Raw genomic sequence first — 57,671 nt, 5'->3', positions numbered from 1 at the left:
TAGTTAGCCTCGTTTTTGCTGCCTACATAGTTCCATTCCTTATCAAAACCTTCCAACATGTAAGCATATTGTTTTTTATCGGCCGAGGAGTAATCTAACGATGCAAACTCAAATGAAATTACAGATTGTTTGTAGGATAGCCGGAGGTGCCGGGTATCGCTGATGGTTTGCTTTAAGGGCGATAAATCCGTATCGCCCCTGGCTATTTGTAAAGGTTTATTGAATATAGAAAAGCTGGTGATTTTAATAGGGGCAACAATTTTTGATTTGATTGCCTTTGCGGGATAAAAAACATTAAAACCGTTAATGCCGCCAAAGTATAACCTGCCATCAGAGCTTTTTAAGGCCGAGTGCGGTTTAAAATCGTCGCCTTGCACGCCATCTTCGGTAGAATAATTTGTAAAAGACCTTTTTTCGGGATCGAACCGGGTAATGCCGCCGTTGGTGCTTATCCATAAAATACCAGCATTATCCTCTCTTATGGCGTAAATGATATCGCTTGGCAACCCATCTTTTTTAAAAAAAGAAGTGAACCTGTTTTTATCCGCATCGTACAAATTCAGCCCCGATAACGTACCCAACCACAGGCGCCCTTTACTGTCTTCAAATACCTCGGTTACGCCATTATTGCTAATGCTGTTCTTCTTTTCATCGTGTCGAAAATGCGTAAACGTATCGTTATTGCGGTTTAAGAGTTCCAGCCCTGCATCAGATGTACCTATCCATAAGTTACCCCGCCTGTCTTCGCATAGGGAGTATATCCTGTCGCTGCTTATGCCGTTGGGTTTATTAATATTGTATTTGTAATGCTTAAAAATACCGGTGGTGTGGTTGTACATGTCCAGCCCGTCGTTAAACATGCTTAGCCAGGTGTTTTTATCGCGGGTGTGTAAAAGGTAGTAAACATTGTTGCCGCCAATGCCATTTGGCTTTAAAGAGTCTCTTTTAAAAGTTTTAAACAGCCCGGTGGCAGGGTTTAAAATACTGAGCCCGTCGCCCCAATGCCCCACCCAAATATTGCCGTCGCTGTGTTGTTTTATAACCAGAACGTAGTTTCCCGAAATGCCATTTTTACCGGGCAGCTGTTTTTTGTAGCTGGTGAATATGCCGGTAGCCGGGTTAAAACGGTTTATGCCCCCACCGTCGGTGCCTATCCATATATTTTTGTTCCGGTCTTCGGTAATATCCAGCACAAAGTTGTTCGATAGGCTTTGCGGCGATGAGTTGTGGCGGTATAGCCCAAAAAGCGATGTTGATTTTTTGTACAGATTTATGCCTCCGCCAAAAGCGCCAACCCACATATTGCCGCTACGGTCTTTGCAGATACCGTATATTGAATTGCCGTTGATGCTGTTGTTGTCAACCTCATCATGCGTATAGGTGTTAAACTGATTGGTTTTATTGTTTAAAATGCATAGTCCGCCATTTTCGGTACCTACCCATAAATTACCATCATCATCGTTATTTAAACTGTATATGGCATTGCTGGAAATAGAGTTTTGCACTTTATCGTTATGCAGATAATGCGCCAACAAATTTCTGTTGCTATCTAATACAAACAAGCCTTCCTCCTGCGTACCTATCCACAAACGTTTGTGTTTATCTTCAAAAATACAGGTTACGTTTTTTGCCGAAACGTTGCTTTGCCTTGTAAAGGAGTTGGTTTTTGCATTGTACAGGCTTATGCCGCCTTTTGCTGTGCCCACCCATATAGCATGCTGCGAATCCTGGTAAACGGTACGGGGATTGTTATCATTTAAACTGGCCGGATTGTACCGGGAGTATAAATGATGCGTAAACTTCCTTTTTTTTATATCGTAGTGGTCAAGGCCGCCGTTTTGGGTAGCTATCCATAAGTTACCTTCGTTGTCAACTATGAGGCGGCTAGTAACGTTGCTGGATAGGGAATTAATATCCTTGTCGTTATGCATAAACCTAACAAAGGTGCTGGTGCGGCGGCTATACATATTTAGCCCGTTTTGCGTGGCCAGCCATATGTTGCCGTTCTGGTCTTCGGCCAGGTCGTTGATCATATTGTTGCTAATGGAATTTTCGTCCTTAGCATCATTACGGAAAGTGAGGAATTTGTAACCGTCGTACCGGTTTAAGCCGTTGCGCGTACCTACCCATATAAAACTCCGGCTTCCCTGTATTATACAGTTAACGTTAATTTGGCTAAGCCCCTGTTCGGTGGTGATATGCTCAAATTTCAAGCTCTCGTTCTGCGAAAACGAGTAAAAGGGATTTATTAATAATAAAAACAGCAAAATTATTTTTGCAGTAATAATGCGTGCGCACATATAGCGATGATTACAAGAGTCTCAAAAAAAAGGGGTTCGTAAGCTATGGTTATAATAAAGTTGGTATACGTATAGGTTTTTTTTAGGTTGCTAAATTATTTCTAACCACCAAATTACGCTTTCAAAGTTATTACAGGAAGGAAGTTAATGAATTTATTTGTTGCTATTGAAAGCATTAGGGCTGTTGGCGACCCCGCCCAACCATGCGTGGACACCTGCCTGGGCGGTAGAATACAACAAGGTACGCACCAACCCTTACGCCTCCTTCGACAGCAGTGCAGGCAAAGATTACGAAGACGGCTTGCCAGGTTTAGGAGACCTTTAAATTAAATAACAAAATTAATAGTTGTTGTAGCGCCGAGGCCCTCGCCGTCGCTGGTTATTGTAAACGAGCCGCCATGGCTATCTATGATAGATTTGCAATTGTATAAACCGAGGCCTGTACCACTCGCTTTGGTGGTAAAGCCTCTTTTAAAGAACTTTTTGGCGGTTTCGGCATCGAAGCCTTTGCCATTATCGGCTACTTTTAATTCAAACCCTTTGTCTGTGGTAGATAAGTAAACCTCAATTGTTTTTTGCACTTTCTCAAAGTCGATAGCCTCGATGCTGTTTTTAAGGATATTTAAAATTACCTGCATTAGTTTGGTGTGGTCGCCTTTGATAATGTATTCTCCTGGTGCAATGCTCAGCTTTAACCTGATGCCTTTTTTTTCTATAGAGGCTAAGAGCATGGCCTTGCAATCTTCTAATATACTCACCATGTTAACCGCCTTTCTTTCCTGCGAGCCTTCGTGCCCGCGTACAAACTGCCGTTGTATGCTTAAGATATCCTGTATATGCGCCAGAATGTTTACCAGCTCGGTAACTGAGCCGGTTATTTCGCCCTTGCTTTCTGTTTGAGATTTGTAAATGCTCTCTGTTAATGATACCAGGGCCTTTGCTTTGTCGGGGCCTATAGCCGCCTCGAACATGGGCCGCTGGTTGCTGATAAATAATGCCAGGTTTTTGGTGTTATCTACATTATAACGGTCCATAACCCGATTAATGCGGTTGAGGTACGAGCCAAAACCAACCAAAGCGTTACCAATATCGTGCAGTACTTCCGATGCAATTTCAAACTTGCCCTGGGCTATTGCTTTTTCCAGTTCGTGTTCCTTTTGGGCCAGCAGCTGTGTGTTGGCCTCTTTAAGGTCGGCCGCCTGCTTACGCAGCTCTTCCGATTGCAGGTTTAGTTCATCATTAAGCTTGTTTAAGGCTTCTTCATCCTGCTTGCGTTGGGTTATATTATGCCCTATACCCAATAGTCGTTCCACTTGCCCAAGTTCGTTGCGTACGGGTACTTTCGACGTAAGCAGCCAACGTTTGATGCCGCCTTTATCAAAAAAGAACTCCTCCTTATCCATTATGGCCACGCCGTTCTGCAGCACCTGCATATCATCCTGGTAACCCCGCAGCCCTATATCGTTATTAAAAAGCTCGAGGTCGGTTTTTCCTATTACATCGGCTTCACATGTTGCCCCTATGGCAATTACATCTGCTACATTGGCAATAATTTTACGGCCATCGGCATCTTTTATATAAATGGTATCGGGCAACTTATCAATCAGTGTACGCAGTAATATTTTTTCCAGCCGCATGCCTTCCTCTGCTTTTTTAGCTGCAGTTACATCAGTATGCGTGCCTATTACCCTGTTGCTTTTATGGTTATGTTTATCTGCCACAAACCGCCCTCTCGACCATATCCACACCCAACTTCCGTCGGCATGCGCCATTCTAAAAAAGCTTTCGTAAGGTGTATGGTCTTCACCCCGGAGGTAGCTTTGGAAGTTTGCGGTAGCTTTATCACGGTCTTCGGGATGGATAAGGTCTATCCATAATTCTTTTAAGTTTCCGCTCCCGCTATTATCGAAATCATTTAAACTTCTCCCCAATAGAGAAAAATAAACTTCATTACAGTTTAAGAACCCCGTTTCGGTGTAATACTCCCATGCCCCGGTATTTGATGCCGCAATAAGTTCGCGGTAGGTTTCAATCGTTTTGGTAAGCTCGTCTATAGTTTCAGATGAAGGGGGTGCAGTTGTTTGCAGCCTGTCGCCAATTAGTTCAAAATTATCCATGCTGTAATAACCTTATAAATACTACTAAAGTGGCAGGCTGATTACAAACACAGCGCCTCCGTTATTTTGTACTTTTATACTCCCGCCATGGGCGGTTATGTATTGCTTCACAATGGCAAGCCCCAGGCCCGTACCGCCGGCTTTTTGCCTGGTTACAAATGGGTCGAACAGGGTGGCCGCTATCTCATCAGGTATGCCGGGCCCGTTATCTGCTACGCGTAATTCTACATTACCATACTGTATGCCTGCGCTTATGTTAATGGTAGGGTTCGGTGTCTTATAGTCGTGCAGCGCATCTATCGCGTTATTTACCAAATTGCTTAGCGTACGGCGCAGTTTGCTTTCATCGCCATTTACAAATAAGTCATCCGGCACATCCACATTAATTACTTTGCCGGCAATGCCGTTATGGGCTTCGGCCAGCTTAACAGCCTCCCACGATATTTTATTTAAATTAACGGGGATTTTCTTTACCGGGGTGTTGTTGATAAAATCAAGGAAATCATCAAATATCAGCGAGGCCTGCTCCGCCGATTTATCTATTAAAGCTATCAACTCGCTTTCCACGCCGTCCTCGCGCATCATATCTGTCATCAGCCTGATGTTTTTTATAGGCGTACGCAAATCGTGCATAACCATAGCGATAACCTGGCCCACCGCAGAGAGCTTCTCTTTTTGTATTAGCTTTTCGTTAAGCTCGGCATTCCGGATAGCCTGCGCAGCATTCTGTACAAAAAGCTTTAACATGTACATTTTTTCGGTTTTTAGCCGCTCGTTTTTTTTCAGCAAAGCAAATACCGAATAGGTATCCAACCGGGCCAAAACCAGTTCATCTACTTGTATTACTTCATCCTTTTCTATTTGTATGCTTTTTACGCGGTCAATCAGTTCCTTTAGGTTTATCTTCTCTTCAAGCGCGCCTATCGAAATGATTTTTTCGTAGGCAAAATCATCGTCGAGTTTACCAATAAGCGCAAGGTCTGTATCCAGCGAACCAGCCAATTGATCAAGAATATTTTTTAACAGCGAAGTAAGTTGCAGTTTATTTAAGCCTATCGATGATATCGATTCGATAAGCTGTTCAAGGTTTCGTAACTTATTATAATCGGTAACCGCTTTTGTTGCCAGTTGTATAATTTCTTCGGGGGCATAAGGCTTACAATGGTACCCCACGTTTTGGCCAGCCTGTTCAACAATTTCTTCTATCGATCGGTCGCTGTACGCAGTAATAAAAATAATCTCAGCCTTCATGTCGTACTTGCGTATTTCCAACGCCGTTTCTAAGCCGCTCCAGCCGGGCATACGCATATCTAAAAATATCACCGCGTATGGCGTGCCGTTTTCAACTGCTTTTTTTACAAGCGCTGCACCGTCCATTCCATTCGATGCCTTATCTACCGTAAACTGGGGCATGCTTGCTGTGCGGCTTGCCAATAAAGGCTTGGGCGTGTCAAAAAGGATGTTTACCGCAAGATTTATGCTCTCCTGGTCTTCATCGTTATAGTGGGGCACCAAAATATCTTCAATATTATCGCGCACCAACTCTTCGTCATCTATCACCAACACAGTGGTATTCGGTTTATTCATAATTTATAATTTAGAGGCTAAGCACTTTTGATGGCTTGTAAAAACTTTTACGTAATTGCTTTGATATAGTTTAGGTATATTGCAAATATCGGAACACCGCTATTCACGGCAATATGGATCAAGACTGGCCGTCGATTAGTTGTTGAATTTTTATAATGCTCAACCTTAATTAATTATTTACGTAAAAGTAAACTCCCTGCAACCCCCGGACACTTAATGAACGACTGGCTACGCAAATACAAAAAGACAATTAAAGGCCGGCAGGCCCTATCATACGCAACCGCCAAAAGCCCGCTTATTTATTGGAAAAATCAGCTTTTTTTTGGTTTTTTATTGTATTGCCTTCCTTTTTGTTTTATAGCTGCTATTCCGGGCATCTACATGTCGCTAATTAATGGCTATATCAACATTGCCATTGTTGATATTACATGTGTACTGATTATTGCTATTGTAACATTTGCAAACCGCTTACCACTGCGGTTACGCAAATTGAGCATAATAAGCGTGTTTTATTTCCTTGCGGTGTTTCTTATCGATACACTGGGCTATTTCGGGCCCGGCGTATTTTATTTATTCGCTATCACCATCCTGTCGGCTTTAATATTTCAAGTTAAATATGCCTATTGGAGTGTGGCAGCCAATACGGCATTACTCCTGTTTTACGCCTTAAATATCCAGATTCATTTTTTCGAAAGCGCACTTAACCAGGAGTACACCGCCGGGAAATGGATCGCCTTCAGCTCTAACCTTACCTTCCTAAGCATTGTGCTGGTTATGATGATACACCATATTTTCAGGAGCTTAGAAACAACCCTTGCTAATAAGGATGTACTGCAGGAACGGTACAAAAGCATGTTTAACCTTAGCCCCTTGCCCATGTGGCTGTTTGATACCCAAACATTCGCATTTTTGGATGTAAACGAAGCTACCGTAAGACATTATGGCTATTCGAAAGATGAATTTTTGAAAATGACCATTAAGGACATACGCCCTGCCGCAAACTCGCTAGAGTTAGAGGAACTGGTAAAAAACAACCAATTATCGGGCGAATTTTATGCCGGCAACGCACAGCACGTTAAAAAAAGCGGGGAAGCAATATTTGTTAATATACAAAGCAATTTTTTCTTGCTCGAGGGTAAAAAAGTTAGATTGGTACTGGCTGCCGACATAACCGAGCAATTGAATAGCGAAGTTGAAGCGTTAAACGCCACTTTAAAAATAAAGGAATCAGAATCGAATTTGAGGGCTATTTTTAACAGTACCAACGATGGCTTTGTATTGCTAAACTCTTTCTATTGCATAAAGCAATTCAACTCGAAGGCAAAAAACTACATCAAGCTGGGCACAGCGCCAGAGGAATTTGAAATTGGGAAAAGTATTTTTGATTATGTTGAGGCACCGAGGCTTAAAGGGTTTCAGGAATTAATTAAAAAAGTGTACGCAGGCGAAATAGTTGAATACGACAGAAAGTACGAAGCCGCAGACGAAGAACTGACCTGGATACGCTACACAATAACGCCGGTTTACGAGGGCGATACCATAAAAGGCGCCTGTATATGCGGGCGCGATATAACCACGCGGAAATCTTACGTGGAAGCAATTGAGCATCAAAATAAAATATTCAGGGAGATATCGTGGATGCAATCGCATTTGGTGCGGGCCCCGCTGGCCCGAATCATGGGGCTGACGACGATGCTGACCCATCCTGCGGATGATATGGAGCAGGCAGAGATACTCAAGTACTTAGAAATATCCTCGCAGGAGCTTGATGATATTATCAGGCGGATTACCAGTCAATCAGATATCATTACCCATAAATACCTGGCACCGGGTACGGGCACCCCTCCCCAAAACAATTCTTATTCGGAAAGATCGCCCGCTTCTTAAGCCGGTACGGGCCTGCCAACTGCGCATTTTCACAATACGGTTTGCGTGGTTGATAGGGGTAGTGTTTTGTCCGGTTTTAATTTATAGAAATGTCTGAAAAAAACCGGGAAATTGAGCCCGCCCGGGAGAAACACACATGCCGTTATGTTGCCTCTGCCACTTGCTTTAATTAGCTAAAATACCGTTAAAAATCTTCGTTTTTCGGAGATTTTTCGGTGTTTTTACGCTTTCTTATGGATTTTTCTGTGCAGGGATAAAAAGAATGAAATTTGCATGGAATGGCCGTTTTTGGTTAAACGCCCCGTGGCTGGGCTGCAAAATCTTGTCCAGTTTTTTCCAATAATTGCGCCTGTTTTAGCTGTGATTTTCCAGGAAATTCCAGGTGGGGTTGTGGGGAGAAGGGTTCATGGCAAAGGGCGGGAGGGGAGAGGCTTTGTTGGTTATGGTGAGTGTGTCAGTGTGGACACCCGCGGAGGTTTACAGTCAGGCGTCCAAGCCTGATTGGGCGGGTCGGCTTAAACTTGATATGATAATTTTCAGGGAGCGTCAACCGCAAAATATTTTAATTAGTTTTATAAAAATAATCGAAAAAAGTCTATTTAGATTTAGTTCCTAATGATTGAAATAAAATCAACTATAACACTTCCTCAAATAAATGCTCTTTACACGCAACTAAATAAGGATGTAAAGGGAGGAGTAGTAGATGTCCAGTTACCTAAAGAACTTAAAAGCAAAAATTTTGGCCTTTTATTTTCTTTAATTCAATTTGTGAGTACTTGGATTAGACAGCCAATGTCTGGCAATTTGATTTTGCCTGTAAATTCTGATGAGGAAGCGATTGAGTATCTAAAAAACGAATATGTTTATCCTATCGTTGTTATGTCTTGGGAAAAGGAAATCAAAAACCTTCTAGGAGATAACATCAGAGCTAAACTTAAAATTCCTAGCCAAGAGTATTATAAACAAATGGATTTTTTTGAAACCAAAGAAAAAGATTCCATACCTGTATTTTGTTTTGACCACGATTTAAGCAAGCGAGGAAAGTCACGAGTTTTCTATGACATGAACAATCGCTTGATGAGTGAAGCGAATATGGATTTTACTTTGCACCCTGCGTTTGAAAAACTGGCTAATCACATTAATAAACTTGTGTTTAAAGAATCCATAAAAAAAGAATTAACATCCTTTTATGGAATCATTCATGAACTTTTTTCAAATACTAATGAACATGCCACTACCGACGAAAACGGATACAATTTATACCCTAATATACGAGCGCTTTACATAAAATTTCACAGAACGACTATCGCCAAATATTTAGATATATATAAAGACTTTCCTGGATTGTTAAATTTTTTCAATTCTGAATTTAAAGTAAACCAGCAAAACCAACTATATCTCATCGAATTATCTGTATTAGATAGTGGACCTGGATTAGTAAAAAGGTATACTGGAAAACGAGATCATGAATTATCGATTGATAAACAAGTAGAAGTAATAAAGCAATGCCTATACATTCATAATACATCATCTACTGAATTAAATAAAAACAATAAAGGTTATGGATTAGACAGAATGTTGAAAATAATTGACGGGAAGGGCTTCGTCAGAATTAAAACAGGGAAAGCTGATGTTTTTAGGGATATGAAGAACAACAAATATGTTGAACATAAAAGCCATTCAGAGATAAAACTATTTGATTGGGTAACAAATTCTGATAAAACCTTCACATCTAATGAATTAGCCGAAGGAACATTAATTTCAATCCTTTACCCTCTCGATTTCTTGCATTATGAATAATAAATTATTTATTTTCCAATATGCCGATGCCAATCATTTTCAGGGAACAAAAACTATTACTGTCGTATTTTCTAATCAAGAAATTTTAGACAACCAAGAATATATCGCAGATGAAATTAAAATATTTTTCGAACAAAATACGGCATCTGATTATGTTGTTGTGCTACTCCCTTATTATCTTTCAGCGGAAAATAGAAGTTGGTTCATAGAGGATAAAGTAACGACGTTCAAAAGGTTGCCGGGTAGATCGAAAGAGTACTTTGAAAATCATTATTTCGTTTATACTTATGAAAAGGATGGAAGTGCTAAAGCTTTTCCCAAAAGGTTGGTTAAGGAGCACGAAAGCTTTCTTAAAAATATATACAGACATGGGAACACCGAGATATTTAAAAAAAATGGAGGTCTTGTTGAGTCGTCAATTGACCATCATTTTGTATTTCCATCTAAAAAGCATTGTTCAAAATTCATAAGAACTGGTAACGTTCTTGTACATAGCTCCGAGTTGTTTTTTATTGCTCTTCAACTACTCCCTTTTTTTAAAGAACAGAAGACCATTTATTGCGATACATCATCTATAAATGTTCTTCCTTTTGCATTGTTTGAGCTAAAAAGAAGATTTGGAGACAAATATTCATTTCCTGCAATTGAAAGCTTCAAGTCATATGAGGTTTTCGAATCAAGGAAAATTCCTTTTGGTTCAGATGACTTTATTCTGATATCCTCCTCCACATCTGGAAATATCATTGATCGCTTATTTACAGATCGTCTAGCAACTAAAAATCAAATCCTCTTGATTTATTACTTGGGACCGGAAAAAAGATTTCGTGACAATGAATCGAATATCTTGTGTAATCTCACGAAAAGTGAATCCTTTAGTTCGGGTGTTGAGCAATTTGAAACTTATCCTAATGAACTTGCTTGCCAACTTTGCAAAAATCACTCGTATCCAATACAGATTAAAGGGGATGTTTTTTTAACCGTTAAGCCTAAGATCTCAAAGGTTTTATTGAGTTCAACATCTAAACATGTCCCAAACTTTCTTAATGAATTTGTCAATGACTACCGAATAAATAAAAGCACTTCACCGAATGAAGCGATAATTCGTGCATTTTATAAGGAAACAAAAGGCGACTCTGAAGTAAACTACGAAACTTATATCGATACATCTCGAATATATGGAACTGATGTTTTTAAAGGTAAACTCGAGCAATTAATTAACAAGTTTATACCTGCCAATACCAAGTACATAATATACTTACCTGACGAAAGTTCAAAAAAATTAGCCAACATAGTAGTATCTAAGATACAGTGGAAGGTTGAACCATCATTATTAAAACTTGATGATTATCTTTCCGGTAAACTGACTAATATAGATGGCAGTGCCGTTATAATAGCTTCTTGTATAGTGACAGGGAAGAACCTCCTACAACTAAGCAAACTAATGCGTCCATTTAATAAACTGAGTCTTATATATTTTATTGGAGTATTAGGTACTAGTAATGAAGGATACCAAAATGATTTAAAAAACAATTTAATAAAGGGGAAAGTAAAAAGCGATGAACGGCCCTTTGTTGCCGTTGAAACAATTTTTTGTTCGTTAGATAAATATAACACGACATGGCAGAGAGAAAAACAATTTCTCGAAACATATATAATCCCGGAGGTTGATGAAGAAAATCCCTTATATGGGTACATCAAGGAAAGATTAGTAATACTGCGTAACAATAAACAAACGATAGGTTTAACTGATGACGTCTTTCTGACCTCGCACAAAGGTGATAGATTGTATTTGAGAAAAAACTTTGCGTTTTGGAAATTTGACTACGAGGAGGAAGATATTTTTCAATCTGAAGTTTATTTTTCGATCAACAGTATAATTAACTTTCTCGAAAATAAAGAGATTACAGATGAAGGTTCATTAAGACAATCGACATATGTACGCAACTTATTATCGGCTGATAATTTCCAAAGATTCAACGATGGGATTATTCAGGCTTGCCTATTAAGAGCCGCAAAGCCAGAGTATTTTGCTTATGATTTGGATGTTGACTCTAGTACACAAATTAAAACGCTAATAGAGAGCATGCTTGATAAGCATAACACTGAACATGGAGAAGCACTAATGGAATTTCTTTTAGCATTAGGGATGAAAATTTTAAGGTTGAGGAAAATGGATACAGTCTTGATTTTAGAAAAGGCAATTGAATGCGACAATGCTATAATTGCCGAATTTTCAAAACTAATCAACGCAATTTTGATTAAAGAACAAGTCATTTAAAGTTGGCCGTCTAGACGTTAGAAAGCAAAAGAGGCTGCCCCAACAGGAACAGCCTCTTTCAATATCAGGTAGGTAACGTTTATCCGTTAGCATGCAGCCAATCTTTTTTGGCGTGCAGCTCTTCTTCGGTTTCGCGCACGTCTTCGTCATCTACGCAGCAATCAACGGGGCAAACGGCGGCGCATTGCGGCTCGTCGTGGAAACCAACGCATTCGGTACACTTATCGGGTACAATGTAATAAATATCGTCGCTCAGGGCAGCCTGCGCTTCTTCAGCATTCAGGGTGTTGCCATCGCCAAAATCGATAATTCCTTTCAAGTCCGTGCCGTCAGAAAAACGCCAGGCGGCACCAGCGTCATAAATAGCATTATTCGGGCACTCAGGTTCGCAGGCTCCGCAGTTTATGCATTCATCGGTGATTATAATCGCCATATCATTAAAATATTCTTATATTCTCAATTAACTTTGCCCCCGCATTGCGAAGGCACCGCAAATATAACAAAAAAACACTTTAAGGGTTTAAGCCCTTAACATATATATGTCAAAATTAGCGATAAATTCTATAGTAGATACGTTTTCGGCATTGGGCAAACGCCTTGCCGCGCCCGATGAGGCATTGATGGAGGTGATAGAAACCGAGCGGCAGCACAACGCCTGGTTTACGCCCGAAAGCGTGTTGCAGGCCGTAAAGGCTAACGGCCGGATGCTGAAGAGCAACGATTTAGCCCAATGGCTGGGTGCCTACACCCTTGGCGAAGCAAATAATAAAAAGATAGGCCTGGTACTGGCGGGCAACATCCCGCTGGTGGGTTTCCACGATGTGCTCTGCGTTTTGGCAAGCGGCAATACGGCGCTCATCAAAGCATCATCGCAAGATGCGCGGCTGATAAAATATGTATTGGGCCTGCTGGTAGAGATAGATGGCAGTTATGCCGATAGGTTCAGCTTTGTAGAACGACTGGTGGATTTTGATGCTATTATAGCCACGGGCAGTAACAATACCTCGCGCTATTTTGAGTATTATTTCGGCAAGGTGCCCAATATCATCCGCAAGAACCGCAACAGCATAGCCCTGCTTACCGGCAACGAAAGTACCGAAGAACTGCATGCGCTGGGCCATGATATTTTCGATTACTACGGCCTGGGCTGCCGCAATGTATCTAAAGTGCTGGTGCCCGAGGGGTATAATTTCGTTCCATTTTTTGAGGCGATAGAAGATTTCAACCCCATCATCAACCACCATAAATACAACAATAATTACGATTACAATAAATCCATCTACCTGGTAAACCGCGACGAGCACCTCGACAACGGCTTCCTGCTGCTGAAGCAGGACGAACGTCTGGTATCGCCGCTGGCCGTGCTGTTTTACGATACCTATAGCGACTTGCAATCGGCACAAACGCTGCTGCAGGAGCAGAGCGCACAACTGCAATGCATTGTAAGCACCGCGCCGCTGCAAACCCAAAACCAGGTGGTAGGCTTCGGCCAGAGCCAGCACCCGCAATTATGGGATTACGCCGATAACGTAGATACGATGGAATTCTTGACGAAGCTGTAAAATAACAATACCTTTGGGGTAGTAGGGGTTCATAGTTCATGGATAATGGTTCATGGAAGGAGCAGGGAGTTACTATGAGCCATCAACCATCACCTATGAACTAACGGATGTACATTATAAAAGTAAAAGGCGTTGCCAAGATACCCGACTACGTGCAACTGCGCGACGATAAGTTTACGCTTCTGGCTTATTTTAGGGTGGATAGGCCCGATAAATCGCTGGATAAGATAGGATTGGGCGACAGGCAAGATTACATCATGGGCATTGTAAATGACCTCCCTTTTGGTAAAATATTAAAATTAGAGCTATAAAAGATGATAGGCAACTCTATTATAAAACTGAATAACATTGATATTTTTCAGCAGAAGCACCTGGTGCTATCTAACGTTAACCTGCATATTGATAAGGGCGACTTCGTGTGGCTGATAGGGCAGACGGGTTCGGGCAAGAGCAGCCTGCTGAAGATAATTTACGGCGACCTGAGCATCGCCAGCGGTACCGGCCACGCCTGCGGTTACGAACTTAGCAAACTGGCCGGTAAAGATATCCCTTACCTGCGCCGCAAGCTGGGCATCGTTTTCCAGGATTTTCAGTTGCTAACGGATAGGTCGGTAGAGCAGAACCTGCAATTTGTAATGCGCGCTACGGGGTGGAAAGACAAGCAAGGTATCTCTGACCGTATCCTGGATGTGCTGGAGAAAGTAGGCCTCCGCTCTAAACTAAAGAAAATGCCGCACGAGCTTTCGGGTGGCGAGCAGCAACGCGTGGTAATTGCCCGTGCCTTGCTCAATAACCCCGAAATTATACTGGCCGATGAGCCAACCGGCAACCTCGACCCGGATACCTCCGAAGAAATTGTACTGCTGCTGAAACAGATCAGCCAGATGGGTACCGCCGTGGTAATTGCCACGCACGATTACCACATCATCCGCACGTTCCCATCGCGCATCATCAAATGCGAAAACGGCAAGGTGCTGGAGGACGTGCAGATAGGGTAGAGGGAGTAGGAGTATTAAGTAGCAGTTGCAGTGGCGGTAGCAGTAGGGATTAGCAGCCTTTTTTAGAAAACTGTTTGCTACTACTACCTGCGTTGTTGCCATCATAGCCCTGCTACTGATGACCGCAACTGCCACTTAAAACTGCAACTGATATTCAAAACGGCAGCTGCTACTCAAAACTGCCACTGCCACTAACTACTGCCACTCAAAAGCTGTCACTTTTTACGAAAAATTAAAATCATTCTGACATGCTGTCGGCTTTAAGCCGGTGGCAAGATACTTGATTAGCACTATTCATGAATTTTAACGACATGTTGAAGAAAAAAAAGAAGGAAAATTCTGAAACACCCGAGAATACCGTGGAAATAGCAAACGAAAATAACCCGGCCGACGAGCAGGAGCAAGCTCAATCGGCAGAGACTACCGAAGCCGTTGTTTCGGCAGAAGATAAATTAAAAGAAGAGCTTTCGCAGGCAAACGACAAATACCTCCGCCTTTATGCCGAGTTCGATAACTTCCGCCGCCGTACTATAAAAGAACGTGAGGAAGCCCGCAAGACCGAAGGCAAGGAACTGATTGTTGCTTTATTGCCCGTGTTAGACGATTTCGAACGTGCATTGCGCGCAACCGAAAAAGCTACCGAAGTGGCCCCGGTACGCGAAGGGGTTATTTTGATACAGAACAAGCTGAAGAATATCCTGGCCCAAAAAGGCCTGAAAGAAATGCAATCTATCGGTGCTGAATTCAATGCTGATATTCACGAAGCCATCACCAGCATCCCGGCCCCAACAGACGACCTGAAAGGCAAAGTAGTGGATGAGATGGAAAAAGGCTACGAACTGAACGAGCGCGTAGTGCGTTTCGCCAAGGTTATCGTTGGCGCTTAAGGCTAATTAATGAATGGGTGAAGGATTGAATTAGTGAATAACTGATTTAATTTTTTGCTATTAATTCGCTATCTTACTGATTCAAAAATAAATACAATATATAGAGCGTCTTATTCACTAATTCGCTCATTCAAAATTCACTAATTTAACAGATGGCTAAGAGAGATTATTACGATGTGCTTGGGGTAACCAAAGGTTCAAATGCCGACGAGATAAAGAAGGCATATCGTAAAATGGCTATTAAATACCACCCGGATAAAAACGAGGGTGATAAAGCGGCCGAAGAAAAATTCAAGGAAGCTGCCGAGGCTTACGAAGTACTCAGCAATGCCGAGAAACGCCAGCGGTATGATCAATTTGGCCACGCGGCCAACGCATCATCGCCAAATGGTGGTGGTTACGGCGGCGGCAGCATGAATATGGACGACATATTCAGCCAGTTTGGCGATATATTCGGCGGCGGCAGTCCGTTCGAAGGTTTCTTTGGTGGCGGCGGTGGCAGGCAGGGTGGCGGTGGCCGCCGTGTGGCCCGTGGCAGCAACCTGCGCATTAAGGTGCGTTTAACCTTAGAAGAAATTGCCAACGGTGCCGAAAAGAAGATAAAAGTAAACAAACAGGTGCTTTGCAAAACCTGCGATGGCAGTGGCGCTAAGGATAAATCATCCTTCAGCACCTGTAAAACCTGCGGTGGCCAGGGCTCGGTTCGCCGGGTTACCAACACCATACTGGGCCAGATGCAAACCACCAGCACCTGCCCAACCTGTAACGGCGAAGGCTCTACCATCACTTCTAAATGTACCGTTTGCCATGGCGACGGCGTAGTTCGCGGCGAAGAGACCATCACCATAAACGTACCTGCCGGCGTAAGCGAAGGCATGCAGCTAAGTATGGCCGGTAAAGGCAATGCGGCCCCACGTGGTGGCATGCCCGGCGACCTCATCATACTGATTGAAGAAGTACCGCACGAAACCCTTAAACGCGATGGCAATAACGTGATATACGATTTGCACGTAAACTTTGTAGATGCGGCAATCGGCACCAGCATAGAAGTACCCACTATTGACGGCAAGGCCAAGATAAAACTGGAGCCGGGCACACAAGGCGGCAAAATATTGCGCCTGAAAGGCAAAGGCGTACCCGAGGTAAACTCATACCACCGTGGCGACCAGCTCATCCACGTAAACATCTGGACACCAAAGGCCCTCAGCCGCGAAGAGCGCGAAATGCTGGAGAAACTACAGGGCTCCCCCAACTTTAAACCCAACCCGGGCAAGAACGAGAAAAGCTTCTTCGAACGGATGAAGGAGTATTTTGAGTAGTTTTTGAAGTCGGGAAGACGGAAAGTCTGAAAGATAAATATCAAAGCCTGGAAAATTAATTTCCGGGCTTTGATATTTTATAAACAGGAGGGATGTATATTTAAGGATGCCAAACCAGCCAAGGATTTTTACGGTTACGATTTTGCGCTCGGTTTTTTATTTCATTACAATTTTGGCCATCTTGTATTTCAGAGTTAGCAATCTTGAGGAGAACCGTTTGCTGATAAATGTAATAAACATCATTAGCCAAATGCTGCTCGCTTCGCTGTTTTATTTCCTGATTATTGTTCTGAAACGAATGAAAGAAAGGCGGTTTATCATTGTTAGTTTTATCTTATATCCAGTTGTCCTCTTGCTGACAATTGCTGATTCATTAATTCTCCATCAAACAGTTTCAAACCCGCTTACAATTACAACGGGTGTGCTGAATGTTTTGGTTGTAATTAACTTATTTATACAGGCGTTTAGGATAAAAAAAACCCACATCAGCATTTATTACAGGCTGATTGCTATAGATGTGTTTATAATTGTTGCTTCGCGAATACTGATACCTGTATTGATGGGAATTTTTATCACTTTTAATCGCCTCGAATACTTTAAAATCATACAAATAGCAGGGGTTTTTAATCAAGCCCTTTACTTTGTTATACCTGTGGCAATTATGTTGATGATTCAAAAATTGAAAAAAATTACAGAGGTCATACAACATCAAACATAGCCGGGGTAAGAACGAGAAAACCTCTTCGAAAGAATGAAGGAGTGTTTTGAGTAGTTTTTGAAGTCCGAGAGACGGGAAGTCCGAAAGATAAATATCAAAGTCTGGAGAATTAATTTCCGGGCTTTTTTATGCAATAGGGGAGGTGCAAATTAGCCTTGTGTTTTTACATTTAAACCGGTAACTTTATAATATGAAGCTTGCAGTATTAAAATCTGAATTCCACGATTTGATTGACCGTGCCGATAATCCTGAAATTATCGAGCAGTTTTATGCTGCAATGAGCCAGTCGCTAAAAGCCGACGGCGCGATATGGAACTCGCTTTCGCCCGAACAGCAGCAAGGCGTGCTTGATGCTTATGAGGAAAGCGAAGACGAAAGCAATCTGATTTCATTTGAAGAGATAAAAGCCAAATATGCCAACTGGTCTTAAAGTAGCGTTTTCGAAAAAGGCGGATGAGGATTTTTTAAGTATTTTAAATTATATCAAAGCAGATTTTGGCAGCAAAGCATCGATTGATTTCAAAACCCTCGTATTCAAATTTGTCGACCTTATCCATGCATTCCCCGAGATAGGAAGTTTAGAAGTAGCAGACAAAGGGATTAGAGGCTTCGTGGTTCACCGCCGACTAAAAATCTTTTATCGAATCACTGCCAATAAAATTATCATCCTTAGATTATTTGACACAAGGCAGCATCCGGATAGGAAATTGCGCTGAGCGGATGAAATCATATTTTGAGTAGTTGTTAAAGTCGGTAAAGACCGGAAGTCCGAAAGATAGAAATATGAAAGCCTGGAAAATTAATTTCCGGGCTTTTTGTCCCCGGAGGGTCTCTTTGAAAAAGGACCCTGCAGGGACGAAATACCCAAACGTCATGCCGAATTTATTTCGGTACCCCATCTGATTAGTTCATGGCGATGCAAAGCGGGTTTGCATTGGGGCTACTTTTATGATGGGGTTATGAAACAAGTTCAGAATGACGACTATGATTTTTTAACGCTTTCCCCGCAATACCGGTGTCCCCACCGGTATTACCTTGGCTGGTGCATAATCAACTCATTAATAATTGCCTCCACTTCTTTAGCGGGCATCTTTTCTACCAAATAAGAGTGCCCATCGCCGTTATCGTCCCAGGTGTTGTTGCCGGCATCGGCTACTTTCATGCGTCCCAACATCAGGCTGTAATACGCCTCGTAACCACGTACCGCTACTAATACGGCTGTTTCGTCCCAGCTTTTGCGGCCTATGCTGTCTTCTTTGGCCATGGGGATACATATGCGGAACACATCCTTCACCGGCGAGTTCATGATAGACTGATTATGTATCAACGGCAGGCCCACCTTTATTTTTTCGCCAATTTCAAAACCGCTTAAAATTACGGGCGTAGGCCAGTTATCGAAGGCATTCTGGCTGGCAGCGGCATCTTTCATCACATTGAATTCCCATCCTTCCGGGAACCTGCCGGCCATGCTTACCAGCCGTTTTACTTTTTTAGCTACCAGTTCTCGGCCGTTAAGTTTGGAAAACTGGTCCGGGCCGGATTTTAGTAAATCGCTCATATTGGTTAAAAAACCAACGGTTACGATGGTTACCGTTTTGTCCGATTGTGAGGCCAATATTTTGCGGTAAAGTTTTACGGCATCCCAGGCTTCGGTATTGGTTTTCAGTTTGTGGGGGTATTTGGCCAGTACGGTATCTGTCCAGTGCTGCCAGTCGCGCAGGTCCAGTGCTTTGCCTTTGGGTACGCCAATGGGGATATCAGGGCGTTTGAAATACGTGTTGAATACGCTGAACACCCCCGCTACACCGGGGTAATTTGTGCTGGCCATGGTAGCTAATATGTTGGCCTCACCGTTGTCGGCAAAGGTATGTAGCATGGCAAGGGCACCCACGTCGTCATAATCGGGCCCCATATCGCTGTCGAAGATAATGGCTTCGGGTATCTGGGCAACGTTTTGGGCGTTTGCAACCATGGCGGAGCCACAAATAAGGGCGATAAATAAGATGAAGCGGCGCATATCGGTTTTTTACTGGTATATTGGTTCGATAATTATTCAGGACAGAACACCTGCAATTTAACGATATCCTATTCCTTAAATCAATGAAACCCGATTTAAAATTCCTTACGGCTTTTACCTTGCTTGCCTGGTTTTACCTGATGTGCGTAGTTGTATATAATATACTGAATTTCAGTTATATCGACACCGAAAAAGGAAATCCAAATGCGTTGAATCCTTTAAAAGAAACAATCTTTCTAATCCTCCTTATGTACCTTGCCTACATATTGCTTTATTACAAGGAAAGGCGAATCATAATCATTTCGTTTTATTTTTATGGCGCAACGGTGCTCGTCAGCCTGTGCAGTTCTTTTATAACAGACCAGTATAAAATTTCTAACTATTTAGAAATAATTGGCTTGGCCATCATTGTTTCGTTTATCAACTTTGCCATACAGGTTTTCAAAACGCACAACCCGCGTTTAAAAAAGCCATATAAGAATTTCGCGCTGGCACTGATAATCTATTTATCGGCTAAAGCAGCGGTGGGTTTGTACACGGTCTCTAAGGGGGCGTTTGATATCTTAAGCTACCGCAAAATTACCGCCTGCATCAATCTTACAGAACTACTTATCCCGGTCGCGGTCATCGGCATTTTCAACGCTATCAAAGCGCTGCAGGAGAACCCGGAAGATAACAGCGGGCCTAATACAGTTTATGTGTAACAATAGGCTGCTGCGTCCATCTAAAATCAAAACCAACCTACCAACATATGCTAAGCATACGCAACATTGTTAAGCAATACGCCGGTCACCGCGCGTTAGACGATGTGAGTTTAGAAGTAGAAAGCGGCAAGATATTCGGGCTGCTTGGCCCTAATGGCGCCGGTAAAACTTCCCTCATCCGCATTATCAACCAGATCACCGCACCCGATTCGGGCGAGATCTACTTCAACGGGCAAAAGCTGGATCAATCGCACATCAACCGCATTGGCTATCTGCCCGAAGAACGCGGCCTCTACAAAAAAATGGAGATAGGCGAGCAAATGATATACCTGGCCCGACTGAAGGGGTTGAGCCGTGCCGACGCGACCGCCAAACTGAAATTCTGGTTCGAGAAACTGGGGATGGAAACCTGGTGGAAGAAGAAGATAGAAGAACTATCCAAGGGGATGTCGCAAAAGGCTCAATTCGTGGCAACGGTACTGCACGAGCCTGATTTGATTATATTGGATGAGCCCTTCAGCGGTTTCGACCCGGTGGCTGCCGAACTGATCAAAGACGAGATATTGCAGCTGAACAAAAAAGGCGCAACCATATTGTTCTCCACCCACCGCATGGAATCGGTAGAGGAGCTATGCGATGCCATCGCACTCATCCATAAATCGCGCAAGATATTGGATGGGAGGGTGAAAGCCATCCGCAACTCCTACAAAAACGATACCTACCTGGTAGAGTACACCGGAGAGCATTTAGCGTTCGATGGTGCGCAGCCTTTCGACCTGCTGAGCGATGTAGCCGGGGAAGACAACAGCCATACCATCAAATTGAAGCTGAACGGCACCACCGCTAACGATGTGCTGCAATACCTGCTGCCAAAAACCAAGATCAACATGCTGCAGGAGGTTATCCCTAGCATGAACGAGATATTCATCGAAAAAGTAAACCTCATCAAATAAGCCATGAATAAAGTATTACTCATTATACAGCGCGAATACGTTACCCGTGTGCGCAAGAAAGCCTTTATCGTGATGATTTTTGTGGTGCCTGCGCTTATCCTGGGCATGTCGGCCCTCATCGGTTTCGTGGCAAAAAACAACCAGGAGCTAAGTAGCGACCAACTGGTAAAAGTTATAGACGAGAGCGGTGCCTTTGTGGGTAAATTGCATAATGCCAAGCATATCAAGTTCGAAGATGCGAAGCAGCCCGCAGCAGATGCCAAAACGAGCCTGCAGCAAGACGAAAACATGTCTTTATTGCTGATACCGAAAGATTACGCCAAAAAGCCGGTACAGATATTATCGAAAAAGAAACCGACGTATCAAGTTACCGGAGAAGTAGAAAGGCAAATGAATGCCATCGCATCGGCAAAAAGCCTGGTGGACCATCACATCGACACTGCCCTTTTAAATGCACTTAGTAAAAACAGGATATCCGTAAATGCCATGGAAGTTACTGACACGGGGACCAAAGATGCCAACCTGGGTGCTACTATGGGCGTAGGTATTGCCTGCGCTATTTTGATTTACCTCTCGCTATTCATCTACGGCGCACAGGTAATGCGCGGCGTTATCGAAGAGAAAACCAGCCGCATCATAGAGGTTATCATCTCCTCGGTAAAACCATTCCAGCTGATGCTGGGCAAGATTATTGGCGTGGGCCTTGTTGGTTTAACGCAGTTCGGGGCCTGGATAATACTTTCGGTAGTAACATCCAAAATTGCGGGGCACGCTTTTTCGGGGCCGGGCAGCCCGATGGCAGGGGCCATAGCGGTGTTGAGCACTATACCCTTCGGTTACATTTTAGGCTGCTTTATCTTTTATTTCCTTACGGGATACCTGCTTTACAGTGCCTTGTTCGCGGCGGTAGGTTCGGCGGTGGATAGCGAGACCGAAACGCAGCAGTTTATGTTCCCCATTACTTTGCCGCTGCTGTTTACCTACCTGCTATCGGTATCGGTACTGTTCCAGGCACCGGATAGCCCGCTGGCGGTATGGCTTTCTATGATACCTTTTACCGCGCCCGTAGCCATGATGGTGAGAATACCATTCGGCGGCGTGCCTGATTGGCAATTAGGTTTGTCGATGTTTTTTATGGTCGTAGGTTTCCTGTTCACCACCTATGTTGCCGCCCGTATTTACCGCGTTGGCGTGTTGATGTACGGCAAAAAAGCCAGCTTTAAAGAACTGGCTAAATGGTTCTTTTATAAAGAGTAATATATCTCTTGCGAGGGCGGGATTCGTGCGATTCCCCTCTTGAGAGGGGTGGAGGGGTGTGTTAGCCTCAAAAAGCATAACCGACACACCCCTGCAGCCGCACTCGTCCCGCCCGCCCCCTCTCAAGAGGGGAATGGAAAATAAAAGCCGTTCTTCACCCAAACCACATCATAAATTCAAAAATCCCTGCGAAAGACCTACTTTTGCGGGGATTTTTAATTACTACCCATGCCCGAACAAACTAACGCCCCTGCCAAACGCATCGCCGTGATGGACCTTGGTACCAACACTTTCCACCTGCTCATAGCCGAGGCCGGCGCGGATGGCTTCCACGTTATCCATCACCAAACCGAACCTGTGAAAATTGGCGAAGGAGGCATCAACAAGGGCATCATACAACAGGCGGCTTTTACCCGTGGCATAAAAGCCATGCAGGGTTTCAAGCAGCATATCGACGAGCACGGCGCAACAGCTGTGCGGGCCATAGCCACATCGGCCTTACGTAACGCGGCTAACGGCAACGATTTTATTGCGGAGGTAAAGGCACAGGCAGGTATCGAAATAGAAATTATCGACGGCGAGCAGGAAGCGGCATTTATTTACGAAGGGATAAAAGCCAGCGGCGTGCTTACGGATAGGAACGCGCTTATTGTAGATATTGGCGGCGGCAGCGTGGAGTTCATCATCGGCAATAAGAATAAAGTGCTTTGGAAGCAAAGCTTCGAGATAGGGGCAGCCCGGCTATTGGATAAATTCCACAAAACGGACCCGATACCCGTTATATCCATCAAAGCCATGACGGCGTACCTCAACCAGCAACTAGCGCCGCTGTTCATCGCAGCGATGGAACATAAACCTACGCTGCTTATCGGCTCTTCCGGCTCATTCGAGAGCTTTGCCGAGGTGATAGAACTGGGTAAAGGCAACCCCTTCGACCTGAAGAAGACCAAAAGCTACGAATTCGATTTCGACGATTTGTTGGGACTGATAGAACGCCTCATTAAATCTACCCATGCCAAACGTGCAGCCACCAAAGGCATCATCCCCGTGCGGGTGGATATGATCGTAACCGCCAGCCTGCTCACCATCTACGTAATGCAGAAACTGGGTTTGGATGATGTGTGGATGTCTACCTATTCTTTAAAAGAAGGCGTAATGGCGGGAATGCTGGGTTAGAATATGCTTTTGATTTTTCGCCACCAGCGTTTATAAAAGGGCGGTGATTTCACGACTGGGTCTATACAATAATCTGTACTTTCCTCCAAATAAATTTCTATCGGAGTACGGCCTGGGCTAATAATAAACAACTCTCTTGATGAATAACCTACACAACTTATCATTAAGGTGGCTGTTGGCGGGACCTGCAATTTGAAATTTCCGGTACTATCTGTAAAAATATCGTTAAGTGTACCCTTTAACCTGATTTTAACGCCTGACAAAGGGAGGTTGGTGCTTTTGTTCAATGTCCTTCCTCGTAATGTAAAGGTTTGGGTGGAGATAATGATGATTTTGTGGACTGGGGTATTTCTTGTATTTTCTCGAGGCCTTTCCCTGGCTTCGGCAAAGAAGTTTACTAAAATCAACATAGTGATAGTCACTAAAACTTTACATGACAACAGCGCCTTTCTGATTGTATAAGTGCAATAATCAATTAAAACGATTTGATAATCATCAAACTTACCACGTGTTTTTCTTGACTTCATAGGCGCTTTATAGGATAAGGAAATTGACCAAGCAATTCCATAAATATATTTCTTTTTTTCTGTTACTGTCGAGGTATCTTAAATACGGCCTCGCGGCAGACCTGGATGACGTTTGGATGTTTACCTATTCTTTAAAAGAAGGCGTAATGGCAGGAATGCTTGCATAGCCAATTCCTTAACAGCATAAAACCCTCTTTTATATAGCGGTTGTTTTTGGTAGATGATGTCGAACATGCCGCTCCACGCCGTTTCCAAAACGGGGTTAAGGACTAAAACCTGCTTGCCCGCAGCCTTGCGGATGCGTATTTCCTGGGTTTGGTAACCCAAAAAACTCACCACGATGCGTTTTGCTGATGTAGGAACACGTAAGGTAAATGTGCCGTCTTTTAAAGTTTGCGTGCCAATTTTTGTACCCTTTACAACTACGGTTGCGGCTGGTACAGGCAACTTATCGTCTTTAGCCCTTACTACGCCGGTAATGGTGATGTAAGCGACGGTATCTTTTGGCGCTATTTTACCGAGAGTAAAGGATTGCGTGCTAACAGACGCTTGTTCGGTTTTAGGCGTGGATTGGGCCCCGGCCTTTACAGCAGGGAATAGCACACTGAGCGAGGCTGCTGCTATGAATCCCTTCCATGAAAATTGATTTTGTTTTTTTGTATGAAGCTCGTTATTGATAGCCGCAAGTTTAGGGCCGCTTATCCTTCCGCAGGTATTGCTGTGCGTAGCCAGGTAACCTATAATATCGGCATTGCTCATGGCCGTAAAGTCCATAACGGTTTTACAGCAGCTTTGGCAATGGCGGCCTTGCGCTACGGGTGTCATCTGTTGCCAATCTTCGTGGCAGGGCTGGGGGATGCTGATGTGTTTGATGGATTGCATGAGGTCGTGGTTTACAATTTGATGAGTCCGTTCACTTAAAATGGGTTGATGGCTGCGATGATATGTTTGGCCTTATGCATCAACCAATACCACCAGCGCAGGTAAAAGGGCACCTTTTTGCCATGGACGGCACTAACAGAACCCAATATACTGCATTGTCTTTTCACGCCCGCATATCGCTCTACAAGTACATCATTCAGTACGGTAGGTGCTATCTCCAAACTGATATCAAGCACGTTCGACGCTTGGCCTACGGGTATTTCTACCGATTTGTAGCCCACAGATGATATCCTGAGCGTATCCGCGCTATTGAGCTTTTTTAATTTAAAGCTGCCGTCGGTCGCAGTTTGTGTGCCTGTTGATGTGCCCTTCACCATAATGCTGACACCCGGAATGGCTTGCCCATCTTCCATTCCGGTTACTCTACCTTCGACGGTAACGGAGCCTGCTTTATTACCTCCTGTCAACTTGCCACTAGGGGCTGAGGCATAAGGCAACGGCACGTTATTCGCTGAAGTTTGCGCCCGGACATCCATCGCTGGGAATAACATACTGATCGAAGCTGCTGCGAGCAGGCCTTTCCATGTGAATTGCCTGTTATCTTCAGCCTGCAATTGATAATTTATGCCGGCCAGTTGGGTATCGTCAATCCGTCCGCAGGTATTCTTATGCATAGCCAGATAGGCAATTACTTCCGCATTGCTCATCCCCGTAAAATCGATAACGGTTTTGCTACAGCTTTGGCAATGGCGGCCCTGCGTTACGGGTATCATCTGCTGCCAGTCCTGGTGGCAAGGGGTAGGGATGCTGATGCTTTTGATGGGCTGCATATCTGCTGGTTTTAAAGCAGGATGCAGCAGCTAACCGTTTTCCATAAAATAATCTGAAATTTTTTGCAGGAAAATGGCCCGGGCGATTTTAACGACCGAATACTATTGCGCAGGTAGAAAAGCCGATCAACAAGATAATGCCCGCGCTTAACAGGAACTCTTTACGATAAACGAATATGGCAGTTATGAGGCATATGGCGAATTGGATACCGTTTAAAATGGCAACGCCGATAAAGTTATATGGGTTCTTATCTACAACGTCAAAATATACCGTATAGCCGATAAGCACCAGTAGATTAATGCCGATAACCCAAAACCCGGCGCGTTTAATGTTTTTCTCTTCTTCCATTTTACAGCCCTCCTCTAAGGTTACCTATGCCTATACAAGTAGAAAAACCAATAATTAAAACAAGCAACCCGCTAAGTAACCATTGTAAGCGCTTAGGTCCCGTTAAGGTTAATATTAAACATAATACCACATGGAAGAAAATGAAGAAAATATCTAAGAAAATTCCGTCGCGCGGTATAGCCGCAATAATTGTATATGCAGCGAGTATGGCCAGGTTGATGCCTACTATCTTGTAGCTGTAGTCCTGTTTGGGTATAAGGTCTTTCTCTTCCATATCTTGTTAAAAAGTTGCAGCCATTTCAGTTCTCAGTTGTTCCAGGTATTCGCGCTTATCGTCGCGGTAAAAAATATTCATGGTTTCGAAGGGGATGATCTGCATATCCTTGTTTACGATGTGCACGCAGGATTTTTTGATGGCGCGCACGTCAAAGTTCTGCGCATCTATAAAATTCATGATAATCACCCGGAAGAGGTTATCGTAACCCAGTTGCGGCGCATCTATTTCGGGCAGGCAGCACATAATCGAATGCAGGTGTTCCTTCGCTTTATCAACCGAATTGCCTGTGCTGAACATATTCAAGAGGTGTCCTTTCAATTGCTCGTCCTGCTCGTAAACGATGGTGTTTTTTGAGTTGTCCAGCAAATCATCCGGGTTTATCATCCGCGTAAGCGGGAATACCTGTCCACCTAACTTTAATGCGTAACCCATTACCAGCGCATCGGGGTTGCAGGGTACGGGTATCAAATCGTTTGCGTTGAAAACCTTAGTTTGCTCCAGTATGGCGCTGCGCACCTCTGTCATGGTGTAGCGGTCGGTAGCGGGGTTAAAGTTCTCCAGGCGGCCGGCCTGTTGCGTAGGCTGGAAAGTTACGCCGCGGATGCATGGCTGCTGCAAAGCATATTCAATGATTTTACCAATCTCGTGCGTGTTCAATCCCTTTTGTAGGGTAACCACCAGCGTGGTACTAAGGTTATGTTTATTGAGGTTTTCGATGGCTTTGGCCCGTACATCGCGCAGGTCTTCGCCGCGTAATTTGATCAAAGCTTCCGCCTCGAACGAATCGAATTGCAGGTATATCTCAAAATCGGGCTGATAGGTGGCCAGCCGTTTCACGAATGCCTCATCTTTAGCTATGCGGATGCCGTTGGTGTTCAGCATCAGGTGTTTGATGGGCTTGGTTTTGGCAATATCCAGTATCTCGAAGAATTGCGGGTGCACAGTGGGCTCGCCGCCGCTTATCTGCACCACATCGGGCTGGCCCTCGTTGGCTACCACTACATCCAGCATCTGCTCAATCTCCTGCAAAGTACGGTGCCTGCCATAATGCGGCGAGGACATAGCGTAGCAGGTAGGGCAGGCAAGGTTGCATCGGTCGGTAACTTCAATAACGGTTAAGCAGGAGTGCTGCTCGTGGTCGCGGCACAGGCCGCAATCGTATGGGCAGCCATAATGCGTTTCGGCATTGAACTTTAAAGGCATCTCGCTGCGCTTGGCGTAATTGCGGCAGTTTTTATAGTACTCTATATCGGTAGCTATCAGCACCTTTTCGAAACCGTGCTGCCGGCAGTTTTTTAGCATATAAACATTGCTATCCTCAAAAACAATCTTGGCATCAACCCGGCGCAGGCAGGTTGAGCAAATGCTTAGCGTAAAATCATAATAAATATACGGGCGTTCAGGCATAGGTGTTTACGAGTTTTGAGGGGTACAGAAATACTCTATAATAATACAAAATCCCACCGATACATGCTAATTGAATTACCGACAGACCGAAGCCAAAAAAATAAGCAGGCTTAATAAATTCTATCAGCAACCTGAACACCAGGTAGCCGGCCATGAATATCTTAAAGCGTGCGCCGTTAGCGAATTGGTGCTTGCGCTCGATTAGTCTCAATACCAGCCACAGCATTAGCCAAAATAATATCTCGTATAGGTTGGTAGGGTGCCTGCGTATGCCATCGCCGAAGTTAATGGCCCAGGGCAGCTTGCTGGCAATGCCGTAGGTGCCATCTTCCAGTCCCGCAAAAAAGCAGCCGGTGCGGCCGATAAGCATGGCCAGTATAAGCGGGTACACCATCAAGTCGCCGGAGGATACCGTAACGCCGATTTGCTTTTTGGTAAGCTCAACGCCAATCAACCCGCCCAGCATGCCGCCTACGATGGTTTTGTTGCCCATAAAATAAATGAGGCTAAAGTGTGATAGCAGGGTGGGATTTTCCAGCACGCCTATGATATGGCTGCCCAAAAACGCGCCGAAAGCCGCCCCGATGAAAATAATGAGCCGGTTATTAGCGCTGATGGCATCCTGGGTATGCTTACGCAGTAGAGCATAGTAACGGTAGCCGATGAAATAAGCCAACGTTTCGCATACAAAATGGACGGGGATATGAGCGGAACCTAGGGGGATATTAACAGGGAAGTGCAAATCGGATAACGTTTAGCGTTTTTTAAAGGTAGCAATTAGCCAAATATCAAACTAAAATTAATTTTAAGCTCGCACTTTGTATATTGCTGTGCTTTTACATAGCCCCAAATGAAAATCACCACCCTCTCCGCAGCGCTGTTATCATTAGTAGTGCTATCCGCGCAAGCGCAAAAAAAATCGCCTTACGATACCGTTGCCACCAACTACCAGCCGGCAGCCATTTTCTCTACTTTGCCTTATACCCAAAATGGCAACGAGGTACATTCGCCCAATGGCGAGCCGGGGCCCAAATACTGGCAAAACCGGGTTGATTACCAGCTGGACGTAAAGCTGGATACCGTTGCCAAAACCATCAGCGGATCGGCCAATATCAGCTATACCAATAACAGTCCCGACGCGCTGCAATACCTATGGCTGCACCTCGATCAGAATACCTACCGCAAAGAAGCCCGCTCTAACTTTGTGGTTACGGCTTTTGCCGCGCCCGGCCATACCGAGGGGTATCAAATTGAATCCGTATCGATGCTGCAAAACGGTAAGCTTACTAAACTGGCTTATGTTATTACCGATACGCGCATGCAGGTACGCCTGCCATCGGCGGTTACGCCGAAGGGGGGCAAGATCAACTTCGTGGTGAAATACCATTATACCATCCCAGGTAATTTTGGCGGGAGGACGGATTACGTTGATACTAAAAATGGCAAGATATACGAGATAGCCCAGTTTTATCCCCGCATGTGCGTGTACGACGATATGCGCGGATGGGATACTGCGCCTTTTTTGGGCAGCGGCGAGTTTTATTTAGAGTATGGCGACATAGACTATAAAGTAACCTTGCCTGCAGACATGATTGTAGCAGGCAGCGGCGAGTTGGTAAACCCTGCTGAAGTGCTTACCGCCAAACAAATCAGCCGCTTAGCCGCCGCGAAAACCAGCGACAAAACGGTGATGATACGTACCGCCGCCGAAGTTACCGACCCTGCTTCGAGGCCCGTTGTTAAAGGCAACCTTACCTGGCATTTCAAGATGCTGAATACCCGCGATGTGGCCTTCGGTGCCTCCAAAGCTTATATATGGGATGCTGCGAGGGTTAATTTGCCGGGCGGGAAGAAATCCCTGGCTATGTCGGTTTACCCCGTGGAAAGCGCAGGCAACGATGCCTGGGGCCGCGCTACCGAATACCTGAAGGGTTCGATAGAGTACTTCTCCGAAAAATGGTTCGTGTACCCTTACCCGGTTGCGGTTAATGAGGCTGGTATAGCGGGAGGGATGGAGTACCCGGGCATCGTGTTCGATGGGATTAACGATAAAGGCAAGGACCTGTTTTGGGTTACCGCGCACGAGATTGGCCATAACTGGTTCCCGATGATCGTAGGGAGCGATGAGCGACGCTTCGCCTGGATGGATGAAGGCTTCAATACGTTTATAGACGTGTACACGTCTGACATATTCAACAAAGGCGAATACGCCCCCAAACGCGATAGCGAATATGCAGAGAATGGTGGCAACCCGGCCGACGAGATAATCCCCTTTATCAGCGACCCGAATGCGCCGACCTTGATGGCGCAGCCCGATGCCATTGCCGAGAAGTACCGCCACCCGTTCACCTATTTTAAGCCCGCTTTTGGTTTGATTTTGCTGCGCGAACAGATACTGGGCAAAGACAGGTTCGATTACGCTTTCCGTAACTACATCCACAAATGGGCCTACAAGCACCCGCAGCCCGATGATTTCTTCCGCTCGATGGAGAACGGGGCAGGAGAAGATTTGAGTTGGTTTTGGAAGGGCTGGTTCTACAATAACTACCTGCTGGATATTGCCCTGATAGATGCCAAATATGCCGATAAAGACCATACCAAAGGTATCAAAGTGACCGTTGCCAATAAAGAGCTGATGGTAATGCCTTTTACGGTGGAAGTGAAGTTCAAAGACGGCAGCAAACAGCGCACCTATTTCCCGGTTGAAACCTGGCTACAGCAAAAGGTAGCCACCCTTACCATACCAACCACGCAAGATGTAGAAAGCGTTACGGTAGACCCGGATAACGCTCTGCCGGATGTAAACAGGAAAAACAATTCGAAGAAGTTTTAATTGAAACAAGCGCTGGTTATGAGCAGGGGAGAAGCTGCGCCGCCTATTGTCAAAAAGCTAACGTGGCTTCAAAATCCGAAATTATTACCTATGTTTGAGCATAATATCTTAAAACAGGCATGAGCAAATTCTGGGCTTATTTAAAAACAAGGCAATTTAGAAATACCGTACTATTGGTGATATCCAGCATCATCGGGATTGTTTTAATAGCCTTTTTTGGCCTGAGTTATTACACCCGGCATGGCAGTGGTATCCCCGTACCCCAGCTTAAAGGGCTTAACGTAGACAAAGCGATGGCTACGCTTAAAGAACAGGGCTTCAACTTTAAGATAGATTCGGTTTACGTTCCGGATCAGGAGCCCGGCACCATAGTAGAGCAGGACCCCGATGCCGGTACCAACGTAAAAGAGGGTCGTACCATATACCTCACCATGATTACCCAACAAGCGCCGGATGTTGCCCTCCCGGATATTATCAGTGATGAGAGCATTTATCGCGAAGCAGTAGCTATACTCTCTAACTACGGGCTGAAGGTTGGAGATACCACCTATCGTGACGATATTGCGCGCGACCGCGTGTTAGAGGTGAGATTTAACGGGCAGGTAATAAAACCAGGCACCAAGTTGCCAAAAGGCTCCAGGCTGGATTTGGTGCTAGGCAATGGCGGAGGCGCGGACGAGGTAGATATACCCGAACTTATCAATCTTGACCTTGATGCAGCGAGATTTGCTTTAAGCGGAGCCGGTATAAGAGTTGGCACCATCACGTACGAGGGTTCCATTACCGATTCTACCAACGTCATAGTGGTATCACAGTCGCCTATGAAGACCGATTCTACGGCACAGATGAGCAAGCATACCCCCATAAACCTTACTGTTAAACAAGGGCAAAAAACCAATGACCCAAATTGATGCAGCTACCCTGCAGCAGCGTTTACGTCACCACGAAAAATTGAACCTGCTTGATGTGCGGGAAAAAATAGAATACGCTACCTACAACCTGGGCGGGCAAAATATACCCGTAGCAAAGCTTGCAGCGCAAATCGATACGCTTGTTTACAACAAAACCGATGAGATAATCGTTATCTGTAGCGCAGGCATTCGCAGTGAAAACGCACAGCGCATTTTAACAGGCCTGGGCTACCAAAACGTTGTGAATTTAAAAGGCGGATTGATAGCTTTGCAAAAAACAAACAACCAATAAAAGATACATATCTCCCCATATATCCCATGTCGAAACAGCAAAAATCTTCGGGCGGCACGTTCAAAAAATTCATCATCGCGCTGGTGGTCATCATCGTCTTATCGCTGGCGGGTACAGGCGTATTCTACTACCTGCGTTATTTTGGCCCCAACGTGAGCGATAAGCAGGAGTACCTGTATATCCATACCGGGGCGGGCTTTAATGAGGTGTATAAAACCATACGCGACCAAGGCATAGTAAACGATACGGCTACCTTTATTAAGGCAGCTCACGACATGAATTACACCACCCGCGTGAAACCGGGCAAATACCGCCTTACCTCGGGCATGAGCAACCGTAATTTCATCAATATGCTGAAGGCCGGCAACCAGGAACCGGTAAAACTGGCCATCCACAACATCAGGTTAAAGGCACAGTTCGCGGGTTTTCTGGCCAAAAAGCTGGAACCGGATTCAGTAAGCTTCCTGCGTCTGTTGGATTCTGCCGCCTTTGTGGAGAAATACGGCTTTACCACCGAGAACGTTTACACTATGTTCCTCCCAAATTCATATGAGTCGTACTGGAACACCACGCCCGAGAAATTCTTTGAGCGGATGTATGCCAATTACCAAAAATTCTGGACACCGGAACGTAAAGCAAAAGCTGCTGCCATCAACCTTACGCAGCAGCAGGTATCTATTTTAGCTGCCATTGTAGATGCGGAAGCCCTGCACGATGATGACATGCCTGCTGTAGCTGGTTTATATATTAACCGCCTTAGAAAAGGCATGAAACTGGAAACCGACCCTACTGTGATATTCGCTGTAGGAGATTTCACCATAAAACGTGTGCTAAGGAAGGATTTGATGAAGGATTCGCCTTACAATACTTATATGTATGCAGGCCTGCCACCGGGGCCTATTATGATGCCATCTATAAACGCTATCAATTCGGTATTGGATTATCAGCATAACGACTACCTGTTTATGTGTGCCAAGGAAGATTTTTCGGGTTACCACAACTTTGCCAATAACGAGGCACAGCACCAAATAAACGCCCGTAAGTTTCAGGAAGCGTTAAACCAGAGGCACATTTATCGCTAATGTTTACCCATACAACCAAATTAAGGGTACGCTATGGCGAAACCGACCAGATGGGCTATATGTACTACGGCAACTACGCCGAGTTCTTCGAGGTGGGCCGTGTGGAGATGCTGCGCAGCCTTGGGCTTACGTATGCAGGCATGGAAGCATCCGGCATTATGATGCCTGTGCTGGAGCTGAACTGCAAATACCTTAAACCCGCCCGGTACGACGAAGAAATTACCATCGTAGTTACCATGGCCAAAATGCCCGGCGTAAAAATCCACTTCAAATACGAATTGTATAACGAAAAGGAAGAGTTGATACACATCGGCGAAACGCTGCTGGCCTTCATTAATATGAAAACAAACCGACCCTGCCTGCCATCGCAGGAATTTATTGATAAATTGAAGCCTTTTTTTGAGTAATTTTATCCATAATGAAATGGATACACCGCTTTTTAAGCCATTTTAAGTTTTATAACCACATAACCGACTGGGCAAAATCTGTTTACATACCGGGTTTCAGGCCATTGCCGCTTTACACGGTGGTTGTTTTTTTTATAGAAGAGATACAGCAAACATCGCTCACCAACCGCGCTGCTGCCCTTGCCTATAATTTTATGCTGGCGCTTTTCCCGGCAATCATTTTTCTGTTTACGCTGATAGCCTATATACCTGTAAGTAATTTCCAGGAGTATCTGCTCAGTTTGTTTGCCGTTATTATGCCTACCAACGCCTACCTGGCGTTCCAGTCTACCATTGTGGATATCGTAAGCATCCAAAACGGCAAGTTGCTTTCTTTGGGTTTTGCCACGGCACTTTACTTTGCCACCAATGGCGTAAGTAACCTAATGCAGGCTTTCAACAAATCATCGTTGATATTAGAGACACGCACCTGGCTTAAGAGGCGTGCTATAGCGCTCCTGCTCACAGTTATCATTAGTATAGCATTGTTGATCGCTATCGTTATTATGATAGCAGGGCAGGCCGTAATAGCCTTCATACAGCATCAACTGCAGAGCGAGTCGCATTTTTGGTTTTACCTTATCGCCCTATCGCGCTGGATAATCATCCTGGCTATATTCTTCGTGAGCATCTGCATATTGTACCGTTACGGTCCGTCTAACAAGCAACGCTGGAAATTTGTGAACCCCGGCTCTATTCTGGCCACCTCGCTGGCTGTTTTAACCTCTATCGGGTTTACGTATTATACCAACAATTTCTCGTCGTACAACAAGGTTTATGGGTCTATAGGTACCCTTATCGTTGTGATGATATACCTGTACCTAAACTCGCTCATCCTGCTTATCGGTTTCGAACTTAATGCCAGCGTTGACCTTTCCAAGCGCAATATCCGCATTGTTAAGCCGCGTTACAACAGCTTCCGCGCCCCCAAAACCGCGCCTTTGCCCGCAAAAACCAACGCGCCACGCAAATAAATCAATGGCGTACAGGAGTTTACAAGTAATTTAAAAAAAGTTAACATCGGGTTTGGCAATTCGGCCCGGATTTGTACTTTTGTCCCCGGAGAGCTGGCAGAGTGGTCGATTGCGGCAGTCTTGAAAACTGTTGACTGTAACAGGTCCTGGGGTTCGAATCCCTAGCTCTCCGCCTTCGCCCGCCGAATCAAAGGGTTTAAAAATTAAAAGCTGAAGCAACGAAATATTTGCTTCAGCTTTTTTTTATACTTGCGTGGTTACCAGGGACGATGGAAAAAGAAATTTATGACAAGTCGGTTCAAACTCGCGAATTGCAATTAGTTGGTTTTGGGCCAAATTTATCTCATTTTGGACTTGTGGGCTTTTTACTTATTCCGCCCGTAACGCTGTTGTTGTTGCATATAATAGATTATTTCCAGAGTATTCCTATAACGTTCCGAGAAGAGGAAATATGGTTCATAATAATCCCGCCCATTTTAGCAACTATAGTATTTTTAATTCAAAAGCGAAGGCTACGGTTTCGGGTAATCCAAACTAAATTAAATCATATTCAATTAAAAAAAATCCTCGTACAGGTTGGCAAAGAACTGAGATGGATAGTTATATCTTCTTCAAAAGATTCATGCGTCGCCACGACCAATCCCGGTTTCTTTTCGGGAAGCTGGGGTGAACAAATAACCATTTTGTTTTATCAGGATTATGTTTTTATAAATAGCATTTGTGATCCAAGTAAGCATCCATCTGTTGTTTCCTGGGGAAGGAACAACAGGCATGAGGAAACTTTTATTGAAAGAATAAAAGAAGAAGAGTATCAATCTGAAAGTGCAACGCACGCGTCTTCATAATTCCCCAAAAACCGCATAAGGGTTTATTGTTTTGAACGGTACCTAAAGTCAGGCTCAGGTAGGGCATTTGCCATTAAGCATTTGTTTTAGGAGACCGCACTCATCTGAAATTTTTCCACCCGAATATGCATATAAGCAAATACCGGCCTTACCAATTCCCATTTTAGTAAACCCATTAAATACTTACATTCGTAATAAATGGAAGCAGTAATATTTTGCGGCATTCAGGCTACAGGAAAAACTACCTTTTTTAAAGAGAGTTTTTTTAACACGCACATGCGCATTTCTCTAGACCTACTAAACACGAGGAATAAAGAACTTAGGTTTATTGAAACTTGTATCCATACATCCCATCCTTTTGTAATAGACAACACTAATCCATCTGTGGAAGAAAGAGCGAAATATATCACCATTGCAAAAGCAAATAAATTTAAAGTGATTGGATATTATTTTCAATCCAAAATGGCTTTTGCATTAGAGCGTAATAGCCAACGACTGGGAAAGGAGAAAATCCCTGAGATTGGTATAAAAGGAACTTTTAAACGGATGAGCCTCCCAAATATGGATGAGGGGTTCGACGAACTGTATTATGTAACAGCCGAGAATAACACGTTCACGGTAAACAAATGGTCAGATGAAATTTGATGATTTAGATGTGAAAATGAGAGTTTATGAAACCTCTCAAGATCGCTGCGTTTTACCCTGTATGTATATCGTAGCGAGAATTGATGGACGAGGCTTTACCAGGCTCACTAAGGAAATACATCAATTCGAAGCGCCCTTTGACGAAAAGTTTCGGGATTTAATGGTTGAAACTGTAAAGCATTTGATGAATTGCGGTTTCAACGTGATCTACGGCTATACAGAAAGTGATGAAATATCATTGCTATTTCACCCTACTGAAACTCTTTTTGGGCGAAAGACCAGAAAATACATTTCGATACTGGCGGGTGAAGCCAGTGCCAAATTTTCCGCTCTGCTTGGAAACGTGGGTGCCTTTGACTGTCGTCTTTCCGAACTTCCCAACAAACAGTTAGTAGGAGATTATTTTAGATGGCGCAACGAAGATGCCCACAGAAATGCTTTAAATGCGCATTGTTACTGGCGTTTGAGGCAAGATGGTTTTGATGCAAGGGGAGCTAGTTCTAAAATCGAAGGCATGAGCATTGCAGCCAAAAACGAATTGTTGTTTCAATACGGTATTAATTTCAATATCCTCCCGAATTGGCAAAAAAGGGGAATAGGCACTTATTGGAAAGATGTAAAAAAAGAAGGATTTAATCCAAAGGACAATAAGCAGGTGTTAGTTGATAGGCGAATTTTGCATACTGATTTTGAGCTGCCTATGGGTGAAGGATATAACAACTTTATACATGATCTTGTGAATAAATATGAGGGTCAGGATTATAAAACTGGCGATTGCTAACATAGCGTGTTATGCATAAGCATTATGTGGATTTGTGACACTGTGGTATGGAAATTACTAAATCCGGTGCGAGGATAAGCTTTTTGAAAAACTTCAGGTACTTTAAATCGGCAACGTGGCGTTTTTCCGTATATCCAGCGTTAAACGTTAAGCATCAGCTTTATATCAATTAAACCATGGACCAAAACGCCCGGAAAATTCACAATCCGATACAAAAAGACACCGTTACCTTTTTTAAAACCGCTGCCGAAACCAATGGCGAATACACCTTAGTGGAGGTTGAATTGGCCGATGGCGGCGGCGTAGGCTTGCATTATCATAAAACCTACTGCGAGAAGTTCGATTGTCTGGAAGGCGAAGTACAGATAGGCCTGGGCAAGGAGGTACATGTGCTGCATCCGGGCGAAACAGCCACCGCCGAAGCCTATGTAAACCACTTCTTCAGGAACCGTAGCGGCAAGCCATGCAAGTTCCGCGTGATGATAACGCCCGCCTGCCGGGGTTTCGAGCAGTCGTTACAAATAGGGTATGGCCTGGCCTCAGATGGCCTGTGCAAGAAAAACGGCTTCCCTAAAGACAAATTAGCGCTGGCGTGGCTGTTCGATATCAGCGAAAGCAACTTGCCGGGCTGGATGAGCATTTTTGAATTCTTTTTACGCGCACAGGCAAAAAAAGCACGGCTTAAGGGGATAGATAAAGAGTTAATCAGTCGCTACGTACGTTTTTAGAATGGGTGGCCTGAAGATGGCATGCCACCAGATCGTCTATAAAATAGGGATGGCACCTGTTCTTAAAGATGTTTTACGCAAGGCGGGGCCAACCGAAATTTGCCAATCATCAAAACTTACGCATAGAAAGAGTGGAGGGCTGATAATTTACCACCTCACAAATAAATAAAACCTTCAAAAATTCTTGTAAATAGCCTTTTTTTGTACCTTGAACCTTTATTTACCTCAATTCGTAAAACGCTTTCTTGAAACTAATGGAATACGGCATTTGTAATCTTGCTATCGTGCCTATGCGCGCCGAACCGAGCGATCGCAGCGAAATGGTTTCGCAGCTTTTGTTTGGCGAGGCTTTTGAAGTTACGGAGTACAATAACAAATGGGCCAAAATATTGACTGCGATTGATGGCTATGCAGGCTGGATTGACCGGCTGCAATTTGCCCCCCTTGGGCACATTGCCTTTAAAGACCTACATCGCATACCCGCACCACTAACTTACCGCGCCGTCACGCAGGCCTGGAAAATCCACGATAACTCTATCATTTACCTTTCGGCAGGCAGTTCGCTGTCGTTTTTGCAGGGCACCACCAGCTATGTGGGCAATCAAAAATTCGAGATCATAGGCGAGATAGGCGAAACCGATCATATTGCCAACATTGCGCGCTCTTATTTAAATGCACCCTATTTATGGGGCGGCAGGACGCATTTTGGCATAGATTGCTCGGGCTTTACGCAGGTAGTTTACCGCTTGTGCGGCCACACTATTAAACGGGATGCATCTATGCAAGCAGCTGAAGGAAAACAGGTAGACAATCTTGCCCATACAAAACTAGGCGATCTGGCTTTTTTCAACAATCCCGATGGGAAGATCACCCACGTGGGCATCATCCTGAACAACGGGCAAATTATCCACGCATCGGGTAGCGTAAAGATAGATATGATAGATAACGAGGGAATATGGTCTGAAGAACTGAAGCGCTACACCCATAAATTAAACTCTATAAAGCGTTACTTTTAAAAGTCGATTTGCCAGCGCATGATGGTTTTATCATCGCTTACGGAGAGCAGTTCATCACCGTTCCATGCCAGTTTATTGATAGAGAGCACGTGTGAAGGGTATCCCTTTTCGCGGCTGATAATTTTGCGTAGTTTAAAATCGGCAGCATCCCATATTTTTATGCTTTTATCCATGCTGGCCGTAGCAAAATAGGGTCTCGTAGGATGGAAGGCAATGTGATTTACCGCAAACAGATGAGCCGGGATGTTTTGGATGAGCGAATAAGTTTTGTTATCCCATATCTTCACCTGGGCGTCTCTGCCGCCCGAAACCAGGTAGTCGCCGGTTGGTGCATACTGCAATGAAAACACAGCCATGGTGTGGCCTATAAGCGCCTTTATAGGGCTATAATCCTCAGTGTCGTAAATAACCACCTTAGTGTCCCTGCAGCCAAAAGCAACCCTGTCCTCCGCCGGATCAACGCTTATACAGCGGACGGTATCGTGCGATACCTGGATGGTGTGCAGCAGTTCCATGGTTTTAAGGCTCCATACAGATACGGTACCATCTTCTGATGCGACCAGCAATTCATCTTTTTTGGCTATCGATTTTATATCGAATACCGGTTTGATATGCTTACGTAAACGATGCGTTATTTTCTGTTCGATGAAGTTGAATACCAGCACCTCGCCGCTGCGCAAGCCCGCAAACATCAGCGGGTAACCCACAGGGCAATGGATGGCATAAATAGAGGCAGGCACCGGGAACATCACCTTGATAAATGCGTTATTCTCCAGGCTCCATTCCACAAGCCCCTTGTCGTTACCGCCCGTAAAGAATATTCCAGGCTTTTGCGAAAGCTCCAGCGTAAATATCGGGTTGCTGTGGCCGGTGAAATCTGCGGTTTTTATTGCGTGCATGGATTAGTTCATGGGTGATGGATGATAGTTCATAGGTGATGGTTCATGGTAGCTGCTATGAACCATGAACCATCACCTATGAACTACCTATGTCTTTCCTCTAAATTCTTAGCTATCCGTTCCAGGGTTAGGTCCTTTTCGCGCAGTAAAACCAACAGGTGGAACACGAGGTCGGATGCTTCGTTGATTAGGTCGGTTTCCGTTTCTGCTAAGGCGGCAATCACAGTTTCTACACCTTCTTCACCAACCTTTTGGGCTATTTTATTGAGGCCCTTTGCGCGTAATTTGTTTACGTATGAGCCCTCAACCGGGTTAGCATACCTATCGGCAATGATGCCTTCCAGCTGCATAATGAAGTTTTGGTTGTATTCCGTTTGGAAACAACTGCGCGAGCCGGTGTGGCAGGTAGGCCCATCGGCACTCACTTTAATCAGCAGGGTATCGTTGTCGCAATCTATATGCATGGTTTTTACATGCAGGTAGTTTTTGCTGGTTTCGCCTTTGGTCCATAAGCGGTTTTTAGAGCGGGAGAAAAAGGTCACCACATTTTCGGCCACGGTTTTATCGTATGCTTCCTGGTTCATGTAGCCCAGCATCAGCACCTCAAGCGTGTGCTCGTCCTGTATAATAACGGGTACTAACCCGTCTGTTTTATTGAAATCGATGTTCATATTCTCGTTGTTTTATCACGGCGTCATTGCGAGGAACGAAGCAATCTCCCGATATGCAAATCCGCTCTGTAGAGCTTAGAGATTGCTTCGTGCCTCGATGACGCGTGGGGTAGAGGAGGTTCTTACACCCTCACCTCTATACCATTCTCTCTTAAAACCGTCTTCAAATCAGGTATTAATATCTCGCCGTAGTGAAAAACCGAAGCTGCCAAAGCGGCATCAACGTTAGTTCGCTGGAATACATCCACAAAATGCTGTACCGAGCCTGCGCCACCCGATGCGATAACCGGGATATTCACTGCGTTGTTTACCTGTGTTAATAGTCCGTTATCGAAACCTGCCTTAGTGCCGTCGTGATCCATAGAGGTGAGCAGTATCTCACCTGCGCCACGGCTTTCGGCTTCCAGTATCCATTCCAATGTTTGTCTGTCGGTTGGCAGCCGACCACCATTGAGGTGCACGATGTTTTTATCGCCCATTACGCGTGTATCTACCGCTACTATCACAAACTGAACGCCAAATGCTTTGGCCAGTTCGTCTATCAACGCCGGGTTGCGTACGGCTGCGGAGTTAATAGAAATCTTATCCGCACCCGCATTTAGCAGCGCATCAGCATCGGCAATTTCGGTAATGCCACCACCAATGGTGAAGGGGATATTGATTTGCCTGGCCACGGCCTTTACCAGTTCTACCAGGGTTTTACGTTTTTCCACGGTCGCACTTATATCCAGGAAAACCAGTTCGTCAGCTCCTTGCTGGGAATAGTTCCAGGCAAGTTCAACAGGGTCGCCCGCATCGCGCAGGTCTACGAAGTTAACGCCCTTTACGGTGCGTCCGTCTTTAACGTCTAAACAAGGGATTATTCTTTTAGCGAGCATGGGTTTTTAATAATCAGGCGTCATTGCGAGGAACGAAGCAATCTCCCAATGAGCAGAGCGGTAATGCAAAGCTTAGAGATTGCTTCGTGCCTCGCAATGACGTGGTGGGAATGAGCCCTTCGGGCCTCGTTTATATCGACATTAACGATTCCAAATTCCAGTTCTTTACTTCTTCGATGCTGATATGCCCTTCGTAGATGGCTTTGCCAACCACGCACGATTCTACTTTGATGCGGCTTAATTCTTCTATATCAGCCATGGAGCTTACTCCGCCCGAGGCGATAAGCTTGATAAACGGCGAATGATCGAGCAGTTTTTCGTACAGTTGCACGCCCGCGCCGGCCAGTTTTCCGTCCTTATCAATATCGGTGCATAAGAAACGGAAGAAGCCAAGCGAGAGGCACTTATCCACATAATCCATCAGCTTCAGCGGCGAACTTTCCATCCAGCCGGAATATTTGATTACTTCGTCGAGCACATCTATGGCAATAACCACCTGGTCGCTGCATTTATCGCGACCACAGATGGCTTTGCTCAAATCGTGCAAAAAAGTGGGGTTGGTGATGGCCTGAGTACCAACAATAACGCGGTGTACGCCGGCATCTATCAGTTCCTTTACCTTGTCAATGCTACGGATGCCGCCGCCATATTGCACCTGCATATCTGTTTTGCGTATAACATCAAACAAGTATTGCTGGTTGCTAAAGTCGTTCTTGGCCCCGTTAAGGTCTATAATATGGATAAAGTTGGTACCATTGCTTTGGTACCGTTCTATCATTTCTTCCAGAGTAACGTCATACTCGGTTACCTGGCTATAGTCGCCTTCGCGCAGCCTTACAACTTTTTTGTTTAAAATATCAATGGCGGGGATTATATACATTGCTTTTAGATTTGTGAAAAGTTTGTCAATAGTTGTTCGCCGTAAGCGCCGGATTTCTCGGGGTGAAACTGGACGCCGTAAAAATTACCCCGCCAAATTGATGCCGAAAATGGGTGGATATAATTTGTTGACGATAAAGTGTATAATGGGTCATACTCAATAAAGTATGAATGTACAAAGTAAAAGTGTGATCCTGTTGGAATATTTGCAAAAAGTGGGTTTTCTTTTTCGGGGAATACCTGATTCCAGCCGGTATGCGGTACCTTAAAGCCATCTGTTTGCGGAAACTTAAGCGTTTTAAGCGGGAAGATATCAAGCAGTGTGCTGTCGCCCTCTTGGCTGTAACTAGTGAGCAGTTGCATGCCCACGCAGATGCCCAAAGTTGGCTTCTCCAATGCTTTTATGGCAGGTACCAGGCCAGTACTTTCCAGCTTATGCATGGCAGCCCCAGCGTGGCCCACGCCGGGGATAATGTAGCGGTCGTACTTTTCAAAATCAGCTTCTGTGCTGATCATGCCATAGGCAATTCCCAACCGCTCTAAAGTAGCAGTGAGCGAGAAAATGTTGCCGGCGCCGTATCTTATTATACCTATCATGTTTTTAGAGAATCAAGAGTCAAGATGCAAGAATCAAGAGAGCGCAAAATATCTTGTCTCCTGATTCTTGCCTCTTGATTCTATCCTACAAAAGCCCTTTTGTAGACGGTAAAACCATCTTATTTACGTCCCTCTTCACCGCCATTTTTATGGCTTTGGCAAAGGCTTTAAATATAGCTTCTATTTTGTGATGTTCGTTCTGCCCTTCGGCTTTTATATTAAGGTTGCTTTTTGAGGCATCGCTAAAGGATTTGAAGAAGTGGTAGAACATCTCCGTTGGCACATCGCCTACCTTTTCGCGTTTAAATTCTGCATCCCAAACAATCCAGTTACGGCCACCGAAATCGATAGCGGCTTGTGCCAGGCAATCGTCCATCGGTAAGCAAAAGCCGTAACGCTCAATACCCATCTTATTGCCTAAGGCAGCGGCCATCACCTCGCCCAGGGCAATGCCAGTATCTTCTATGGTGTGGTGCTCGTCTATATGCAGGTCGCCTTTGGCGGTTATCTCCAGATCCATGCTGCCATGGCGGGCAATTTGGTCCAGCATGTGGTCGAAGAAGTGCAGACCGGTTGATACTTTGGCCTCGCCAGTACCATCCAGGTTTAGTTTGATATAGATATCGGTTTCCTTGGTGGTACGGCGGTGTTCTATCACGCGTTCGCCCAGTTTAAGGAACTCGTAAATGTCTTTCCACTCCGTAGTTTGCAATGCAACTACGCCGGCGATATCGTTATCCAATTCGGGATGAAATTCATCATCCCCAAGGCCTGATTTGTTATTGATCCAGATAGCCTTCGCACCTAAATTCTTTGCAAGCAGTACGTCGTTCTTTCTGTCGCCAATGGTGAAGGAGTTGGCGAGGTCGTATTTTGTTCCGTCGAGGTATTGGGTAAGCAAGCCGGTTGCTGGTTTACGGGTAGGGGCGTTGTCTGCGGGAAAGGTACGGTCGATAGCCTCGTAAGCAAAATGCACGCCCTCGTTCGCAAAGGTTTTGATGATGAGGTTATGCACCGGGTAAAAGGTGTCCTCGGGGTAAACCGAAGTGCCTAAACCATCCTGGTTGGTTACCATCACCAGTTCGTAATCCAGTTCTGCGGCTATTTTTGGCAGGTATTGCAGCGCGCCCGGGTAAAACGTTAGCTTGGCGAAGGAATCTATCTGCTCATCGGGTGTTTCGTTGATGAGGGTACCGTCGCGGTCTATAAAGAGTATTTTTTGCAGCTTGCTCATTTGTATTGCTGTAAGGTTTCTATCAGTGTGTTGTTTTCTTCGGGCGTGCCGATGGTGATGCGCAGGCAGCCTTCGCAAAGTTCCACGTTGGTGCGGTTGCGTACGATGATGCCTTTTTCTACCAGGTATTTATAGATGCCGGTAGCGTTGGTGGTTTTTACGAGGATGAAGTTGGCATCTGATGGGTAGATATCCAGCACGAATGCCATTTCCTTTAACTTAAGTACTAACGTATCGCGCTGGGAAAGGGTCACCTTTATCCATTCGTTTACCTGCTGTACGTTTTGCAGGGCCTGTAAAGCCAGTTGCTGCGAGGCCTCGTTTACGTTGTATGGCGGCTTTACGCGGTTCATCACCTCGATGATCTCCTCGCTGGCGAAAGCCATACCCACACGCAGGCCTGCAAGGCCCCACGCTTTGGAGAGCGTTTGCATCACCACCAAATTGGCATATTCGGTAAGCTCCTGAATAAAGCTCTTTTGGCGACTGAAATTGATATATGCCTCATCAACTACCACAATGCCGTTGAAATTTGCCAGCAGGGTTTCTATATCCTCGCGGTTGATGGAGTTACCGGTTGGGTTGTTTGGCGAGCAAATGAAGATGAGCTTGGTGTGCGCGTCAATCGCTTCGGCTATGCCTTCCAAATCCAGCTGGTACTCTTCGGTAAGCAGTACTTTTTTGGTCTCTACATCATTGATGTTTGCCGAAACCTGGTACATGCCGTAAGTAGGGGGCACGATGATAACGTTATCCACGCCCGGGTTACAAAAACTGCGAAACAGGATATCGATGGCTTCATCGCTGCCATTACCAACAAAAATATTGCGCACCGGCAGGCCTTTTATCTCTTTCAGGCGTAGCTTTATGGCGTGTTGCATCGGGTCGGGGTAGCGGTTATAAGCAGCAGGCAGCGGCGAACCGAAAGCATTTTCGTTCGCATCTAAAAACACGCTAGCCTCACCCTGGAACTCGTCTCGTGCGGATGAGTAGGGGGTTAGGTTTTTGATGTTTTTGCGGAGTAGGGTATTTATATCGAACATTATTTTATTAATTTAAAATCAGGAGAAAATTTGTACTCTTTTTCTCCAAAACCATTAAAGACTACGACACCGTTTTTAAAAGAAGGTTGCTCAAAATAATTGCTGGCATCGGTTTCTATATAGTCCTTAAATAAGAATTGCTTTTTAGTCTTTTGAGTTGTGGGATCAAATTCTGCTGCAGAGACGAAATTGTTGCCTTTTTTGCTCTCTTGTTTTACTTGCCAGTAGTAAATACGGCCATTAATAATTGAGGGATTGGCAAACCAGCCAAAATCGGGGGCTAAGCTGTCCACTTTAATTTTAAAACTGCTTTTGTCAATAATAACATAATTGCCAAGATTTGCGGCGATTGATTTTTTGTATTTCGGATCACTGTATTCGGGAGTTAAGGCGCTATTCCCTTCTATCGTCAAATACATATAGCGCTCGTTATCAACTTTCTGAAAGCCATAATACGCGTCTATTGTATCAATCAAAATGCCATTATTCTTTATGACTGCATAAATACCATCACCGATTACAAAGTTAAAATACCCAGTATCCGATACGGCGAAGTTGAACGGCAGATTGGATAGTAGTAGAGCAGGCTCTTTTGAGGAAGAATCACGCGAAGGTGCATTTGCTTTAACGGAAGCCTTCTTTATTGTAGCGGTATTCTGCGCAACAAGGGTGTCTTTTGCCGGAGTTGCTTTTTTACCCCCGCAGCCGGCAAGTAAAACGATGCATGCGATGTAAAGCAGTGGTTTCATTTTGTTAACGTCTGTTATTAATCTATCCCGTCATTGCGAGAAACTAAGCAATCTCTAAACTTTGCAAATATGTCTGATTATCACGAAATAGCTTCGTTCCTCGCAATGACGCGGTGGTTAATTTTGCGGCTTGGCCATCCGCACGCTCACCGCATTCCTATGCGCGTGCAATCCCTCCATATCGGCCAATATCTCTACCGCCGGGCCTATGTTTTGTATGCCCTCCTCGGTCAAAAACTGGAAGGTGATCTTCTTCACGAACGAATCTACCGACACGCCCGAATAAGCCCTTGAATAGCTGCTGGTTGGCAGCGTGTGGTTGGTGCCCGATGCATAGTCGCCCACGCTTTCCGGTGTTAAATTTCCCAGGAATACCGAACCTGCGTTGATGATTCCAGGTGTTATTGCGGACCACTTTTCGGTTGCCAATATTAAGTGCTCCGGCGCGTATTCGTTGCTGAAATCCATCGCTTCGGCTAACGTGTTGGTGATAACGATATAAGAGTTATCTATCGCCTGTCTTGCAATTTCGGCACGCGGTAAAACGGCTAATTGTTTTTCAACTTCTTTTAAGGTTGCATCGGCAATGGCCTGTGAAGTGCAAACCAAAATGGACTGGCTATCTATCCCGTGCTCTGCCTGGGCCAGTAAATCAGCAGCGATGTAGGCTGGTTTTGCAGTTTCATCGGCTATTACCAATACCTCTGATGGGCCTGCGGGCATATCAATGGCGGTGGTAGTAGTCGATTGTATAATGGTTTTAGCCTTGGTTACGAATTGGTTTCCCGGGCCGAAGATCTTATCTACTTTACTAATGGTTTGCGTACCGTAAGCCATTGCTGCAACAGCCTGCGAGCCACCAACCAGGTAAACTTTATCAATGCCCAGCATCAGCGCCACATAGGCGATAAAGGCATTTACCTTTCCGTTTTTCTGCGGAGGTGAACAAACTACTATCTCGTTGCACCCTGCTATGCGTGCCGGTATGCCCAGCATTAAAAAGGTAGATGGCAAAACAGCCGTACCGCCGGGGATGTATAATCCTACTTTCTCAATCGCCCGCAATTCGCGCCAGCAGTTTACACCGGGCATGGTTTCCACCTTATCTTCGGTTTTTAGTTGTGCCTTGTGGAACTTGTAGATATTGGCATAAGCCGTTTGCAAAGCCTCCTGCTGGTCGGGCGAAACTGCCGCGGCGATTTCTTCCAGCTCGGCTTTACCGAGATATAATTTATCCAGTTCAACTTTATCAAACTTTAGGGCGTAATCCAGCAGGGCACTATCGCCGTTTTGCTTTACGTTTTCTATCACGCCTTCTACCAAATCGCGTATCTCATTCGCCGGATCTACGTTGCGCTGAACGAGCTTAGCTATTTCGGCCTTACCTAAATCTGTGTAATTAAAAATTTCCATCTCCGTAAGAGTAACGTTTAGTTGGCAGTTGGCGGTTTGCGGTTGGCAATTTAGTTTGCAGTTAGCGCTTGGCAGTTCGCATTGTTTTTCTGCAAACTGCCCACTGCTATCTGGCAATTTTTAACTGCCCACTGCTAACTGAAAACTGCCCACTATAAAATAATCTTCTCTATCGGCATTACTACTATGCCTTGCGCGCCGGCTTGTTTTAGCTGGCTTATGCGGTCCCAAAAGTCGCGCTCGGGGATAACGGTGTGTACCGCCACCCATTCCGGCTCGGCCAATGGCACTACCGATGGGCTTTTTACGCCCGGCAACAGCGCGGTCACCGCCGCCAGGTTGTCTTTTAAAACGTTAAGCACTACGTATTTAGTTTCCTTAGCACGTAATACCGACTGGATGCGCTGTATCAATTCCTGTATCAGGTCGTCGTTTTCCCGGCCTTTACTGCTGATCAGAACGGCTTCGCTGCTCATTACATCGGCAAAAGGCTTAAGGCCGTTGCTTTTTAAGGTGCCACCGGTAGATACCAAATCGCAGATGGCATCGCTTAGACCCAGGCCCGGCGATATCTCTACCGAACCCGAAATGGTGCGGATATCAGAGGTGATACCTTCCTTTTTAAGGAATTTGCCCAAAATTACAGGGTAAGTGGTAGCAATAGCTTTGCCGTTTAAGTCGGCCAGGGTAGCTATGTCGTTATTATTCGGCACCGCTATCTTTAGCGAGCATTTGCCAAAACCAAGGCGTTGCAGGTAAGCAACATCAACTTCGGTTTCTTCTATCACGTTTTCGCCTACGATGCCCAAATCGGCAATGCCATCCTGAACGTATTCGGGGATGTCGTCATCGCGCAGAAAAAGGATTTCTAAAGGGAAATTGGATACGGGAGAAATAAGCGAGCTCTTGTAATTTTCAAAATTAAGGCCGCAATTCTTTAATAATTCAACGGATTTTTCGTTGAGCCGACCCGATTTTTGGATCGCTATTTTTAGTGTTTTCACAAAATGAGTTTAAGGTACTATAATAAAATGGGGCTGTTATTTCGCGTAGAAACATACATTATCTATTCATCACCGGGCGGTGATGGTGCAAATGCAGATGATGTTGTTTGTACAAGTCCATTTTTTGTATAGTAATACTATAGATTAGCGGTGCAAATATAAACACACGATTGTTAAATCAAAACTTTAACACGTTTTTTTACTGGATTAAGGGATTTGAGGATTTTACAGGATTTTGTCACTGATTCCACAATTGTTAAATAGATTTTGAATCAGCGGAATCATTTAATCACTAAAATCAACGGTTCAGACTTCTCTCATCGCACTCATATATCGCTCCATCCGCAAACTGTTTTATCAATTTAAGGTTTTTGCGTTGTTGAATCTCCTTTAGTGTCATTACCTCCGGGTTTTCCAACGGTTTGAACCAGATGAGGTAGAAATGCGGGGTCTCATAAAACTCTTTGATATCCTCCTTAAAGAATTTGTGCGGCACCAGGTACGATGACAGTCCCGAGAAAAAGTACACGGCCTCGTGCGCATCGGTATAGATGATTACCTGCGGATCGAATATTTTCTTATCCATCGTGCGCAGGTAATTGGCCATTTCCGATTCCTGCCAGCTGTTATCCGTGTAACCGGGGTTGCCGTACTCGTCTTTCACCTGGTCGCTGTAGCGGGCATAGTCTATCAAAAACTCCTTGCCTATAAAGCCAAGCATCAATATAGTAAATACGGAACCAATAATAAGGCGGGAGTGGTTTATGCGGATACTTTTTAGCCATAGCAGCACCCAACTGGTATAACCCCAAAGCGCGGTGATAAATAAGGGTGAGAGTAAACGGCTGTTGATACGCTCATATCGCGAAAAGGTACTCGACAGGATGATGAACAAACCATACACCAGCGAAAAGGTAATAGCTAAATTTTCGTAGCTGTTTAGATGCCTGTGATAAAAATTATAGGCCAGCGAAGCGATGAAGCCTATAAGGATTATGGATGCAAGAGGTATGGAAAGCACATACAGGCTGGGAGGGATGCCCATCCAATCGCACATTACGTTGCCGAAGTAGTAGACATTTTTGATAAAGGGGGTGATAGACGGCTCGCGCGGGCCGGTTACCGTTCCCGATAGGAATGCATTGTAAACCAGGTTACTAACCAGCAGCGATATACATATAAAGCCATATATCAATATGTGGATTATCTTCTTTTTAATGGTCAGCGTCCTATCCAGCAATAGCAACAGGCCGCCCGTACCTACTATGGTTACGGCTGCATAGCGGGTTACGCAGCCTACAGCGGCTATTGCTGCGGCTATTATAAGCCACTTGCCCGCATGGGTGTTGAGGTACTCCTTAAAGGCGATAAGGAAGAAAAGTACCTCGAGGATAAACAGCGTTTCCGACCATAAGTAGGTGTATATCTGCAGTAAACCGGGGCTCAGTACTATGGCGGCCAGCATCAGCCATTTATATAATTGCGATGCAGGTACAAAGCGGTTCATGATCCAGCCGCTGGTATATAATAAGGAAGCGTATAATATACTATTGAGTATGGCACCGAAAGCCACAGGGTCGATGCCGGTAGTTATGCGTATCGTCCCTAAAAACAGGGGATAAAACACCGGGAAATCTACAATGGGGATATGGTTAAAGGTATTCAGTGTGCCATTTTCCGCCAGGCTGCGTGCGGCACTGGTGTACATGATAGAATCGGGCGAGATGCCGATGCCACTGTAGCTGGTAAATACGCAAATGATAAAAAAAGCCGCCGCGCACGCCAGCAAGCTGTCGTAATCTTTTAAGGATTTAGATAATGCCATTATTCTTATAAAGGATAAAAAGATAGAATTGTTTTCCGCATCAGGGTTTACACTATCTCTGTCCGCCTTAATTTACCTGCTAAAACTTCCCTAAATTTACCAATATGCATTGCAAAAAGGGTATTTTTTTACCTTTTTTTCGCCCTTTATGCATATGCGTTTTTTTTGGCCGAAAACATGTACACTAAGCTATGCTATCTGATCCAGCACCGTCGCTATGGGCTGGTCGCTGTCTATTAAGATTCCGGTAACGCCGGCCGAGGTGCCTGCTTCTACGTCGCGTTCGCGGTCGCCTATGAAATAAGATTTCGACGGGTCGAGGTCGTACTTCGCAATGCCTTGTAACAGCAGCCCTGGTTTTGGTTTGCGGCAATCGCAGTCGCCGGTAAAGTTGGGGTGGTGGGGGCAAAAGAAAAAGTCGGTAATTTCTACTCCATGCTCCTGGTAAGTTTGTTTAAGCAGGGCGTGCATTTTGCCCAGTTCGGCAAGGTCGTACCAGCCTTTTGCAATACCGCCCTGGTTGGTGGCTACCAATAAAAGGTATCCCTTATCCTGAAGCGTTTTCAAGGCATCGAAATTATCCAGGATGTGGAAATCTTCTACCCGGCAAACATAGTCGCCCATCTCTTTGTTCAGTACTCCGTCTCTATCTAAAAAAATCGCTTTATTCTTGCCAGGCATATATTATATGATGTTATGTGCTTTGGGCAAAATTACTTTAATAACTTTATTTACTATGTGTGCATATGAAACAATCAAATAAAATTTGAAATTTCATATATAATGTACATGATTTTTGTCGACTTAATAATAAATTAACGTTAAAATGCATTTTTTTTAATAATATTTAAAAAATTAGTAGGGGTTTTCTAAGAATATTATAATTCGTTAACTTCGTTATTACCCGAATTACAAAAAATCGGATAATACGATGGATCAAACCGATGGCAACCAGCAGGGCCTTTACCGGCCGGAATTTGAACACGATTCTTGCGGAACTGGGTTTATAACCAATATAAACGGACATAAATCATACCATATTATTGATGATGCGTTGACCATGTTAGAGAACATGGAGCACCGCGGCGCATGCGGCTGCGACCCTTTATCGGGCGACGGCGCAGGTATCTTAATCCAGCTCCCCCACGAATTTTTTATGGAAGAATGTGCTAACCTCGAAATTAACTTGCCCGAACCGGGCGAGTATGGCGTAGGTATGATATTCTTGCCCAAAGAGCCTGCCTTGAAAAAGGCATGCCGAGTAATTATTACTAATGCGATAGAAAAGATGGGGCTGCATAAGCTCGGCTACCGTAAGGTGGCGGTCGATTCTGCAGCTATAGGCGAAACCGCCCGCCAGGCCGAGCCTGATGTGGAGCAATTGTTCGTCTCCCGCCCGCACCATATTACCAATGCCGATGATTTTGAGCGCAAGCTGTATATATTAAGGCGTTACATCAACAAAACCGTAAACGAAACGGTGCCTGCCGCAGGCGAGTATTTTTACTTTACATCGCTAAGCTGCAAAACCATTATTTATAAGGGCCAGGTAACTACCTACCAGTTACGCCAGTATTTCACTGACCTTAACGATCCGCGTATCGCATCTGGCTTTGCCATGATACACTCGCGTTTCTCTACCAATACGTTCCCATCGTGGAAACTGGCACAGCCATTCCGCCTGATAGCGCATAACGGCGAGATAAACACGCTTACCGGTAACTTAAACTGGTTTTATGCCGGTTTGAAATCCTACGTTTCCAGCTACTTCACGGCCGAAGAGATGGAGATGCTGCTACCGGTGATCGATAACAACCAGTCGGATTCTGCCTGTTTGGATAACATCATCGAGATATTGCTGCACACCGGCCGCTCATTGCCGCACGTAATGATGATGCTGATACCAGAGGCATGGGATGGCAACGAACAGATGGACCCGGTTAAAAAGGCCTTCTACGAATTCCACGCTACTTTAATGGAGCCATGGGATGGCCCTGCCGCCATTACCTTTACCGATGGTAAGCTGGTAGGCGCCCTGCTGGACAGGAACGGGTTGCGCCCATTGCGTTATGTGATCACCAACGATGGCCGCGTTATTGCTGCATCAGAAGCCGGTACCTTGGCTATCGACGAAAGTACCGTATTACGCAAGGGCCGTTTGCAGCCCGGCAAAATGCTGCTGATAGATACCGAAAAAGGCAAGATCATCACCGACGACGAGATAAAGAAACAAGTAACCTCGCAGCAGCCTTATGGCCGTTGGCTGGATAATTATAAGATACGCCTCAGCAACCTGTCTGAGCCTCGTTTGGCTTTCGCCAGCTTGTCGCCGGACTCTGTTTTCCGTTACCAGCAGGTATTCGGCTACAGCCGCGAGGATATCGATACCATCATTAAACCGATGGCGCTTGATGGTAAGGAGCCGGTAGGCTCTATGGGTACCGATGTGCCTTTGGCTATTCTTTCAGATAAGCCACAGCATTTGTCAAGCTACTTCAAACAATTCTTCGCCCAGGTTACCAACCCGCCGATAGACCCTATCCGCGAGCGTTTGGTAATGAGTTTGGCTACCTTCATCGGTAACAACGGCAATCTGTTAGATGAAGATAAAATGCATTGCCATTGCGTGGTGCTGGATCACCCGATACTGAAGAACCACCAGTTAGAAAAACTGCGTAGTATAGATACCGGCTTATTCCACGCCAAAACCCTGCAAACCTATTTCAATGCCGATGGCATGCCGGGTTCGCTGGAAAAAGGTATAGCCAGGCTTTGCCGCTATGCCGAAGATGCGGTTGACGACGGTTTTGAGGTATTGATTTTGAGCGACCGTGCCGTAGATTCTGAGCACGCGCCAATCCCGATGCTTTTGGCGGTATCAGCCGTGCATCACCATTTAATTAAAAAAGGCCGCCGCGGCGCGGTAGGTTTGGTTGTGGAAACCGGCGACGTTTGGGAAGTACACCACTTCGCCACCTTGCTGGCCTTCGGTGCTACGGCCATCAACCCGTACCTGGCGCTTTCTACCATAGAAACGCTGAAGGATAACGGCAGCCTGGAAACCAACCTTGATCTGAAGACGCTTTACAAAAACTACGTAAAATCGGTTAACGATGGCTTGCTGAAGATATTCTCTAAAATGGGTATCTCTACGTTGCAATCTTACCATGGTTCGCAGGTGTTCGAGATACTGGGGATCAACAAGGCCGTAGTAGATAAATATTTCTCTGGCGGTATAACCCGTATTGGCGGTTTAGGCCTGGATGAGATTGCCCGTGAGGCGCTTTGCAAACACAAAATCGGTTTTGGCAGTTCAAAAACTGATGTTAGGTTACTGCCCGAGGGTGGTATCTATCAGTGGAAACGTAGGGGAGAGGCTCACCTTTTCAACCCGGAGACCGTACACCTTTTGCAACATGCCACACGCAGCAACAGCTATGCTGTTTACAAAACCTACGCGGCTAAAATAAACGAGCAAACCGAGAAGCATTACACCATACGTGGCTTGCTTGATTTTGCGCATCACCGCGAAGCCATCAGTATCGATGAAGTTGAGCCGATAGAAAGCATCATGACGCGTTTTGCTACGGGTGCCATGTCGTTCGGTTCTATCTCGCACGAGGCGCATAGCCTGATGGCCATTGCCATGAACCGCATAGGCGGCAAAAGCAATACCGGCGAGGGTGGCGAAGATGAGATACGTTACGATAAACTGCCAAACGGCGATTCGATGCGTTCGGCTATCAAGCAAGTGGCATCAGGCCGTTTTGGGGTAACTTCAAACTATTTGACCAATGCCGATGAGCTACAGATAAAAATGGCACAAGGCGCAAAACCAGGCGAGGGTGGGCAACTGCCGGGCCACAAGGTTGACGACTGGATTGCCAAAACACGCCACTCTACACCAGGCGTTGGTTTGATATCGCCTCCTCCTCACCACGATATTTACTCTATCGAGGATTTGGCGCAATTGATTTTCGATTTAAAGAACGCTAACCGCGCTGCCCGTATCAACGTAAAGCTGGTATCAAAAGCAGGCGTAGGCACTATAGCTGCGGGTGTGGCAAAAGCACACGCAGATGTTATATTAATAGCCGGCTACGATGGCGGTACAGGCGCATCGCCGATTAGTTCGGTAAAACACGCCGGTTTACCATGGGAGCTTGGCTTATCAGAAGCACACCAAACGCTGGTACGCAACAAACTGCGTAGCCGCGTGGTACTACAAACAGACGGGCAGCTGAAGACCGGTCGCGATTTGGCCATAGCAGCCTTGTTAGGTGCCGAGGAGTGGGGCGTTGCTACCGCAGCATTGGTAGTAGGCGGCTGTATCATGATGCGTAAATGCCACCTGAACACTTGCCCTGTAGGCGTTGCCACGCAGGATCCTGAATTGAGGAAGCTGTTTAGTGGCAAGCCTGACCATGTGGTAAACCTGTTCCGTTTTATGGCGGAGGAGCTACGAGAGATAATGGCCGAGCTGGGCTTCCGCACCATCCAGGAGATGGTTGGGCGCGTGCAGTTCTTAAAGGTTCGCGATAATATCCAGAGCTGGAAAGCCAAAAAGGTTGACCTGAGCGGCATATTGCACCCCATGAACAATACCAAAGGCATGACGCTTTACAACAGCGAAAAGCAAGACCATGGTATGGATGCCATTATCGATTGGAAATTGCTGGAGCATGCGAAAACGGCTTTGGAAGATAAAACCCCGGTATTTGCTACATTCGATGTGAAGAACGTTGACCGTACCATAGGTACCCTGCTGTCTAACGAGATATCTAAGCTGTATGGCTCGGCAGGTTTGCCCGATAATACCATCAACTACAAATTCAAAGGTTCGGCAGGGCAAAGCTTTGGCGCATTCACCACCAAAGGTGTTTCCTTTGAGCTGGAAGGCGAGGGTAACGACTACGTAGGCAAAGGCCTATCGGGCGCGCAGTTAGCGGTTTACCCGGCTGCGAACGCAACCTTCAATCCCGAAGAAAATATCATTATTGGCAACGTGGCACTTTACGGCGCAACATCGGGCGAGTTGTTCGTACGCGGTATGGCAGGCGAGCGTTTCGCGGTACGTAACTCCGGTGCTACCACCGTTGTAGAAGGCATTGGCGACCACGGTTGCGAATACATGACCGGCGGCCGTGCACTGATCCTTGGCGAAACAGGCCGTAACTTTGCTGCCGGTATGAGCGGCGGTATAGCCTGGATATACAACCCTAACGGCACCTTTGCCGACAACTGCAATAAGGAGATGGTAGATCTGGATCCGCTATCGGTGCAGGATGAAGAGCAAATCACCGCCTTGCTTAAAAAGCATATCCACTTAACGGGCAGCAAAGTTGCCCAGGGCATCCTTAAAAACTGGAAAGAAGCTTCGGCACAGTTTGTTAAGGTATATCCGAAAGAGTACAAGAAAGTATTAGAGAAACAACAATTACAAGCTATAGGATAATCATGGGAAAACCTACAGGATTTCAGGAATTTAACAGGGAGCTTCCCCAAAAAACGCCGGTTACCGAGCGTTTGAAAAACTATAACGAGTTTGTTGGTTTGTATCCCGAAGAGAAATTGAACCAGCAAAGCGCACGCTGTATGAACTGCGGTATCCCGTTTTGCCATAGCGGCTGTCCGCTGGGTAACGTTATCCCCGAGTTTAACGATGCCGTGTATCGCAAAAACTGGGGCGAGGCATACCAGATACTATCATCAACCAATAACTTCCCGGAGTTTACCGGTAGAATTTGCCCCGCACCGTGCGAATCGGCATGCGTACTGGGCATCAATAAGCCACCGGTTGCTATTGAGGAGATAGAGAAGCACATCATAGAGGTTGCTTACTCTAAAAACATGGTTAAACCTACTGCGCCGCTAATCAAATCGGGTAAAAACGTTGCCGTAGTGGGCTCCGGGCCTGCAGGTTTGGCTGCCGCTGCGCAGTTAGCCAAGGCCGGCCACAAGGTTACCGTTTTTGAACGCGACGACCGCCCGGGTGGCTTGCTGCGTTACGGTATCCCCGATTTCAAGTTAGAAAAATGGGTGATAGACCGCCGTATCCAGATCATGGAAGAGGATGGTATCACCTTTAAATGCAATACCGAGATCGGTAAAGATATTCCTGCCGACGAGATTGTGCGTAGCCACGATGCGGTTGTTTTGGCAGGCGGATCTACCATCCCGCGTAATTTGCCTATCCCTGGCAGGGACTTAAAGGGCGTTTACTTTGCCATGGAGTTTTTAAAACAACAGAACAAGCGCGTTAGCAATACAGAAGTACAGGGCGAAGATATCCTAACCTCGGGTAAAGATGTGGTGGTAATTGGCGGCGGCGATACCGGCAGCGACTGCGTAGGTACATCTAACCGCCAGGGTGCAAAATCGGTAAGGCAGTTTGAGGTAATGGTGCAGCCACCAGAGCAGCGTACCGCGCACATGCCATGGCCAACTTACCCAATGGTGCTTAAAACCACCAGCAGCCACGAGGAAGGTGTTGAACGTTTTTGGGGCATTAACACCAAAGAATTTTTGGGCGACGAGAACGGCGAACTGCGTGCCTTGAAAGTAGTAGATGTAAGCTGGGAGATTGACCTGATGGGCCGCCCGGTGAAATTCAGCGAAGTGGCAGGCAGCGAACGCGAAATACCTTGCCAGCGTGTGTTTTTGGCTATGGGTTTCGTAAACCCGCAGTTCGATGGTGCTTTGCAGCAACTTAATGTGGCCCTTGACGAACGCAAGAACGTTAAAGCCAAAGAAGGCGTTTACCGCACCAACGTAAGCAAGGTGTTTGCAGCCGGCGATATGCGCCGCGGTCAATCATTGGTGGTTTGGGCCATATCTGAAGGCCGCGAAGCCGCACGCAAGGTTGATGAGTTTTTAATGGGCCACAGCAACCTCGAAAGCAAGGATGCCGTGAACCAGTTTGAGCAGGTATTTTATTAAGCCCTAATCTTAAGCCCATCATAAAAATTAAAGCGCCCCAAAAGGGCGCTTTTTTGATTAGTTGACCTAAGCAGTTAGTCCAGCACTTCGGTGGAGTAGATATTGATCATTTTTCGGGGCTTTTTATTGTCGGCCTCGTTCTCAGCTTTTAATTGTTTGTATTTGGGTAGCGTGTAAAGGTCGGCCTGGTAATAGTAAGATCTTCCTTTTTTTGCTGCGCCGTACAATTTGCTGTTGTTAAACATTACAATATCTTTTGCTGCGTAATTGTTCAATACATCGTTACTAACGTGCTTGTCATCCAACCAAATGCCATACATCGAGGCATTTTTCCAGGCATTGAACTGTTTAACCGACGGGTACTTTATGGACGCAATAACGTACCGCCTGGCGAAGCTGCCCAACTGCTTTTGTTTTTCTGCCGGGAGCTCGCTAAGCTTTTTGGTAACTTTGCTGCCATCTTTACGAGTGTAGTGAATAATAACACTATCGGGGCTGATATAATCGCGATTTACAACGGTTGGAGTTTGTTTTGAGGGTTTAAGTGTATCTGCTTTTGCTGTGTGCGGATTTAGAACTGACGGTAGTTCAATTTTTGCTTCAGCTTTCACACACATTACAATTGCTATTATTAGCATCAAAGGGAGCAGTGCAAACCCTTTTGCAACAGCCTTAAGTTTGGAGGTAGAATGTCTCATCATGATCAATCGTTTTTTGGTTACAGAATAATTGAAATTGCTGGCCAGCGCATAATTGGATTGTAGCCCAACTTTGGTGAGCAGCAGGTTTTGATAGCTTTTGATATCGGCATGGAATTGGATGACACCTTCATCCGCTAAAAATTCGTGGTTAAGCTGGATGGCCTTTTTATAGAGGATAAACAGCGGGTTAAACCAGAGTATGGTTTTGAGCAATTCAATAAGAATAATATCTAATGAATGTTTTTGGCGAACATGCACCAACTCGTGCATAAGTAATTCAGGTTCGAGCCGATGGCTTAGGAATTCATCCCGGTTTACAAAAATGTATTGCAGAAAGCTATTGGGGATGATGGATTCGTTCATTAAAACCAGCGTACCGCCATCGATAGACACGTGCTCGTTGCGCCGGGCTTTGATCAGTATGGCTATCAAATTGAAGCCAAAGCGAAGCAAT

At 45.2% G+C, this 57,671-nt stretch carries 54 protein-coding genes and 1 tRNA gene (2 of these 55 cut by a window edge); 30 read left to right on the top strand and 25 right to left on the bottom strand.

The genetic code is table 11. The features are described 5' to 3' along the window. Positions 1–2,300 carry the 5' portion of a hybrid sensor histidine kinase/response regulator gene (locus AC1DYT_RS10515; RefSeq protein WP_477469566.1) on the bottom strand. It extends 1,906 nt beyond the left edge of the window, so the window shows 2,300 of its 4,206 coding nt (coding positions 1–2,300); its start codon is at positions 2,298–2,300; its stop codon lies beyond the left edge, outside the window. Between the two features lie 166 nt (positions 2,301–2,466). On the opposite strand from AC1DYT_RS10515, the gene AC1DYT_RS10510 reads away from it, so the two are divergent. Beyond that, positions 2,467–2,625 carry a hypothetical protein gene (locus tag AC1DYT_RS10510; RefSeq protein WP_477469565.1) on the top strand — a complete coding sequence of 53 codons (159 nt, stop codon included), beginning with the start codon at positions 2,467–2,469 and terminating at the stop codon, positions 2,623–2,625. Between the two features lies 1 nt (position 2,626). On the opposite strand, the gene AC1DYT_RS10505 is transcribed toward AC1DYT_RS10510, so the two are convergent. Next, complete coding sequence (locus tag AC1DYT_RS10505) at positions 2,627–4,417, bottom strand: PAS domain-containing protein (RefSeq protein WP_477469564.1); 1,791 nt, start codon at positions 4,415–4,417, stop codon at positions 2,627–2,629. A 24-nt stretch (positions 4,418–4,441) separates the two neighbouring features. Beyond that, on the bottom strand, positions 4,442–6,004 hold the full coding sequence (locus AC1DYT_RS10500) for an ATP-binding protein (RefSeq protein ID WP_477469563.1): 1,563 nt from the start codon (positions 6,002–6,004) through the stop codon (positions 4,442–4,444). 216 nt (positions 6,005–6,220) lie between these two features. Here AC1DYT_RS10500 and AC1DYT_RS10495 point away from each other — a divergent pair, with 216 nt between their 5' ends. The 3 genes from AC1DYT_RS10495 (at position 6,221) to AC1DYT_RS10485 (ending at position 11,969) form a co-directional block, all read left to right on the top strand. Further along, positions 6,221–7,891: a PAS domain-containing protein gene (locus AC1DYT_RS10495; RefSeq protein ID WP_477469562.1), complete on the top strand. Its 1,671-nt coding sequence runs from the start codon at positions 6,221–6,223 to the stop codon at positions 7,889–7,891. 615 nt (positions 7,892–8,506) lie between these two features. After that, positions 8,507–9,691: a hypothetical protein gene (locus AC1DYT_RS10490; protein WP_477469561.1), complete on the top strand. Its 1,185-nt coding sequence runs from the start codon at positions 8,507–8,509 to the stop codon at positions 9,689–9,691. Continuing rightward, on the top strand, positions 9,684–11,969 hold the full coding sequence (locus AC1DYT_RS10485; protein ID WP_477469560.1) for a hypothetical protein: 2,286 nt from the start codon (positions 9,684–9,686) through the stop codon (positions 11,967–11,969). The genes AC1DYT_RS10490 and AC1DYT_RS10485 overlap by 8 nt, the downstream gene beginning before the upstream one ends. Before the next feature lie 79 nt (positions 11,970–12,048). On the opposite strand, the gene AC1DYT_RS10480 is transcribed toward AC1DYT_RS10485, so the two are convergent. Next, positions 12,049–12,402 (bottom strand): 4Fe-4S binding protein, encoded by a 354-nt coding sequence (locus AC1DYT_RS10480; RefSeq protein ID WP_128531484.1) that lies wholly within the window; start codon positions 12,400–12,402, stop codon positions 12,049–12,051. A 106-nt stretch (positions 12,403–12,508) separates the two neighbouring features. On the opposite strand from AC1DYT_RS10480, the gene AC1DYT_RS10475 reads away from it, so the two are divergent. The 8 genes from AC1DYT_RS10475 (at position 12,509) to AC1DYT_RS10440 (ending at position 18,169) form a co-directional block, all read left to right on the top strand. Continuing rightward, positions 12,509–13,531, top strand: coding sequence for an acyl-CoA reductase (locus AC1DYT_RS10475; protein WP_477469559.1), 1,023 nt, complete (start codon positions 12,509–12,511; stop codon positions 13,529–13,531). 107 nt (positions 13,532–13,638) lie between these two features. Next, positions 13,639–13,842 (top strand): fructose-6-phosphate aldolase, encoded by a 204-nt coding sequence (locus tag AC1DYT_RS10470; RefSeq protein ID WP_128531486.1) that lies wholly within the window; start codon positions 13,639–13,641, stop codon positions 13,840–13,842. 3 nt (positions 13,843–13,845) lie between these two features. After that, positions 13,846–14,529, top strand: coding sequence for a cell division ATP-binding protein FtsE (locus AC1DYT_RS10465; RefSeq protein ID WP_477469558.1), 684 nt, complete (start codon positions 13,846–13,848; stop codon positions 14,527–14,529). Between the two features lie 311 nt (positions 14,530–14,840). Continuing rightward, on the top strand, positions 14,841–15,416 hold the full coding sequence (locus AC1DYT_RS10460; RefSeq protein WP_477469557.1) for a nucleotide exchange factor GrpE: 576 nt from the start codon (positions 14,841–14,843) through the stop codon (positions 15,414–15,416). Between the two features lie 152 nt (positions 15,417–15,568). Then, entirely contained in the window at positions 15,569–16,735 is a 1,167-nt protein-coding gene (gene dnaJ / locus AC1DYT_RS10455) for a molecular chaperone DnaJ (RefSeq protein WP_477462184.1), read from the top strand. Positions 16,736–16,841: 106 nt separating this feature from the next. Next, positions 16,842–17,453, top strand: coding sequence for a hypothetical protein (locus AC1DYT_RS10450; RefSeq protein ID WP_477469556.1), 612 nt, complete (start codon positions 16,842–16,844; stop codon positions 17,451–17,453). Between the two features lie 190 nt (positions 17,454–17,643). Beyond that, complete coding sequence (locus tag AC1DYT_RS10445; protein WP_477469555.1) at positions 17,644–17,883, top strand: hypothetical protein; 240 nt, start codon at positions 17,644–17,646, stop codon at positions 17,881–17,883. After that, positions 17,867–18,169, top strand: coding sequence for a type II toxin-antitoxin system RelE/ParE family toxin (locus AC1DYT_RS10440; protein WP_477469554.1), 303 nt, complete (start codon positions 17,867–17,869; stop codon positions 18,167–18,169). The genes AC1DYT_RS10445 and AC1DYT_RS10440 overlap by 17 nt, the downstream gene beginning before the upstream one ends. Positions 18,170–18,483: 314 nt before the next feature. On the opposite strand, the gene AC1DYT_RS10435 is transcribed toward AC1DYT_RS10440, so the two are convergent. Further along, a complete protein-coding gene (locus AC1DYT_RS10435) occupies positions 18,484–19,470 on the bottom strand; it encodes a nucleoside hydrolase (protein ID WP_477469553.1) in 987 nt (328 codons plus the stop codon). 83 nt (positions 19,471–19,553) lie between these two features. Between AC1DYT_RS10435 and AC1DYT_RS10430 the strand changes: the two genes are divergently transcribed. From AC1DYT_RS10430 to AC1DYT_RS10415, 4 genes are all read left to right on the top strand, one after another. Next, complete coding sequence (locus tag AC1DYT_RS10430; protein ID WP_477469552.1) at positions 19,554–20,174, top strand: hypothetical protein; 621 nt, start codon at positions 19,554–19,556, stop codon at positions 20,172–20,174. A 47-nt stretch (positions 20,175–20,221) separates the two neighbouring features. Beyond that, positions 20,222–21,127 (top strand): ABC transporter ATP-binding protein, encoded by a 906-nt coding sequence (locus tag AC1DYT_RS10425; RefSeq protein WP_477469551.1) that lies wholly within the window; start codon positions 20,222–20,224, stop codon positions 21,125–21,127. A gap of 3 nt (positions 21,128–21,130) precedes the next feature. Next, positions 21,131–22,384, top strand: coding sequence for an ABC transporter permease (locus AC1DYT_RS10420; protein WP_477469550.1), 1,254 nt, complete (start codon positions 21,131–21,133; stop codon positions 22,382–22,384). 228 nt (positions 22,385–22,612) lie between these two features. Continuing rightward, a complete protein-coding gene (locus tag AC1DYT_RS10415; protein WP_477469549.1) occupies positions 22,613–23,560 on the top strand; it encodes a Ppx/GppA phosphatase family protein in 948 nt (315 codons plus the stop codon). Here AC1DYT_RS10415 and AC1DYT_RS10410 read toward each other — a convergent pair. The 7 genes from AC1DYT_RS10410 to AC1DYT_RS10380 form a co-directional block, all read right to left on the bottom strand. Further along, on the bottom strand, positions 23,557–24,087 hold the full coding sequence (locus AC1DYT_RS10410) for a carboxypeptidase-like regulatory domain-containing protein (RefSeq protein ID WP_477469548.1): 531 nt from the start codon (positions 24,085–24,087) through the stop codon (positions 23,557–23,559). The genes AC1DYT_RS10415 and AC1DYT_RS10410 overlap by 4 nt on opposite strands. A gap of 120 nt (positions 24,088–24,207) precedes the next feature. After that, positions 24,208–24,969 (bottom strand): carboxypeptidase-like regulatory domain-containing protein, encoded by a 762-nt coding sequence (locus tag AC1DYT_RS10405; protein ID WP_477469547.1) that lies wholly within the window; start codon positions 24,967–24,969, stop codon positions 24,208–24,210. A gap of 35 nt (positions 24,970–25,004) precedes the next feature. Continuing rightward, positions 25,005–25,799: a carboxypeptidase-like regulatory domain-containing protein gene (locus AC1DYT_RS10400; RefSeq protein WP_477469546.1), complete on the bottom strand. Its 795-nt coding sequence runs from the start codon at positions 25,797–25,799 to the stop codon at positions 25,005–25,007. 88 nt (positions 25,800–25,887) lie between these two features. Continuing rightward, entirely contained in the window at positions 25,888–26,148 is a 261-nt protein-coding gene (locus AC1DYT_RS10395) for a hypothetical protein (RefSeq protein ID WP_477469545.1), read from the bottom strand. 1 nt (position 26,149) lies between these two features. Next, a complete protein-coding gene (locus tag AC1DYT_RS10390; RefSeq protein ID WP_477469544.1) occupies positions 26,150–26,422 on the bottom strand; it encodes a hypothetical protein in 273 nt (90 codons plus the stop codon). A 6-nt stretch (positions 26,423–26,428) separates the two neighbouring features. Next, complete coding sequence (locus AC1DYT_RS10385; protein WP_477469543.1) at positions 26,429–27,832, bottom strand: radical SAM protein; 1,404 nt, start codon at positions 27,830–27,832, stop codon at positions 26,429–26,431. After that, complete coding sequence (locus AC1DYT_RS10380; RefSeq protein WP_477469542.1) at positions 27,825–28,574, bottom strand: prolipoprotein diacylglyceryl transferase; 750 nt, start codon at positions 28,572–28,574, stop codon at positions 27,825–27,827. The genes AC1DYT_RS10385 and AC1DYT_RS10380 overlap by 8 nt, the downstream gene beginning before the upstream one ends. Positions 28,575–28,682: 108 nt before the next feature. Between AC1DYT_RS10380 and AC1DYT_RS10375 the strand changes: the two genes are divergently transcribed. From AC1DYT_RS10375 to AC1DYT_RS10320, 12 genes are all read left to right on the top strand, one after another. Next, positions 28,683–30,665 (top strand): M1 family metallopeptidase, encoded by a 1,983-nt coding sequence (locus AC1DYT_RS10375; protein ID WP_477469541.1) that lies wholly within the window; start codon positions 28,683–28,685, stop codon positions 30,663–30,665. Between the two features lie 119 nt (positions 30,666–30,784). Then, a complete protein-coding gene (locus AC1DYT_RS10370) occupies positions 30,785–31,576 on the top strand; it encodes a PASTA domain-containing protein (protein WP_477469540.1) in 792 nt (263 codons plus the stop codon). After that, positions 31,563–31,868 (top strand): rhodanese-like domain-containing protein, encoded by a 306-nt coding sequence (locus AC1DYT_RS10365; protein WP_477469539.1) that lies wholly within the window; start codon positions 31,563–31,565, stop codon positions 31,866–31,868. The genes AC1DYT_RS10370 and AC1DYT_RS10365 overlap by 14 nt, the downstream gene beginning before the upstream one ends. Positions 31,869–31,894: 26 nt before the next feature. Further along, positions 31,895–32,950, top strand: coding sequence for an endolytic transglycosylase MltG (mltG, locus tag AC1DYT_RS10360; RefSeq protein WP_477469538.1), 1,056 nt, complete (start codon positions 31,895–31,897; stop codon positions 32,948–32,950). Continuing rightward, positions 32,950–33,357: an acyl-CoA thioesterase gene (locus AC1DYT_RS10355; protein ID WP_477469537.1), complete on the top strand. Its 408-nt coding sequence runs from the start codon at positions 32,950–32,952 to the stop codon at positions 33,355–33,357. The genes mltG and AC1DYT_RS10355 overlap by 1 nt, the downstream gene beginning before the upstream one ends. Before the next feature lie 11 nt (positions 33,358–33,368). Next, on the top strand, positions 33,369–34,370 hold the full coding sequence (locus AC1DYT_RS10350; RefSeq protein ID WP_477469536.1) for a YihY/virulence factor BrkB family protein: 1,002 nt from the start codon (positions 33,369–33,371) through the stop codon (positions 34,368–34,370). An 87-nt stretch (positions 34,371–34,457) separates the two neighbouring features. Further along, positions 34,458–34,542, top strand: a tRNA-Ser gene (locus AC1DYT_RS10345). A gap of 97 nt (positions 34,543–34,639) precedes the next feature. Next, complete coding sequence (locus AC1DYT_RS10340) at positions 34,640–35,215, top strand: hypothetical protein (protein WP_477469535.1); 576 nt, start codon at positions 34,640–34,642, stop codon at positions 35,213–35,215. Positions 35,216–35,413: 198 nt separating this feature from the next. Continuing rightward, entirely contained in the window at positions 35,414–35,860 is a 447-nt protein-coding gene (locus tag AC1DYT_RS10335) for an AAA family ATPase (protein WP_477469534.1), read from the top strand. After that, positions 35,850–36,641, top strand: coding sequence for a tRNA(His) guanylyltransferase Thg1 family protein (locus tag AC1DYT_RS10330; RefSeq protein WP_477469533.1), 792 nt, complete (start codon positions 35,850–35,852; stop codon positions 36,639–36,641). Before AC1DYT_RS10335 ends, AC1DYT_RS10330 begins: the two co-directional genes overlap by 11 nt. 176 nt (positions 36,642–36,817) lie before the next feature. Then, positions 36,818–37,369 (top strand): cupin domain-containing protein, encoded by a 552-nt coding sequence (locus AC1DYT_RS10325; RefSeq protein ID WP_477469532.1) that lies wholly within the window; start codon positions 36,818–36,820, stop codon positions 37,367–37,369. Between the two features lie 290 nt (positions 37,370–37,659). Beyond that, positions 37,660–38,385 carry a C40 family peptidase gene (locus tag AC1DYT_RS10320; protein WP_477469531.1) on the top strand — a complete coding sequence of 242 codons (726 nt, stop codon included), beginning with the start codon at positions 37,660–37,662 and terminating at the stop codon, positions 38,383–38,385. Here the strand turns inward: AC1DYT_RS10320 and AC1DYT_RS10315 are convergent. The 12 genes from AC1DYT_RS10315 to AC1DYT_RS10260 form a co-directional block, all read right to left on the bottom strand. Beyond that, positions 38,382–39,284 (bottom strand): WD40 repeat domain-containing protein, encoded by a 903-nt coding sequence (locus tag AC1DYT_RS10315; RefSeq protein WP_477469530.1) that lies wholly within the window; start codon positions 39,282–39,284, stop codon positions 38,382–38,384. The two genes, AC1DYT_RS10320 and AC1DYT_RS10315, sit on opposite strands and share 4 nt — an antisense overlap. A gap of 83 nt (positions 39,285–39,367) precedes the next feature. Beyond that, positions 39,368–39,955 carry a bifunctional phosphoribosyl-AMP cyclohydrolase/phosphoribosyl-ATP diphosphatase HisIE gene (gene hisIE, locus AC1DYT_RS10310; protein ID WP_477469529.1) on the bottom strand — a complete coding sequence of 196 codons (588 nt, stop codon included), beginning with the start codon at positions 39,953–39,955 and terminating at the stop codon, positions 39,368–39,370. Between the two features lie 122 nt (positions 39,956–40,077). Beyond that, a complete protein-coding gene (gene hisF, locus AC1DYT_RS10305; protein WP_477469528.1) occupies positions 40,078–40,833 on the bottom strand; it encodes an imidazole glycerol phosphate synthase subunit HisF in 756 nt (251 codons plus the stop codon). 130 nt (positions 40,834–40,963) lie between these two features. After that, positions 40,964–41,713: a 1-(5-phosphoribosyl)-5-[(5-phosphoribosylamino)methylideneamino]imidazole-4-carboxamide isomerase gene (locus AC1DYT_RS10300; protein WP_477461913.1), complete on the bottom strand. Its 750-nt coding sequence runs from the start codon at positions 41,711–41,713 to the stop codon at positions 40,964–40,966. Between the two features lie 5 nt (positions 41,714–41,718). Next, entirely contained in the window at positions 41,719–42,309 is a 591-nt protein-coding gene (hisH, locus tag AC1DYT_RS10295; RefSeq protein WP_477469527.1) for an imidazole glycerol phosphate synthase subunit HisH, read from the bottom strand. 85 nt (positions 42,310–42,394) lie between these two features. Continuing rightward, positions 42,395–43,543, bottom strand: a complete 1,149-nt coding sequence (hisB, locus tag AC1DYT_RS10290) for a bifunctional histidinol-phosphatase/imidazoleglycerol-phosphate dehydratase HisB (RefSeq protein WP_477469526.1) — start codon at positions 43,541–43,543, stop codon at positions 42,395–42,397. After that, complete coding sequence (gene hisC / locus AC1DYT_RS10285) at positions 43,540–44,586, bottom strand: histidinol-phosphate transaminase (RefSeq protein ID WP_477469525.1); 1,047 nt, start codon at positions 44,584–44,586, stop codon at positions 43,540–43,542. The genes hisB and hisC overlap by 4 nt, the downstream gene beginning before the upstream one ends. Further along, positions 44,586–45,335: a hypothetical protein gene (locus AC1DYT_RS10280; RefSeq protein WP_477469524.1), complete on the bottom strand. Its 750-nt coding sequence runs from the start codon at positions 45,333–45,335 to the stop codon at positions 44,586–44,588. Before AC1DYT_RS10280 ends, hisC begins: the two co-directional genes overlap by 1 nt. A 117-nt stretch (positions 45,336–45,452) precedes the next feature. After that, complete coding sequence (hisD, locus tag AC1DYT_RS10275; protein ID WP_477469523.1) at positions 45,453–46,748, bottom strand: histidinol dehydrogenase; 1,296 nt, start codon at positions 46,746–46,748, stop codon at positions 45,453–45,455. A gap of 152 nt (positions 46,749–46,900) precedes the next feature. Continuing rightward, positions 46,901–47,752 carry an ATP phosphoribosyltransferase gene (hisG, locus tag AC1DYT_RS10270; protein ID WP_477461918.1) on the bottom strand — a complete coding sequence of 284 codons (852 nt, stop codon included), beginning with the start codon at positions 47,750–47,752 and terminating at the stop codon, positions 46,901–46,903. Between the two features lie 298 nt (positions 47,753–48,050). Continuing rightward, complete coding sequence (locus AC1DYT_RS10265; RefSeq protein WP_477469522.1) at positions 48,051–49,577, bottom strand: hypothetical protein; 1,527 nt, start codon at positions 49,575–49,577, stop codon at positions 48,051–48,053. Between the two features lie 189 nt (positions 49,578–49,766). Then, a complete protein-coding gene (locus tag AC1DYT_RS10260) occupies positions 49,767–50,258 on the bottom strand; it encodes a D-glycero-alpha-D-manno-heptose-1,7-bisphosphate 7-phosphatase (RefSeq protein WP_477461920.1) in 492 nt (163 codons plus the stop codon). A 250-nt stretch (positions 50,259–50,508) separates the two neighbouring features. Here AC1DYT_RS10260 and gltB point away from each other — a divergent pair, with 250 nt between their 5' ends. Together gltB and AC1DYT_RS10250 are read left to right on the top strand one after the other, a co-directional pair. Further along, a complete protein-coding gene (gene gltB, locus AC1DYT_RS10255) occupies positions 50,509–55,032 on the top strand; it encodes a glutamate synthase large subunit (RefSeq protein ID WP_477469521.1) in 4,524 nt (1,507 codons plus the stop codon). 2 nt (positions 55,033–55,034) lie between these two features. After that, positions 55,035–56,516, top strand: coding sequence for a glutamate synthase subunit beta (locus AC1DYT_RS10250; RefSeq protein ID WP_477469520.1), 1,482 nt, complete (start codon positions 55,035–55,037; stop codon positions 56,514–56,516). Positions 56,517–56,590: 74 nt separating this feature from the next. Here the strand turns inward: AC1DYT_RS10250 and AC1DYT_RS10245 are convergent, their stop codons facing one another. Beyond that, positions 56,591–57,671, bottom strand: the 3' portion of a protein-coding gene (locus AC1DYT_RS10245) for a M56 family metallopeptidase (RefSeq protein WP_477469519.1). It continues 338 nt past the right edge of the window; only the last 1,081 of its 1,419 coding nucleotides appear in the window; its start codon lies off the right edge, out of view — the gene reads right to left on this strand; the stop codon is at positions 56,591–56,593.

The organism is Mucilaginibacter sp. P1_D10 (genome assembly GCF_056406215.1).
Note: the sequence above shows the minus strand (reverse complement) of the source record. Positions and strands in the feature narration are given on the sequence as shown.

Bases quoted from the DNA above. Each gene is read 5' to 3' on its own strand.
- AC1DYT_RS10505 (WP_477469564.1), bottom strand. From the start codon at position 4,417: ATGGATAATTTTGAACTAATTGGCGACAGGCTGCAAACAACTGCACCC.
- AC1DYT_RS10500 (WP_477469563.1), bottom strand. From the start codon at position 6,004: ATGAATAAACCGAATACCACTGTGTTGGTGATAGATGACGAAGAGTTG.
- AC1DYT_RS10495 (WP_477469562.1), top strand. From the start codon at position 6,221: ATGAACGACTGGCTACGCAAATACAAAAAGACAATTAAAGGCCGGCAG.
- AC1DYT_RS10490 (WP_477469561.1), top strand. From the start codon at position 8,507: ATGATTGAAATAAAATCAACTATAACACTTCCTCAAATAAATGCTCTT.
- AC1DYT_RS10485 (WP_477469560.1), top strand. From the start codon at position 9,684: ATGAATAATAAATTATTTATTTTCCAATATGCCGATGCCAATCATTTT.
- AC1DYT_RS10480 (WP_128531484.1), bottom strand. From the start codon at position 12,402: ATGGCGATTATAATCACCGATGAATGCATAAACTGCGGAGCCTGCGAA.
- AC1DYT_RS10475 (WP_477469559.1), top strand. From the start codon at position 12,509: ATGTCAAAATTAGCGATAAATTCTATAGTAGATACGTTTTCGGCATTG.
- AC1DYT_RS10470 (WP_128531486.1), top strand. From the start codon at position 13,639: ATGTACATTATAAAAGTAAAAGGCGTTGCCAAGATACCCGACTACGTG.
- AC1DYT_RS10465 (WP_477469558.1), top strand. From the start codon at position 13,846: ATGATAGGCAACTCTATTATAAAACTGAATAACATTGATATTTTTCAG.
- AC1DYT_RS10460 (WP_477469557.1), top strand. From the start codon at position 14,841: ATGTTGAAGAAAAAAAAGAAGGAAAATTCTGAAACACCCGAGAATACC.
- dnaJ (WP_477462184.1), top strand. From the start codon at position 15,569: ATGGCTAAGAGAGATTATTACGATGTGCTTGGGGTAACCAAAGGTTCA.
- AC1DYT_RS10450 (WP_477469556.1), top strand. From the start codon at position 16,842: ATGCCAAACCAGCCAAGGATTTTTACGGTTACGATTTTGCGCTCGGTT.
- AC1DYT_RS10445 (WP_477469555.1), top strand. From the start codon at position 17,644: ATGAAGCTTGCAGTATTAAAATCTGAATTCCACGATTTGATTGACCGT.
- AC1DYT_RS10440 (WP_477469554.1), top strand. From the start codon at position 17,867: ATGCCAACTGGTCTTAAAGTAGCGTTTTCGAAAAAGGCGGATGAGGAT.
- AC1DYT_RS10435 (WP_477469553.1), bottom strand. From the start codon at position 19,470: ATGCGCCGCTTCATCTTATTTATCGCCCTTATTTGTGGCTCCGCCATG.
- AC1DYT_RS10430 (WP_477469552.1), top strand. From the start codon at position 19,554: ATGAAACCCGATTTAAAATTCCTTACGGCTTTTACCTTGCTTGCCTGG.
- AC1DYT_RS10425 (WP_477469551.1), top strand. From the start codon at position 20,222: ATGCTAAGCATACGCAACATTGTTAAGCAATACGCCGGTCACCGCGCG.
- AC1DYT_RS10420 (WP_477469550.1), top strand. From the start codon at position 21,131: ATGAATAAAGTATTACTCATTATACAGCGCGAATACGTTACCCGTGTG.
- AC1DYT_RS10415 (WP_477469549.1), top strand. From the start codon at position 22,613: ATGCCCGAACAAACTAACGCCCCTGCCAAACGCATCGCCGTGATGGAC.
- AC1DYT_RS10410 (WP_477469548.1), bottom strand. From the start codon at position 24,087: ATGAAGTCAAGAAAAACACGTGGTAAGTTTGATGATTATCAAATCGTT.
- AC1DYT_RS10405 (WP_477469547.1), bottom strand. From the start codon at position 24,969: ATGCAATCCATCAAACACATCAGCATCCCCCAGCCCTGCCACGAAGAT.
- AC1DYT_RS10400 (WP_477469546.1), bottom strand. From the start codon at position 25,799: ATGCAGCCCATCAAAAGCATCAGCATCCCTACCCCTTGCCACCAGGAC.
- AC1DYT_RS10395 (WP_477469545.1), bottom strand. From the start codon at position 26,148: ATGGAAGAAGAGAAAAACATTAAACGCGCCGGGTTTTGGGTTATCGGC.
- AC1DYT_RS10390 (WP_477469544.1), bottom strand. From the start codon at position 26,422: ATGGAAGAGAAAGACCTTATACCCAAACAGGACTACAGCTACAAGATA.
- AC1DYT_RS10385 (WP_477469543.1), bottom strand. From the start codon at position 27,832: ATGCCTGAACGCCCGTATATTTATTATGATTTTACGCTAAGCATTTGC.
- AC1DYT_RS10375 (WP_477469541.1), top strand. From the start codon at position 28,683: ATGAAAATCACCACCCTCTCCGCAGCGCTGTTATCATTAGTAGTGCTA.
- AC1DYT_RS10370 (WP_477469540.1), top strand. From the start codon at position 30,785: ATGAGCAAATTCTGGGCTTATTTAAAAACAAGGCAATTTAGAAATACC.
- AC1DYT_RS10365 (WP_477469539.1), top strand. From the start codon at position 31,563: ATGACCCAAATTGATGCAGCTACCCTGCAGCAGCGTTTACGTCACCAC.
- mltG (WP_477469538.1), top strand. From the start codon at position 31,895: ATGTCGAAACAGCAAAAATCTTCGGGCGGCACGTTCAAAAAATTCATC.
- AC1DYT_RS10355 (WP_477469537.1), top strand. From the start codon at position 32,950: ATGTTTACCCATACAACCAAATTAAGGGTACGCTATGGCGAAACCGAC.
- AC1DYT_RS10350 (WP_477469536.1), top strand. From the start codon at position 33,369: ATGAAATGGATACACCGCTTTTTAAGCCATTTTAAGTTTTATAACCAC.
- AC1DYT_RS10340 (WP_477469535.1), top strand. From the start codon at position 34,640: ATGGAAAAAGAAATTTATGACAAGTCGGTTCAAACTCGCGAATTGCAA.
- AC1DYT_RS10335 (WP_477469534.1), top strand. From the start codon at position 35,414: ATGGAAGCAGTAATATTTTGCGGCATTCAGGCTACAGGAAAAACTACC.
- AC1DYT_RS10330 (WP_477469533.1), top strand. From the start codon at position 35,850: ATGAAATTTGATGATTTAGATGTGAAAATGAGAGTTTATGAAACCTCT.
- AC1DYT_RS10325 (WP_477469532.1), top strand. From the start codon at position 36,818: ATGGACCAAAACGCCCGGAAAATTCACAATCCGATACAAAAAGACACC.
- AC1DYT_RS10320 (WP_477469531.1), top strand. From the start codon at position 37,660: ATGCGCGCCGAACCGAGCGATCGCAGCGAAATGGTTTCGCAGCTTTTG.
- AC1DYT_RS10315 (WP_477469530.1), bottom strand. From the start codon at position 39,284: ATGCACGCAATAAAAACCGCAGATTTCACCGGCCACAGCAACCCGATA.
- hisIE (WP_477469529.1), bottom strand. From the start codon at position 39,955: ATGAACATCGATTTCAATAAAACAGACGGGTTAGTACCCGTTATTATA.
- hisF (WP_477469528.1), bottom strand. From the start codon at position 40,833: ATGCTCGCTAAAAGAATAATCCCTTGTTTAGACGTTAAAGACGGACGC.
- AC1DYT_RS10300 (WP_477461913.1), bottom strand. From the start codon at position 41,713: ATGTATATAATCCCCGCCATTGATATTTTAAACAAAAAAGTTGTAAGG.
- hisH (WP_477469527.1), bottom strand. From the start codon at position 42,309: ATGATAGGTATAATAAGATACGGCGCCGGCAACATTTTCTCGCTCACT.
- hisB (WP_477469526.1), bottom strand. From the start codon at position 43,543: ATGAGCAAGCTGCAAAAAATACTCTTTATAGACCGCGACGGTACCCTC.
- hisC (WP_477469525.1), bottom strand. From the start codon at position 44,586: ATGTTCGATATAAATACCCTACTCCGCAAAAACATCAAAAACCTAACC.
- AC1DYT_RS10280 (WP_477469524.1), bottom strand. From the start codon at position 45,335: ATGAAACCACTGCTTTACATCGCATGCATCGTTTTACTTGCCGGCTGC.
- hisD (WP_477469523.1), bottom strand. From the start codon at position 46,748: ATGGAAATTTTTAATTACACAGATTTAGGTAAGGCCGAAATAGCTAAG.
- AC1DYT_RS10265 (WP_477469522.1), bottom strand. From the start codon at position 49,577: ATGGCATTATCTAAATCCTTAAAAGATTACGACAGCTTGCTGGCGTGC.
- AC1DYT_RS10260 (WP_477461920.1), bottom strand. From the start codon at position 50,258: ATGCCTGGCAAGAATAAAGCGATTTTTTTAGATAGAGACGGAGTACTG.
- gltB (WP_477469521.1), top strand. From the start codon at position 50,509: ATGGATCAAACCGATGGCAACCAGCAGGGCCTTTACCGGCCGGAATTT.
- AC1DYT_RS10250 (WP_477469520.1), top strand. From the start codon at position 55,035: ATGGGAAAACCTACAGGATTTCAGGAATTTAACAGGGAGCTTCCCCAA.